This is a genomic window from Streptomyces sp. NBC_00663 (assembly GCF_036226885.1).
Classification (GTDB): domain Bacteria; phylum Actinomycetota; class Actinomycetes; order Streptomycetales; family Streptomycetaceae; genus Streptomyces.
Window position 1 is genome coordinate 8,725,771 of sequence record NZ_CP109027.1, and the last position, 54,556, is coordinate 8,780,326.

The following is a 54,556-nucleotide window of genomic DNA, read 5'->3' on the forward strand; positions in this document are numbered from 1 at the left end:
CTGCGCGGCAGAAAGCGCGTCCCGGTCAACCAGCAGCGCCTTCGCCGTGGCCTCCTGCACGTTCATCACCGACCGGATGATCGCCGGAATCTTCGCCTCGATGTTGTGGCACTGGTCGAGCATGAACGCGACCTCGGGAGTGAACCCACCCCCGCGGACCACCTCGTACATGATCCGGAACAGCTGGAACGGGTCGGCGGCCCCGACCATCAGGTCGTCGTCCGCGTAGAACCGCGAGTTGAAGTCGAACCCGCCGAGCTTCCCCTCCCGCAGCAGCGTCGCGACGATGAACTCGATGTTGGTCCCGGGCGCGTGGTGGCCCGTGTCGACCACGACCTGCGCCTTCTCGCCGAGCTTGAGGCAGTGGGCGTACGCCGTGCCCCAGTCCGGCACGTCCGTCGAGTAGAAGGCCGGCTCGAAGAACTTGTACTCCAGCAGCATCCGCTGCCCGTCGCCGAGCCGCTCGTACACCTCGGTGAGGCCCTCGGCGAGCCGGTCCTGGCGGGCCCGCAGGTCGTCCTGCCCGGGATAGTTCGTGCCGTCGGCGAACCACAGCTTCAGGTCCCGGGAGCCGGTCGCGTCCATGATGTCGACGCACTCCAGCAGGTGATCGACGGCCTTGCGGCGGATCGCCGCGTCCGGGTGGCAGATGCTGCCCAGCTTGTAGTCGTCGTCCTGGAAGGTGTTGGAGTTGATCGCGCCGAGCTTCACCCCGTGTTCCTCGGCGTGCTTCGCCAGCGCGGCGTAGTCCTCGACCTTGTCCCAGGGAATGTGCAGCGCGACCGTGGGCGCCACACCGGTGACGGCGTGCACCTGCGCGGCGTCCGCCAGCTTCTCCTGCGGTGTCCGGGGCACCCCTTGCTGGGCGAACACCTTGAAGCGGGTCCCCGAGTTCCCGTACGCCCACGACGGCGTTTCGACTGCCTGTGTCTTGAGCGCGGCCTTCACCGCGGCGAGCTCGGTCACTGAGGGCTCCTGTGACGTCGGGTCCGAAGGGTTTCCGAACAGCTTCACTGTGAAACGATTCAACACGGGAAAGTATGAGCCGTTCGATGGGGTGTCAAGCCCTGCGACCAAGCCGGTTGCTCGTGACCCGGCCGTGACCTATGGCTCTCGAAATTTTTTCGACACGAACCCATTGACGTGACATGGGCGCCGTGCCTAACGTCCCGGCAACCAAGTTGAAACCTTTCACGACGCCGTGAGGGCAGTCCCCGGGCGTTGTCGAGGAGCCCCTCATGACCCACCCGTCCGACGCGGGACCGGCCCCGGTGCTGGCGCTCAAGGACATCTCGAAGTCCTTCGGAGCCGTACGCGCCCTGCGGGACGTCTCCCTGGAGCTGTTTCCCGGCGAGGTCCACGCCCTCGCCGGCGAGAACGGCGCGGGCAAGTCGACTCTGATCAAGACCCTTGCGGGGGTGCACCGACCGGATGCCGGTCAGGTACTCCTCGACGGCGAGGCCGTCGTCTTCCACGGCCCCGGTGACGCCCGCGACGCCGGTATCGCCGTGATCTACCAGGAGCCCACGCTCTTCCCCGACCTGTCGATCGCCGAGAACATCTTCATGGGGCGCCAGCCCCGCAAGGCCCTCGGCCGCATCGACCACAAGGCCACCCACGCGGCCACCGCCGCCCTGATGCAGCGCCTGGGCGTCGAGCTCGACCCCGACCGCCCCGCGCGCGGCCTGTCCATCGCGGACCAGCAGATCGTCGAGATCGCCAAGGCGCTCTCCTTCGAGGCCCGCGTCCTGATCATGGACGAGCCGACCGCCGCCCTCACCGGCAGCGAGGTCGCCCGCCTCTTCGGCGTCGTGCGCACCCTGCGCGAACAGGGCGCGGCCGTCCTCTTCATCTCCCACCGTCTGGAGGAGATCTTCCAGATCTGCCAACGGGTGACCACCCTGCGCGACGGCGCCTGGATCTCCAGCGAGCCCATCGACGGCATGACCGAGGACGACCTCGTGCGCCGTATGGTCGGCCGCGACCTGGAGGAGCTCTACCCCAAGCAGGACGTCGAGGCGGGCGAGGTGGCGCTCAGTGTGCGCCGGCTGACCCGCGAGGGCGTCTTCACCGACGTCTCCTTCGACGTCCGGCGCGGCGAGATCGTCGGCCTCGCCGGACTCGTCGGCGCAGGGCGCACCGAGGTCGCCCGCGCCGTCTTCGGCATCGACCGCTGGGACGCGGGCGAGGTCGAGCTCGACGGGAAGAAGCTCACCAACGGAGCCCCGTCGGTCGCGATGTCCTCCGGACTCGCCCTCGTCCCCGAGGACCGGCGTGCCCAGGGCCTGGTGATGGACATGTCCATCGAGCGCAACATCGGCCTCACCGGACTTCGTACGACCGTGAAGGCCGGCCTGATGGACCGCGGCGCCGAACGCAGCCGGTCCCTCGACTGGGCCGTCAAGCTCCAGGTCAAGTACGCCCGTATCGCCGACACGGTCAACACCCTGTCCGGCGGCAACCAGCAGAAGGTCGTCCTCGCCAAGTGGCTCGCCACCGGCCCCAAGGTACTGATCGTCGACGAGCCCACCCGCGGCATCGACGTCGGCACCAAGGCCGAGGTGCACCGGCTCCTGAGCGAGCTGGCCGCCGACGGTGTGGCGGTCCTGATGATCTCCTCCGACCTGCCCGAGATCCTCGGCATGGCCGACCGTGTGCTCGTGATGCACGAGGGCCGGCTCACCGCAGAGATCCCGCGCTCCGAAGCAACCGAGGAATCCGTGATGGCAGCAGCCACCGGGAGGGCCGCCGCATGAGGCCCACCACGACGTCCCCTGTCCTGCGGAGGGCCGCCGCATGACGGTCACCACCCCCGACAAGACCCCCGTCGCCGACGTACCCAAGTCCAGTGGCACCCGGCTCGTCGACCGTGTCTTCAAGATGCGCGAACTCGCCATCCTGGTCGTCTTCCTGGTGATGATCGCCATCACCCAGGCCGGCAACAGCGAGTTCCTGTCCGAACAGGGCATCAAGGACCTGCTGCTCAACGCGACCATCCTGGTGCTGGTCGCCACCGGCCAGTCCCTGGTCGTGATCACCCGCAACGTCGACCTGTCGGTCGGCTCGACGCTCGGCATCAGCGCCTTCGCCGCCGGCAACTACCTCCAGGGCGGCGGCAACGCGGTCGTCGCGATCCTGCTGGCGGTCCTGCTGGGCATCGGCTTCGGTCTGCTGAACGGTCTGCTGGTCAGCCTCGGCCAGGTGCCCGCCCTCGTCGTCACCCTCGGCACGCTCTACATCATCCGCGGCATCGACTCCATCTGGGTCGGCTCCCGGCAGATCACCGCGGCGGGCCTCCCGGACGGGTTCATCGACTTCGGCTCCGGCGGCATCTCCGCGGTGCCCTACCTGGCGCTGATCGCGCTCGCGGTGCTGATCGCCACGGCGTACTACCTCAAGCACTTCGGCAGTGGCCGTGAGCTGTACGCCCTCGGCTCCAACCCCGAGGCCGCCCGCCTCGCCGGCATCCCGGTCCGCAAGCGGATCCTGACGGCGTACACCTTCTGCGGCGCCCTCGCCGGACTCGCCGGCGCCATGTACCTCGCCCGGTTCGGCAACGTCGACTCCGGGACCGGCAACGGCTACGAACTCACCGTCGTCAGCGCGGTCGTCGTCGGCGGTGTCGTCTTCACCGGCGGCTCCGGCAGCGTCTACGGCGCGGCCCTCGGCGCACTCCTGCTGACCTCCATCAACAGCGTGCTGCCCGCCCTCGGCGTCAGCTCCGTGTGGGTGCTCGCCATCAACGGCATCCTGCTCATCCTCGCCATCGCGGTCGACCGGGTCGTCGCGCTGCGCGTGGCCTCGGCCCTGAAGAAGAGGAACGCCCGCCATGCCTGAGTCACTCACGCGAGCGAGCCGCTGGTCCGGCGCGGTGCGGTGGGACACGATCGTCGGAGCGCTCCTGATCGTCGTGCTCCTGCTGTCCTTCGGAACGGTCGACGGCTTCGGAAACGCCCTCAACCTGTCCTTCCTGATCGGAAACACCCTTCCGATCGCGTTGATCGCCCTGCCGATGACGCTTCTGGTCGTCTCGGGCGAGATCGATCTCTCGGTCGCCTCCACCGCCGGCCTCTCCGGCGCCGTGATGGGCGCCCTGTGGAACCAGGGCATGACGATCGAGACGATCATTCCGATCTGTCTGCTGCTCGGTGTGGTCTGCGGACTGATCAACGGTCTGCTCGTCACCCGGCTCGGACTGCCCTCCCTCGCCGTCACCATCGGCACCCTCGCCGCCTACCGGGGCATCGCACAGATCGTGCTCGGCTCCGACGCGGTGACCGACTTCCCGACCCAGTACCTGGACTTCGCGGCCGGGCGGATCGGCGACACGTTCATCCCGTACGCCTTCCTGCCCTTCCTGGCGCTCCTCGTGATCGCAGTGATCGTGCTGCACGCCACCCCGTTCGGACGGTCGGTCTTCGCGACCGGCGCGAGCGAGGAGGCGGCGCGGTTCGCCGGCATCCGGGTCAAGCGGCAGAAGCTGATCCTGTTCACGGTGACGGGCCTGATGGCCTCGCTCACCGGCATCTTCTGGGCCCTGCACTACGCGTCCGCTCGGTATGACAACGCGACGGGGCTTGAACTGTCCGTCATCGCCGCGGTGTTGCTCGGTGGCATCGACTTCGACGGTGGCAGGGGCACGCTCGGTGGGGCCATCGCCGGGGTGTTCCTGCTGGGGGCACTCCAGAACGTGATGAGCCTCCAGGATGTGTCCGCGCAGTCGCAGATCGTGGTCACGGGTGTGCTGCTGGTGCTGTCTGTGCTGGGGCCGCGCGTCGCCAAGCAGATTGCGGTGGCCAGGGCACGAAGGCTCACGTCGTAGGCCGTCTCGAAGCTGCCGGTCCGTTGTGGCTGGTCGCGCAGTTCCCCGCGCCCCCAAAAAAACACTTCACTCACCCTCGTCATAAAGGAAACCGTCATGCGTAAGTCATCCCTCCGCCGTGCCTGCGCGGCCCTCGCCGCCGGAACCTCGCTCGCGCTCGCCCTCACCGCCTGTGGTGGTACCACCAAGAAGGACGTCGCCGACGAAGGGGCCTCCGCGGCCTCCACCGCCAAGGCCGACCCGAACGCGGCCACCAAGAAGGGCCTGACCGTCGGCTTCCTGCCCAAGCAGGTCAACAACCCGTACTTCACCTCCGCCGACAAGGGCGGCGAGGCGGCCCTGAAGGAGCTGGGCTCCAGCTACAAGGAGGTCGGCCCGTCCAACGCGACCGACACCGCCGGTCAGGTGTCGTACGTGAACACGCTCACCCAGCAGCAGGTCGACGCGATGGCCATCTCCGCGCAGGACCCGGGCGCCCTGTGCACCGCGACCAAGCAGGCCATGAAGAACGACATCAAGGTCGTCACCTACGACTCCGACACCAAGGCCGACTGCCGCAACGCCTTCGTCTCGCAGGCCTCCGCCGAGGACCTCGGCCGCACCGAGGTGCAGCTGCTCGCCGAACAGATCGACTACAAGGGCGAGATCGCGATCCTGTCCGCCGCGCAGACCGCGACGAACCAGAACACCTGGATCGACTTCATGAAGGACGAGCTGAAGGACCCCAAGTACAAGGACATCAAGCTCGTCAAGACCGCGTACGGCAACGACGACGCCCAGCAGTCCTTCCAGCAGACCCAGGGCCTGCTCCAGGAGTACCCGAACCTGAAGGGGATCATCTCCCCGACCACGGTCGGCATCAAGGCCGCCGCCCAGTACCTGTCGGGCTCCAAGTACAAGGGCAAGGTCAAGCTGACCGGCCTCGGCACCCCCAACGACATGCGCAAGTACGTCAAGAACGGCACCGTCGAGGCGTTCGAGCTGTGGGACCCCTCGAAGCTCGGCGCGCTGGCCGCGCAGACGGCCGTCGCCCTGGTCTCCGGCCAGATCACCGGCGCCGAGGGCGAGACCTTCAAGGCCGGCGGAACGACGTACACCATCGGCAAGGACGGCGTGATCAACCTCGGCAAGCCGACCGTCTTCAACGCCAAGAACATCGACCAGTTCAACTTCTGATCGACCGTTCGGTTCTCAACTCCCTGTCAAGGAGCGGTACTTCATGCAGCGCGTCTGTTTCTTGCTCAAGGTCCGTCAGGACAAGCTCGACGAGTACCGCGAACGACACGCCGCCGTGTGGCCCGAGATGCTCGACGCGCTCTCGGCCACCGGCTGGCACAACTACTCGCTCTTCCTCAGAGAAGACGGCCTGCTGGTCGGCTACTTGGAGACCGAGGACTTCGCCGCCGCCCAGGCCGGCATGGAGGCCGCCGAGGTCAACGCCCGCTGGCAGAAAGAGATGGCGCCGTTCTTCGAGTCGCTGGACGGCGCCCGGCCCGACGAGGCCATGAAACCGCTCACCGAAGTGTTCCACCTCGCCTGACCCTCCCCATCAGGATCATCTGGAGCCGCTCCATGAGAAGACGTACGCTGCTGGCCGGTGCCATCGTGACCGCCATGTCCACCTCCGCGCTCACCGGCGGCACCGCCCGCGCCGCCGACCCCGGCCCCTCGGTCACCAGGACCGGCAGCACGACGCTCGACAGCTCGGCTGTCTTCTTCGTGTCCTACGACGGCCTGGTCAACAACAACTCGTTCCAGAAGAACGGGCTGCTGACCTACAAGGGCTACCAGTACGCCGTCTGGTACACGGCCGACAAGAACGCCGTCGTCGGGCGCCGCGTCCTCGGCGGCAGCACCTGGTCGACGGTCCAGGTCGGTCACACCCTCAAGGCCAGCGACTCGCACAACGTCATCTCCATGGGCGTCTCCAAGGTCGACGGCCGGCTCCACCTCAACATGGACTCGCACAGCGACGGCTTCACCTACGTCAAGTCCGTCGCCGGCCTCATGGACAACCCGTCCGGCCTGAGCTGGACCGCCGCCCGCTTCGGCGCCCCCCAGTCCACGCTCGACGGTCTCGCCCTCACCTCGCAGTTCACCTATCCCCAGTTCATCTCCACCCCCGACGGCAAGCTCCAGCTCAGCTACCGGGTCGCGATCTCCGGCAACGGCCGCAACGCGCTGGCGGAGTACGACGGTTCGACCTGGACCAACCTCGGGGAGTGGTCCAGCTCCACCGGCACCTACACCAGCGAGCACGGCTCCTCGACGGCCCGCAACATGTACCTGCACGGCATCGACTACGACAAGAACGGCCGACTGCACTCGTTCTTCACCTGGCGCGAGCAGAACGGCGCCGTGATGTGCAACAGCGGTGGCATCACCAACCACGACACCGGCTACGTCTACTCCGACGACCGCGGCCGTACCTGGCGCAACAACGCGGGCACGGTCGTCGGCACGACGGGAGGCTCCGACAAGGTCGCCGTCACTGACAGCGGCCTGGTGATCGACTCGCTCAACCCCGATCACTCCCTGATGAACCAGGAGAGCCAGTTCACCGACTCCAGTGGTCTGCCGCACGCGATCATCAGTTACGTACCCGGCCGCTTCGGCCAGTGCACCACCAACTACGTGACCGACCGCACCGCCAACGGCCGCGCCTTCCACGTCCGCAAGAACTCCTCCGGCACCTGGCAGAAGACGGAGATCCCGGTCCCGCTGGGCTCCAGCCAGCGCACCAAGCTGATCCTGGACAAGTACGACAACGCCTACGCGATCTTCCCGTTCGGCCGGATCGCCGGCGCCTCCAAGGCTTCCGGCTACACCGACTGGACGCTCCTGTACGACGGCAGTGGCCTCAACGCCTTCGGCGAGGTCGTGATCGACGAGACGCGCATCGCCCAGGACAACGTCCTGTCGGTGATGTACCAGGAGAAGTCCAGCGGTACGACACCGTCGGCGCTCCACGTCGTCGACTTCGCGCTGCCCGCCTGATCAGGGTCGCTCCGGGGCGGCGTGCCGGTAATGTGATGGCCTGCCCGCCGCCCCTCTTTCACCTGGAGGTTCCTGCCCGATGTCGCAGTCGGTGGGTATCAAGGACGTCGCCCGCGCCGCCGGAGTGTCGGTGGGCACGGTCTCCAACGTCATCAACCGCCCGGACTCGGTGGCGACCGAGACACGCGCGCGTGTGCTCTCCGCGATCGACCGGCTCGGCTACGTCCGCAGCGAGTCCGCCCGCCAGCTGCGCGCCGGACGCAGCCGGATCATGGGGCTGCTCGTCCTCGACATGGGCAACCCCTTCTTCGTGGACGTCGCGCGCGGTGCCGAGCGGGCGGCGCGGGACGCCGGGCTCGGCGTGATGGTCTGCAACAGCGCGGAGAGCGCCGGTGAGGAGGCCGAGTACCTCTCGCTCTTCGCCGAGCAGCGGGTCCGCGGTGTGCTGCTGACCCCCGCCGACGCGACCGGCCGCAACATCCAGGGCTTCCGGCGCCACGGCATCCCCTTCGTCCTCGTCGACCGCGTCGCCGAGGGCACCACGGAGTGCTCGGTCTCCGTCGACGACGTCGCGGGCGGCGCCCTCGCCGTCCGGCACCTCATCGACGCCGGACACCGCTCCATCGCGTACGTCAGCGGCCCGCCCGGCTTCAACCAGGTCCGCGACCGTCGCACCGGCGCCCTCAACGCGATCGCCGAGGCGGGCCTCGCCCCGAACGTGCTGCGCGAACTGCCCACCGAACGTCTCGACGTCGCCGCGGGCCGCGACGCCGGCGCCCGTCTCCTCGGCCTCGCCGACCGGCCCACCGCCGTCTTCTGCGCCAACGACCTGCTCGCCCTCGGCGTCCTCCAGGCCATGTACGCGGCCGGGATAAACGTCCCCGACGACCTCGCCATCGTCGGCTACGACGACATCGAGTTCGCCGCCGCCGCGGCCGTCCCGCTCACCTCGGTCCGCCAGCCCGCCGTCACCATGGGCGCCCTGGCCGCCGAGCTGCTGCTGGAGGAGACGGAGACGGAGCCCGGCCCCCGACGGCACGAGCACCGCCGGGTGGTGCTCCAGCCCGAGCTGGTCGTCCGGCGCTCCAGCCTGTCCGCCCGCTGATCCGGGGTTCAGTACGATTTCATGATCCCGGGGATCGGATATCGGACGGACATGTGCTGAACTGGGACGCGTCCGCACGTCCGTCCGTCCCGGGAGCCCCGTTGACCGCGACCTACCGCCAGCCCGGTGTCGTCCTCACCGACCACCACTTCACCGTGCCCCTCGACCACGACGCCCCCTCGGGCGAGACGATCGAGCTCTACGCCCGTGAAGTGGTCGCCAGTGACAAGGCGCGGCAGGACCTGCCGTGGCTGGTCTACCTCCAGGGCGGCCCCGGCTTCGGCGCGAACCGTTTCGTCGGACGCCCGGCCTGGCTCGGCCGCGCCCTCAAGGAGTACCGGGTCCTCCTGCTCGACCAGCGCGGCACCGGCCACTCCACGCCCGCCAACCGCCAGACCCTCCCGCTGCGCGGCGGCCCGGCCGAACAGGCCGACTACCTCACGCACTTCCGCTCCGACTCGATCGTCCGCGACTGCGAGGCCATCCGCCCGAAACTCACCGGCGGCGCCCCCTGGACCGTCCTCGGCCAGAGCTTCGGCGGCTTCTGCGCCGTCAACTACCTCTCCGTCGCCCCCGAAGGGCTCAGCGCCGCCGTGATCACCGGTGGCCTGCCCTCCCTCGACGCCCACGCCGACGACGTCTACCGGGCCGCCTACCCGCGCATCGAACGCAAGGTCGCCGCCCACTACGCCCGCTACCCGCAGGACGTCGAGCGCGCCCGCCGGATCGCCGAGCACCTCCTGCACCACGAGGTCGTCCTGCCCAACGGCTACCGCCTGACCGTCGAGGCCTTCCAGTCGCTCGGCATCGTCCTCGGCGGCGGCGAGGGCAGCCACCGGCTGCACTTCCTCCTGGAACACGCCTTCGTCCGCACCCCGCAGGGCCCGGCCCTCTCCGACGCCTTCCAGGAAGAGGTCCAGGGCCTCCTGTCGTACGCGGGCCACCCCCTCTACGCGCTCGTCCACGAGGCGATCTACGGCCAGGACAACCGCCCCACCGCATGGTCGGCGGAACGTGTCCGCGCCGAGTTCCCGCAGTTCGAGGCCGCCAAGGCGCTCGCCGGCGACGGACCGCTGCTGTTCACCGGCGAGTCGATCCACCCCTGGATGTTCGACACGGACCCGGCGCTGCGCCCCCTGCGCGAAACCGCCGAACTCCTCGCCGCCCGCACCGACTGGCGGCCCCTCTACGACGCCGATCGCCTCGCCGCCAACGAGGTCCCGGTCGCCGCGGCGGTCTACCACGACGACATGTACGTCGACACCGCCCACTCCCTCCACACCGCCCGCACCGTCCGCGGACTGCGCACCTGGGTCACCGACGAGTTCGAGCACGACGGCGTCCGGGCCGGCGGCCCGCGCGTCCTCGACCGGCTGCTGGCCCTCACCCGTGACGAGGCGTAATCCCGGTGGCGATGTCGGCGGCGCGGATTAGTCTGCACCCATGACAGAGCCGACGATCAGTCAACTCCAGCCCATGCCAGAGGACTGGCAGCGCGCGCTCGCGGTCGTGGCGCACCCGGACGACCTCGAATACGGCTGCTCCGCGGCCGTCGCCGCCTGGACCGACGCGGGCCGCGAGGTCACCTACGTCCTGGCGAGCCGCGGCGAGGCGGGCATCGACACCCTGGAGCCGGCCAAGTGCGCCCCGCTGCGCGAGCAGGAGCAGCGGGCCAGTGCCGCGGTCGTGGGGGTGTCGGCCGTGGAGTTCCTGGACCACCGGGACGGGGTGATCGAGTACGGCACCGCCCTGCGCCGGGACATCGCCGCCGCGATCCGCCGGCATCGGCCGGAACTGGTCATCACCCTCAACCACGAGGACACCTGGGGCGGCTTCGCCTGGAACACCCCGGACCATGTGGCGGTGGGCCGGGCCACCCTGGACGCGGCCGGTGACGCGGGCAACCGCTGGATCTTCCCGGAGCTGGTGGAACAGGGCCTGGAGCCGTGGAACGGCGTCCGCTGGGTGGCCGTCGCCGGATCGGCCTCGGCCACCCACGCCGTGGACGCCACGCCCGGGCTGGAGCGCGCGGTGCACTCACTGCTCGAACACCGCGCGTACATCGAGGCGTTGACGGACGAGGACCCGGAGACCTACGTCCGGGGATTCCTCACCGGAGTGGCGGAGCGGACGGCGGAGCGCTTCGGCGGGACACCGGCCGTGGCCTTCCAGCTGTTCAGCAGATGACAAGGAGAACGGGGAGAACATGACGGGGGAGAACATGAGTGACACCGACGTCCTGGCGGACCGCTTCGAGGAGCACCGGGAGCATCTCAAGGCGGTCGCCTACCGCATGCTCGGCTCACTCGCCGAGGCCGAGGACGCCGTCCAGGATGCCTGGCTGAAGCTGGGCCGTACCGACACGGACGAGATCCGCAACCTCGGCGGCTGGCTCACCACGGTCGTCGGCCGGGTCTGCCTCGACATGCTGCGCTCCCGCACCACGCGCCGCGAGGACCCGCTGGACGACACCTACGTCCCGGACCCGGTGATCACCCCGCTCTCGCGGGTCGACCCCGAGCAGGAGGTGCTCCAGGCGGACTCCGTCGGCCTCGCCCTCCTCGTGGTCCTGGAGACCCTGGAGCCCGCCGAACGGCTCGCGTTCGTGCTGCACGACATGTTCGCCGTGCCCTTCGACGACATCGCGGCGATCGTGGAGCGCACCCCGGCCGCCACCCGGCAGCTGGCCAGTCGCGCCCGGCGCCGGGTCAAGGGCGCCACCCCGTCCGCCGAGCCCGACCTCGGCCGGCAGCGGCAGGTCGTCGACGCCTTCCTGAGCGCCGCCCGCGGCGGGGACTTCGAGGCCCTGCTCGCGGTCCTGCACCCGGACGTCCTGCTGCGGACCGACTCCGGTGCACTGGTAGGCGGGGCGGCGGCGTCCAAGCTGGTGCGCGGCGCGAAGCCGGTCGCCGAACAGGCCCTGCTGTTCCGCCAGTTCGCCCAGTTCGCGGAGCTCGTACTGGTCAACGGCGCGGTCGGGATGGTCAACGTGTCCGAGGGGCAGCTGCTTTCGGTCATGGGCATCACCATCGTGGACGGCCGGATCACCGAGATGCAGATCCTGGCCGACCCCGAGCGGCTCGCCGGCCTCGGCATGCCGGGTTCGCAGGGCTGAGTCAGACGGCCACCAGCATCGCGCCGACCGGGCGGTGCGGGCTCACCGCCCGCCCGTCCGGGAGGAGTTCACCGGTGTCGTCGAAGACGATGGTGCCGTTGCACAGCAGGCTCCAGCCCTGTTCGGGGTGGGCCGAGACGATCACCGCGCAGTGGTGGTCGGGGCGCTCGGCGGCGGGGCACGCGGGCTGGTGGCTGCACATGACGTCTCTCCTCGTTGCGATGGGCTCCTGCCTGGGTCGGCTCATGTCTCTGTGGTAGCCGAACTTGTTTTCCGTTGGATGAGGGGACCCCCACAACGCCGGAAACTCGTCGGTGAGTTTCCGTTCCGTATCCTGGACGCATGCAAGATCAGACAGCCCTTTCCGCCGGCCTGCGCGGTGACTGCGCCCGATGCTTCGGGCTGTGCTGTGTCGCCCTGCCCTTCGCGGCCTCGGCGGACTTCGCCCGGGACAAGCCGGCCGGCAAGCCCTGCCCCAACCTCCAGGGCGACCACCGGTGCGGCATCCACGCCCGGCTGCGGCAGGAGGGCTACACCGGTTGCACGGTCTACGACTGTTTCGGCGCCGGGCAGAAGGTCTCGCAGGTCACGTTCGGCGGCGAGGACTGGCGTGGCGCCGGAGGTGATCACGCGCGCCGTATGTTCGACGTGTTCCCGGTCGTGCGCCAGCTGCACGAGCTGCTCTGGTACCTCACCGAGGCGCTCGCCCTCCCCGCCGCCGAGCCGGTCCACGCCGATGTGCGGACCCTGCTGGCGGAGACGGAGGACCTCACCCGCGGCACGCCGGACGAACTCGGCGAGCTGGATGTCGCCGCACACCGCCAGAAGGTCAACGTGCTGCTGCTGCGGACCAGCGAACTGGTCCGGGCCGGCACCCGAGGCAAGAAGAAGGACCGCCGGGGCGCGGACCTGATGGGCGCCCGCCTCAGGAACGCCGACCTGCGCGGCGCGAACCTCCGCGGCGCCTACCTCATCGCCGCCGACCTCACCGGCGCCGACCTGCGCGGCGCGGACCTGATCGGCGCCGACCTGCGCGACACGGACCTCACGGACGCCGACCTCACCGACGCCTTCTTCCTCACCCAGCCGCAGCTCAACGCGGCGCGGGGGAGTGAGGGCACACGGCTGCCGGGATCGGTGTCGCGACCGGGGCACTGGGCGACGGCCTGAGGGCCGCGGCCAGGTCTCCCGCCCTGAGGGCCGGCAGGGGACAGCGGCACGTCTTGATCAGTCGCCCGCCCCGCGCACAGGGCAGCGCGCCTCCGCGACCGGCGCCTCGTCGCCGACGCCAGCTACCGGACACCCCGGCTCCGCCGCCGGCCTCCGCGCCCCCGGCGCATGCTCCTCACCCAGCCGCAGCTCAACGCGGCGCGGGGGAGCGAGGGCACACGGCTGCCGGGATCGGTGTCGCGACCGGGGCACTGGACGGCGGCCTGAGCGCCGCGGCCAGGTCTCCCGCCCTGAGGGCCGGCAGGGGACAGCGGCACGTCTTGATCAATCGCCCGCCCCGCGCACAGGGCAGCGCGCCTCCGCGCCCGGCGCCTCGTCGCCGACGCGAGCTACCGGACACCCCGGCTCCGCCGCCGGCCTCCGCGCCCCCGGCACCTCCTCCGCCTCCCCGGCCGCGGCCGTGCCCGGCGGCATCCCCGTCCGCCGCCGCTCCAGGCCCAGCCGCAAGCCCTCCGGCATCAGCGTGAGCCGCTCGGTCACCCGCAACCGGTAGGCCGGGTCGGCGCGCAGCTCGTAGCGGCGGAGCAGCAGCCCGAGCACCAGCGTGGCCTCGTGCAGGGCGAATTGCCGGCCGATACAGGCCCGCGCCCCCGTGCCGAAGGGCTTGAAGGTGTGCGGGGCGCGGTTGCGTACGGCCTTCGGGTCGAAGCGGTCCGGGTCGAAGCGGTCGGCGTCCGCGCCCCACACCTCGGGGTCGCGGTGCAGCATCGGGGTGAGGACCAGCGTCCACGCGCCCCGCCGCATCGGATGCTCCCCGGCCAGCACCGTGTCCTCGACGGCCTCCCGGGCGAAGGCGGGAGCGGTCGGCCACAGTCGTAGCGACTCGTCCAGGACCCGGCGCAGGTAACGCAGCTTGGCCACCTGGTCGTAGCCGGGCGTCTCCGTGTCGCCCCACACCCGGTCGACCTCCGCGCGGGCGCGGGCCCCGGCCTCCGGATGGCGGGAGAGGTAGTGCAGGGCGAAGGAGAGCGCGCCCGAGGTGGTCTCGTGCCCGGCGACCAGGAAGGTGATCACCTGGCGCCGGACGTTCTCCGAGGACAGCCGTTCACCGGTCTCCGGGTGGGCGGTCTCCAGCATCCGGTCCAGGAGATCCCCGTCCCCGCCGCCGGCCTTCCGGCGCTCCCGCACCAGGTCGTCGACCGTGCGGTTCAGATAGGAGATGTCGGCGTCGTTCTGGCGCCCGGCCTGGCGCAACAACGCGGGCCACGGCACAGAGTTGAGCCGCTGGGCGTAGGTCAGCGTGCCCACCATCGCGGTGATGAAGGGATGCGGCCGCGAGCGCTGGAAGGAGCCGAAGTCATGGCCGAAACCGGTCCGCGCGATCGTCTCCAGCGTCAGCTTGGTCATGTCGCCGGGCACATCCACCGTGCGGCCCGCCGCGAGCTCACCGTCCCAATGGTCCGTGAGCTGCCCCGCCACGGCCAGCATCATCGGGTGGTAGCCCTCCATCGCCTCCCGGCTGAAGCCCGGGGCGAGCACATCGTGCGCCAGCTGCCAGTTCGGCTCGTGGTTGTACGCCGTGAACAGCCCGTCCCCGGCGACCGGCCGCAGATTGGCCACCCCGAGCCCCACATGCTTCGCGAACCGCGTCTCGTCCGCGAGGTCGGCCGCGAGCCGCGCGCCCCAGACGAACACGAACTCCCGGTTGAAGGCCTTGCGCCGGTAGATCGGCCCCAGCTGCCGGGCGTAGCGCAGGGAGTCCTGGAGCGGGGTGCGCCGGTTCGCTCCGAGCACATCGCCGAGCAGCGGGAGCCGCCGGGGCGGATGCGGGATCCGGTGCAGCTCGGGCCAGCCCTGTTCGGCACTGCGGAACCCCTTGGGCAGCGCGGTCCGGTTGCTCGACTCCGCCATGACGCGATCTCCCTTGATACGGGGGCGGGTTGGGGCGTGTTGTACGTGGGTTCAATAACGCGCACAAGTCTGGTCCCCTTGTTGAACCGGCGTCAAGTAAAGGAACCGTGGCCGGGATAAGGTGCGGGCATGGCCGCCAACCAGGGGGAGCGCACCCGCCGCCGGCTCAGTACCGAGGAGCGCCGGGAACAGCTCCTCGCCGTCGGTGCGCGGCTGTTCTCGGAGAGCCCGTACGACGACGTGTGGATCGAGCGCGTCGCCGAGATCGCCGGTGTCTCGCGCGGGCTGCTCTACCACTACTTCCCGACCAAGCGGGACTTCTTCGCGGCGGTCGTCGAGCGCGAGAGCGCGCGGATGCTGAGGATGACCGCGGCGGTTCCCGGCATCCCGGTGCGGGAGCAACTGGCCGCGGGGCTCGACACGTTCCTGGAGTACGTCGAGGCCCACGCGCACGGCTTCCGCGCCTTCCACCGTGCCGACGCGGCCGGGGACCAGACCGTACGCAAGGTCTATCAGCAGGCCCTGGCCGCGCAGGAGCGGCAGATTCTGGCGGCGCTGGCCGCCGACCCCGAGTTCGGCGCCGGCTTCGAGGCGCGGCCCGAGACCACCCTCGCCGTGCGCGGCTGGCTGGCGTTCATCACGGCCGTCTGTCTGGAGTGGCTGAGGGGCTCGGAGCTGTCCCGGGAGCAGGTGCGCGATCTGTGCGCCCGTGCGCTGCTGGGAGTTCTCGGCGTCTGAACTTCCGTGGAGGTTCGAGGGTGCTGGTTGGCGTACACCCTGATCTCCGATAAGTTAGGTGAGGCTTACCTAAGGAGGTTCTGGGATGGGTGCTGGGATGGGTGACAGCTGGACGGCCGCGCCGTCCGCGGCGGAGCGGGTGCGCTCGGTGCTCGCCACCGCATGGTCGTGCGCGGTGACCGCGGACGGCGGCCGTGAGGAGCTCGTCGGCGCGCACACGGTCGCCGAGGACGGCCGGGTGTTCCTCGACGTGCCCGACGACAGCGCCATGCTCACGGCCGCGATCTGCGCACCGCGCGGAGAGCCGTCCGCCGTGCTGGAGTTCGCCGACGTCTCGCCCGTTCCCGTGCGCAACCGTATCCGGGCCCGTATGTGGCTCGCCGGCTGGTTCGTCCCCGAGGACGACCGGCTGGCGTTCACAGCCACGCGGATCGTGCTGCGGCAGCCGTCCGGCGCCGTCGTCGTGGACCTCGACGAGTTCGCCGCCGCCCTGCCCGACCCGCTGGCCGGCACCGAGGCCCGGCTGCTGACGCATCTCGCGGACTGCCACGGCGACGCGGTCGAGCGTCTCACCCGGCTCGTCGAACCCGACAGCCTGCACGGCGCGGTGAAGGTCCAGCCCGTCGCGGTCGACCGGCACGGGCTGACCCTGCGCATCGAACGCGTCCGTGCGCACGGCGACGTACGCCTGGCCTTCCACCGGCCCGCCGACGACGTCGCGCAGCTCACCGAGCGTATGCACGTCCTGCTCGGCCAGGCCGCCTCGGCCTCCTGCCCCCGTGCGCTACAGCGGCAGCGCACAGACGGCGACGGGTGACGCGAACGGCCTGCCCGCGAGCCGCAGCCGACCGCTGCCGGCGTCCACCCGGAACACGCTCACCGTGCCCGACCGCTGGTTCGCCGCGAACAGCAGCGTCCCGTCGGGCGACAGGGCGATCTGCCGCGGGAAGTCACCGGCGACCGGCACGGTGTCGAGCAGCCTGAGCCGGGCGCCGTCCGCCTCCACCGCATAGCGCGTGAGGCTGTTGTGGCCCCGGTTGGCGAGGTAGGCGTACGCCCCGTCCGGCGTCACCACGAGCTGCGCCGGATAGTTGGTGCCCGAACCGGTACCCGTGGACTGCGCCTCGCCGATGGTGAGGCGCCCGGCGCCGGGATCGTAGGCGCAGACGGCGACCGTGTTGTCGACCTCGTTGGCCAGATAGGCGTACCGCCCGCCGGGATGGAACGTGAGATGCCGCGGCCCGGCCCCCGGCCGGGTGTGGGCCTGCGCCACCTCGGTGAGCTTCCCGGTCCGCTGGTCGAGGCGGTAGGTGTAGACGGTGTCCGTGCCCAGGTCGACGGCGAGGAGATGACCGCCGTCCGGGCTCGTGGCGAACTGGTGGGCGTGCGGGCCCTCCTGGCCCGGCCCCGGCTTCGGCGCGGAGTGCGTGACGAGGTCGGCGCGCTCCCCGATCGCCCCCGAGGCGTCGAGGGGATGCACGGCCACACTGCCGTCACCGTAGTTCGCGCTCAGCAGCCAGCGCCCGCCCGGATGCACCGACAGATGACAAGGGGCGCCGCCGCCGGTGCTCCGGCTGCCGAGGACCTCGCGGTCGGCGAGCCGTACGGCGGTCACGGCACCCTTCTCGCGCTCGTTCACCGTGTACAGCGTGCGGCCGTCGGGATGCAGGGCGAGATACGAGGGGTCGTCGACCCCGGTGAGCGTGCTCCCGGCGGTCACCCGGCCCGTCTCGGTGTCGTACGTGGCGAAGCCGATGCCGGTGCCGCCGTCCTCGACGGACGTGTAGGTGCCGAGGGCGAGGGGGCGCGGGCCCGAGGGCGCCGGTGTGGGTGAGGGGGATGCGGTGGCGGTGCTCTCCGGGGCGGCGGCCTGGGGTGCCCGGGGCGACGGGGACGCCTCGGGCCCGGCTTCACCGCACGAGGACAGCGCCGTCACCGCCCCCGCTCCCGCGAGCGCGCCGACGAACCGACGCCTGCTCCAGTCGCCCCTGCCCATGTACGCACCTCAGGTCGGTCGGTCACCCGGTCGCCAGCCACCATGACCCGGACCACGTCCCGCGTGCAACACGCGCCCCTACCAGTCGCCGTTGCTGTCGACCTGTATGCCGCTCTTGGTCATCGGCCCACGTCACCTGGAACGTCTGGCGAGGGTGAGCCGGTTCCTGCGTACGCGTTCCTGGAGCTTGGTGAGCCGTGGCAGCCGCTCGCGCTGTTCACGGGAGGTGCGGTCCAGCTCCTCGAACAGCCGGCGCGAGCGGTGCTCGGTGTCCAGCTCGTCGAGGATGCGGTTGACCTCCGTCAGCACCGCCCCGTGCAGCTGCCACTGCCGGGCGTCGCGCTGCACCTCCTCCAGGAGCAGCTGGGCGAGCTTGTCGCGGGTGGCCGCGGCCTGCCGCAGCTCGGAGGCGAGCCGTTCCTCGGCCGACTCGGCGCTCTGGCTGACGTGCGCGGTGACCAGGACGGCGAAGCTGACCACCGCGTCCGCGATCTCGGACAGCAGCCGTTCGACCGCGGCACCCGTCTCCGAGGCGAACAGCCGTTCGGGATCACGTTCCTTGGCGAGGTCCGCGAGCGTGCGCGCGAGCACCCGCAGGACGACCGTGCAGATCTCCAGCGTGTCCAGGCCGGTGCGCAGCACCACCCGGTGCAGCAGGCCCTCGCGGACGCGCGGATTGAGCCGCAGACTGTCCTCGGCCTGCCGCAGGGCGGCGTCCACCTCGACGATGTCGTGGTCCAGACGCCGCGCCTCGTGCAGCCGCTCCCTCGCGTGCTCGACGGGCGTGCGGCCCGCGGCCTCCTCGCCCATGCGCAGCATCAACTGCCGTACCCGGCGCGCCAGCCCCTCGATGGACTCGCCCGCCTCGTCCACCCACACCGGCGGCGCGAACAGCAGGTTGAAGCCGAGGCCGACGACCGCCCCGATCAACGTCTCCAGCACCCGCGCCCACGCGGTGTCCCCGACGGTCGTCACCCCGAGGACCAGCATCGCGCTGATCGCCACCTCGGGCACGTACTCGTCGACCTTCACCAGATGCCCCACCGCCAGCGAGGCCAGGATCAGCAGGGCGAGACTCCACCAGGTCAGCCCGACCAGCAGGCTGAAGGCGATGGCGACCAGCACCCCGGCCACCACGGCGTTGACCCGGCGGATGCCGTTGGTCAGCGTGGCGTACAGGGTGACCTGGACGACCAGCAGCGCGGTCAGGGGCGCGGTGAGCGGGGCCGCCTCGGGACTCAGGCGCAGCGCGATGACGTACGCGATCGTCGCCGCGGCCGCGGACCGCAGCGCATGGACGACCGCGGGGTCCCTGCGCCGCTTCAGGAAGCGCACAAGGGACGCCATCCACTCACGTACATCTCGCATCCTCAGGCTGTCCCTCTTTCACATGTGCATCGTCGTACTCATTGCGGACCGTAACTGTCCGCAAGGATGCCCAGATTGTTGGCAACGGCAGGTCGGCGGCAAGAGGGGGGAACAGTGATGGCGGACACCCGAGAGTTCGAGGTTCTCACAGGTGCGCACGACTATCTGCGCGAGGTGCTCCTGACCCGGGGCGGTCACGCGGTGCCGGTGGCCCGGCTGCGGGACCGGTAACCGGCGATCTTCGCGAGGTTGCCGCACCGCTCCATGGAGCACCAACGGCGGCGCCGGGCCTGGGAGTCGTCGAGGAACAGCAGGGAGCACTCCGGGCTCTCGCACTCCTTGACCCGCGCCATCAGCGGCCCGCCCGCCAGCAGTACGGCGTCCCGCGCCACCGTCGCCAGGGCGGCCCGCGCCGGATACCGGGCCGTCCAGCGGACCGCGCCCCACTGGGGTGCCAGATCGGGACGTGCGGCCGTGGTGTTGATCAGTTCCACGTCGGCCGCCTCCGGGGCCCGCCCGGCCATCGCGGCCCGCACGAAGCGGTGGAGGGCCTCGCGCAGCAGCCGGGCGTCCGCGAGGTCCCGGGCGGTGACCCGGACCGGTTCCCCGCCCGCGGCCAGCTCCGCCTGGCTCAGCCAACGGGCCAGCGCGTCGGTGTCCGGCAGCCGCTCCTTGGGCGTGGCGTGCCGTTTGCCGAGCGTGGCGATGAAGTTCAGACACGGGCGGCCCCCGATGAAGGGGAAGGCGAGATCGGGGTCGGTGCTGGTCGCGGTCACCGGGCCGAGCCTACCCGCCGCCGGACACACCTTGACACCCCCTCAACCGGTGTCGCAAGGTGACACCAGTTCAAACGGTGTCAGCTGCGACGGGGAAGTGGGTGGGGCATGCGCGCGGTACGGATCGACGCGTTCGGTGGGCCCGAGGTGCTGGTCGAGGTGGAGGTGCCGGATCCGGTGCCGGGCCCGGGGGAGGTGCTGGTCCGGGTGGCCGCGGCAGGGGTGAACCGGGTCGACGCCCTGGTCAGGGCCGGCGTCTACCACCGTGCCGGACGGCCCCCGCTGATCCCGGGCGCCGAGGCGTCCGGCGTGGTCGCCGGGGTGGGGGAGGGCGTGACCGGCGTCGCGGTCGGGCAGCGGGTCATCGCCCTGGACGGCGGGAAGTCCCCCGGTTTCTATGCCCAGTTGGCAGTCGTGCCCGCCACCCAGGTGGTCGCGCTGCCCGACGGCGTGGCCCTGACCGAGGCGGCGACCCTGCCCATCGCGTGGCTCTCCGCCTGGTACTGCGTACGGCACCTCGCCCGGGTCGGCAAGGACGACACCGTGGTGGTGAAGGCCGCCGCGAGCGGGGTCGGCACGGCGGCCGTACAGATCGCCGCCGAGACGGGGGCGCGGGTGATCGCGCTCGCCGGATCGGCCGAGAAGGCCGCCTGGTCGGGGGAGTTCGGGGCCGACGTCGTCGTCGACACCTCCGCGCACCCCGGTGACGCCGAGGTCGAGGAGGTGCTGCGGCTGACCGGCGGACGCGGTGCCGAGGTCGTCCTCGACACCGTCGGCGGCGCGGCCTTCGGGCGGAGTCTGCGTCAGGCGGGGCCGGGCGGCCGGGTCGTCGCGCTCGCCAACGTCGCCCTGGAACCCAGCACGATCGACACCCGCGACTTCTATCCGAAGAACGTGACGATCCACGGCTTCCAGCTCACCAACTTGCAGGTGCAGGGCTACGACCCCCGCGCCGACCTGGGTGAACTGGCCGACCGGGTCGCCGCGGGCGCCTATCGCGTGCCGGTCGAGACGGTGCTGCCGCTCGCGCAGGCGCGGGCCGCGCACGAGCGGCTGGAGAGCAGGGCGAACCGCGGCAAGATCGTGCTCGCCGTGGGCGCCCTGGACTGAGTCGGGCGTCTGGCCGCCGGACCGGCTCAGGCGTCCAGCTTGTCGAGGAAGGCGGACAGATTGCCCGTGGTGCGGGCGATCTGTTCCTCGACGGTCAGGCTCTCCTCCATCCGCAGGGTGCTCTGCGGCACCTTCTTGCCCCGCACGTAGAGCGAACAGGCCAGGTCGCTGCACATGTACAGACCGACCGAGTTGCCCTCGCGCCCGGCCGCGCCCGCCTTGCGGGCGGTCATCAGCGCGACGCCGCCGCCCGGGTGGGTGGTCAGGCACAGCGAACACATGCTGCGGTGCAGAAAGCCCCGGTGCGCGGACGCGAGCCGCATGCTCAGGCCGACGGCCCGGCCGCCCCGCTCGGCGACGAGATAACTGCGGTCCGGCGCCCCTGGATCTCGCCAGCCGAGGAAGTCCAGGTCGGCCCAGGGCAGCTCGTCGAGATCACGCGGCACCGTGAGCCGCTTGGCCTCACCTTTGGAGCAGTTGACGAAGGCGCCGCGGATGTCGTGCTCGGTCAGCGATCTCATGGGGGCTCCTTGTAGGTCTTGCTTATGACAAAAACTAGGGGTGAATTACCTAGTGCCTCTAGGTTATGCCAGAGTAGTCGACCCCGGCGAGGAGGGGCCAGTGAATTACGAGAGCGTCCGGTCACTGCCGGCTCGGGCCGCGCTGCGGCATGTGGCGGCACTGTCGGCGGGGCCGGCCGTCGATTCCGCCGTACGTATCACGCTGAACTTCCACCCCGACCGGCTGATCGGCGGGCTGCCCCTCCTGGAGGCGCTGCTGCGGGACGGCGCCTATCACTCGCAGTTCGTCACGGGCACCAGCAACGGAGGCCTCACCGCCCACCCCGGCGGCGACCGCTGGCGCTGGGAGAGCCGGATCTTCGGCGGTGCCTATGACGAGGCCGCCCCGCACGAGCGGCCCGTGTACGGCGCGCTGGACTTCCGCCGCCAGATCGTCGGCGCCGCCCCGCGGTTCGGCTCCTCGCACTTCCGGCTGACCGGCGCGGCGCTGCACCGGGCCACCTTCTGCTACCCCGACAGCGCGGCCGAGCCCGCCCACTTCGGCGTCGCCGCCGGGATGTCCCTGATCGCCCTCGCCGAGGCGGACGAGCAGGACGCCCTCAACGACTACGTCGAGGCCCACGTCCACGGCGGCATCACCCTCGCCGAGGACGTGGAGGCGCTCGTCCTCGACGCGAGCTATCGCGGGACGCCCGTCGAGGCGGCGGCCCGGCTGCTGCCCTGCCCCGTCGAGTGGCACCCGGGGTACCGGCTGAGCGTCGGAGAGCTGCGGCGGCACGCGGACTACCGGGGCGCGGAATACGCCGAGCTGGGCGCCCTGATCGCCGAGGGCGGGCACATCGACCCGAGGATCATCGGCGACGCCGCCCGCACCGGCCGCCACGAACTCCAGGACCTCAAGATGGTCTGGCACACCCTCGCCCGCTTCGGCGCCCCCGAGGGCGCGGGTACCGCCCACGCGGGCGTCGGCGGCCACACTCCGGGCGTGAGCACGCCGAGCGCGTAGGCGCGCGCGACCAGTTCCGTACGGGTCCCCGCGCACCACCGCGCGGAGAGGCGGCGCAGGTGATAGGTGACGCCGTCCGTGGTCAGGCCGGTCTCCCGGGCGGCGTGAGCCGTGCTGGCGCCGCCCGCGAGCAGCGCGAGGACGCGCGCCTCCATCGGCCGGACCTCGACGGGAGCCTTGGCGGGCCGTTCGCGTTCGCCCCGCATCCGCAGCATCACCAGCAACGCGGGCGTCTCGTCCACGGTGCCGCTCACCGGGTCCGCCGTCAGCTCCCCGTACCGCTCGACCCCGCCCGGCGCCTCCCATCGCACCGACACCTGGTACCGCGACCGGTGTCGTACCGCACACAGCGGCCATCGCCGGATTGGCCGGCAGTGTCGAGTTGCAGGACCGGCCGAACGCCGGTCAGCCGGCCGCGCTCGCCGCCGCGAACCCTTGCCCACCGGAGCGTGTCGCACTGGAGAACCTCCAGGACGACCCGCGCACCCTGCTGGAAGTGATCGAGGATCACCCCGCCCTGCGCGGCGCCCTGACCTGGCCGCAGCTTCTGGAGTTCCTCACCCCGCTGCGCCCCCGCCACTACTCGGTCTCCTCGTCCCCGGCGACCGGCCCCCGCCACGCGGACCTGATGATCTCCCTGCTCGCGGCCCCGGCCCGCTCGGGCAAGGGCGAGTACCGGGGGACCGGGTCGGGCTGTCTGAGCGGCCTCGAACCCGGCGACACGCTGTACGCCCGGGTGCAGCCCTGCCGGGAGGTGTTCCGGATCGACGGCTCGGCTCCCGTGGTGATGGTCGCGGCGGGCACCGGTCTGGCCCCCTTCCGCGGGGCGATCGCCGACCGTACGGCGGCCCTCGCGTCCGGCGCCGAACTCGCCCCCGCCCTCTGCTGCTTCGGCTGCGACGCCCCCGACGCCGACTTCCTGCACGCGAGGAACTGCGCGCGGCCGAGGCCTCCGGGGCGGTCTCGCTGCGGCCCGCGTTCAGCGCGGCACCCGAGGGCGAGGTGCTCTTCGTGCAGCACCGGATCGCCGCCGAGGCCGAGGAGGTCTGGGAGCCGCTGACCCGCGGGGCCCGGGTGTACGTCTGCGCGACGGCTCCCGAATGGCGCCGGGCGTCCGGGACGCCTTCCGTACCCTGTTCCACAAGCACACGCCGGACGCCGACGCGACGGCCGCCGAGGCTGAACGGTCTGATCGCGGACGGGCGTTACGCCGAGGACGTGTACGCGGCAGGATGACAGGCGCACGGGCGGCCCTCGGCACGGACCGAAGGCCGCCCGATCAGGTGGGTCATGCGGGACCCCTCATAGTTCACATCGTGAATTAAGAAGGTGGGGAAAGTCGCCTTCCGTGCCCCCGCAGCGGTATGTTGCAGGTCGGACAGGGTTCGGAGGGAGCCACATGGCGGGGCGGAACGGGCGCACGGTACGCGATCTGAGGCGGGCCAACCGGACGGCCGTGCTGCAACGGCTCTACTTCGACGGGCCCCTCAGCCGCTTCGAACTCGGCCCGGCGACCGGCCTCAGCTCCGGCTCCGTCAGCAATGTGGTCGCCGACCTGGTCGCCGACGGCCTGCTGGAGGAGGCGGGCAGCGTCGACTCCGACGGCGGCCGTCCCCGCACCCTGCTGCGCGTGTCACCCGGCAGTGGCCACATGATCGGTGTCGATGTCGGCGAGACCCGGGTCCGGGTCGAGCTGTTCGACCTGACCCTCACCGAACTCGCCCGCGCGGAGCGGCCGTTGACCGAGCGGCGCTATGACGTCGAGGACATCGTCGGCCACATCCGCGACGGCGTCGCCGAGGTCCTCGTCGACGCGCGCATCGCCCCCGAACAACTCCTCGGCGTCGGCATCGGCGTCCCCGGCATCGTCGAACGCACCGCGGAACGCGGCGCGGTGGTGCACGGCCAGACCATCGGCTGGGACGCCGTCCCGCTGGAGGCCCTGCTCCGCTCGACCTCCCGGCTCCCCGATACCGTCCGGTACTTCATCGACAACGGCGCCAAGACCCTCGGCCAGGCCGAGATGTGGTTCGGCGGCGGACGCGGCGCGCACAACGCGGTCGTCGTCCTCTTCGGCTCCGGCGTCGGCGCCTGTCTCGTCACGCCCGAGGTGGAGAACGGCCGGGCGGTCGAGTGGGGGCATCTGACGGTACGGGTGCGGGGCCGTCGCTGCCGGTGCGGTGCGCTCGGCTGCCTGGAGGCGTACGCGGGCGCCGAGTCACTGCTCGACCGCTGGCGCGAGGAGGGCGGCCGGCCGCCCGAGGGCACCGACGAGGAGACCGCGCTGACCGCGATGCTGGCCGCCGCCTACCCGGCCGACGGCGGCACGGCCGACCCGGTGGCGCTGGCGGTGCTGGAGGAGACCGCCGAGTACCTGGGCGCCGGGCTCTCCGACCTGATCAACCTCTTCCAGCCCGAGCGCATCCTCATAGGCGGCTGGGCCGGGCTCCAGCTGGGCACCCGGTTCCTGCCCGCCGTACGCCGCCACGCCGCCTCGTACGCCCTGCGGCACCCGGCCGAGAAGGTCACCATCGACCTCGGCCGGCTCGGCCCCGACGCGGTCACGGTCGGTGCCGCGATCCTGCCGCTCGCCGACTTCTTCGCCCGTGGCGGCCGCCGTCCCGAGCCCGCCCCCGAAGGGCCGCACCCGGCATGGCGGACGGCGCTGGAGGAGCGGGCACCGCACTGAGCGTCCGGGTGCCGGTCGTCGGGTTTCGCCGGTGACCTGCGGAGGTACTCGCGTGTCTCCCGTACCACGTGAAGGGAGGACGCCGTGGCCGACAAGCACCGCACGGGCCCGGACGGCGAGCCCGTCCCCAGGGACCTGCCGGACCAGCAGGCCGGGCAGGAGGAGGACCGCTGGGACGCCGATCCCGAGCTGTCCGAGGAGGACGAGGCCGACGCCGACGTCCCCGACACGGACGAGGCGGGCACGGGCCGTCAGGGCGCACCGCGCTCCACCGACGTCCACTCGGAGCATCCGGAACCGCAGGAGCCGGCCGACTGACGGAGACCGTCAGGGGGACGGTCTCCGTCAGGGGGACGGTTCAGCTCGCCTTCCGCCCCCGCATCGGTTCCGTGCCGGCCCCGGCTCCCTGCTGGAGCCCGCCCAGGAACTCCTCCAGCACCTCGTTCGCCGTGTGCTCCGGACGCCAGCGGAGTTCGGTGCGGGCGCGGGTGCAGTCCATCAGGGGCAGGCGCAGGACCGCGTCGAACAGGTGCGGCGAGGCGGGCAGCAGATGCAGGCCCCAGGCGGCGGCGATCGCCGAGCGGGCCGCGGTGCGCGGCAGCCGGACCGGGCGGGCACCGAGCAGCTCGCCCAGCAGCTCCGCGTCCACCGGCGGCTCGGCGGCCAGGTTGAAGGCGCCCCGCGCCTGCGAGTGCACCGCGAGCCGGTACGCCTTGGCCGCGTCGTCCGTGTGCAGTGCCTGCACCCGCAGTCCCGGGATGTCCGGCAGGAACGGCAGCAGCTCCGGACGGACCAGCGGCCCGGGCAGGAAACGACCGCCGAAGATCCGGCGCTGCTCGCTCGCCGACTCCCGCTTGAACAGGAACGCCGGCCGCATCCGCACCACCCGCACCTCCGGATGGTCGCGCTCGAAGGTGTCCAGGGCCCGCTCCAGATAGGCCTTCTCCCGGCAGTACGCGGCGTCCGGCCAGCCGTGCGTCGGCCACGACTCGTCCACGGCCTCGTCCTTCGGGCCCGGCGAGTACGCCCCGACCGACGAGGCGTGCACCAGCGCCGGCACCTTGGCCGCTGCCACCGCCTCGAACACCCGGATGGAACCGAGGACGTTGGTGCGCCAGGTCACCGCCGGATCGTGCGTGGGCTGGAACGCCCAGGCCAGATGCACGACGGCGGACGCGCCGGCGAACTCCGCCGCCAGATCCGTCTCCTCGGCGGACAGGTCGACCGTGACCCAGTCCGTCTTCGGCGGCGACCACTGCGGAGCCCGGCGGGCCAGCCCCACCACGGAGCCGACCTCCGGATCCTCCGACAGGAGCCGCACCACACTGGTTCCGACGTTGCCGGTGGCGCCCGTGACGACGATCCTGCTGCCCGTTGTGCTGCTCACGTTCGGCTCCTCTCGGCCTCGCGCTGCGGGGAGCACCCGAGTACCCGGGCGACGGGCCGCGACGCGCCTTGCGCGGGCAGCATGTCTCATACGGCAGACGCATGAGGCCGGGTAGGGTGGGCGGGGTGGGACTGTCCTTGGGAGAACGAGTGAGGTCGTCGGTGGCGGCGTTGATGCACGCGACGGGTGAGTCACAGGCGGACCTCGCTCTCGCGCTCGGCGTGAGCCAGGCGCAGGTGAGCCGCCGCCAGTCCGGCAGCGCCGCCTGGAGCCTGGCCGACTGCGACGCGCTGGCCGCGCACTTCGGCATCGACGTCCTCGACCTCCTCGCCGGACCGACCCGGGCCTGCGAGACCCTGCCCGTGCTGCGCCGCCGCTCCGGTGGCTCGACGGCGGTGGCCCGATGACGGACTTCGACGCGATCGACGCCCTGCTGGCCGAGGCCCGCCAGGAAGTGCCGCTGCCCCCGGCCGACGTACGGCGGAGCCTGCGCGAGGGGCTCAACCTCTCCCGCGCCCAGGTGGCCCAGGCCCTCGGCGTGAGCCCGTCCACCGTCGGCGGCTGGGAGTCGGGGCGGGACCCGGGCGGGGAGGTGCGCGAGAAGTACGCGTACTTCCTGGAAGGGGCCCGGACCAAGCTGGCGGCGGAGACGGCCGAGACGGCGGAGGGGGCGCCGGACGCCGCCGACGTCGTAGAACCGCGGGACGGTGCCGACGAGGCCGACGCGCCCCGGGAGGAGGCCGGCGACACGGGCGAGGCCGACGAGGTCGAGGCCCTCCCGTCCCCCGAGCCCTGCGTCCTGTGCGGCATGCCCGCCCGGCACCAGGTCGCGGGCTTCCCGCAGCACCTGGACCCCGCCGACTGCGGTACGGCAGCGCCCGTACAGCCGGACCCGGCGGCCGATCCGCCCGCGTCCGCCGAGCCCGGTCCGGCTGGGCGGACGGCGCCGGTGGCTGCCGAGGACGCCCGCGCCGGGCGCCACGAGCGGGCCCCCGCCTCGCGTGACCGCGCCGCCAAGCCCGTACGGGTCGTCCCCGTCGGCCGCCGTATGCAGACCGCGGACCAGAGCCCCGACCTGATCGGGGCCGCGGTGGCCGCCGCGCTCAAGAAGCACAGCGGCGATCTGGAGGCGGCGACCGCGGCGCTGGTCAAGAAGGCCATCCCGGACGCGATGGCGCTGCTGGACGAGACCCGTAAGGGCGGCCGGTACGACGTCGTCGCGCACCCCTGGATCCCGGACATCCTGCGCAAGCAGACCGCCCGCGGCGCCGACCGGATCTGGGAGGCGCGCCCCAAGTGGGCGCGCACCGACCTCCCGCCCGGCGCGCACGAGGTGACCGCGCTCGACGTCAACGGGGCGTACCTGTCGGCGCTCAAGACGCATCTGCCGATCGGCCAGCTGGAGCACTCCACCGGCTTCGACCACGACCGCCGCCGCGCCGGCGTCCATCTGATCACCCCGCCCGCCTGGGACCACGAGGACCGGCTGCCCAACCCGATCGGCAACCGCGACGAGCCCGGCCCGCTCTGGGTCACCGAACCGACGCTGCGGCTGCTGCTGCGGCTGTCGGGGCCGAAGTACGGGCTGTGCGACCCGCCTGAGATCCATGAGTCGTTCACCTCGGGCGCGACCGAGGGCCTGCTGGAGAAGTTCCGGGTCGCGCTGAAGGGGGCCCGGGACCGGGCGATCGCCGAGGACGACGAGGTGACGCTGGAGTACGTGAAGGCGATGTACTCCAAGTTCGTCTCCACGATGGGGGAGTCGAACTACAACCGGGAGCTGTACCGCCCCGACTGGATGCACCTCATCCGCTCGCAGGCTTTCGCCAACCTCTGGATGAAGGCGCTCAAGGCCCATGAGGAGGGCCTGACGGTCGTCCGCGCCATGGGCACCGACGAGCTCCATGTGATCGGCGACTGGCGGCGGGTCTTCCCCGAGGGCCGCGGGGTCTCCGAGGTGAAGGTCAAGGACACGTACACCGTCGGCGAGGAACCCGACCCCACGGCAGCGGGCGAGGAGGACTAGGACCGCTCAGGACGCGAAGGCGTTCATGCCGGTCAGTTCCGCCGACAGCTCCCACAGGCGGGCCGCCTGCTCCGGGTCGGTCGCCCAGGACTTGACGCCGCCGCTCGCGTCGCCGTCGACGGCGGGCTCGGCGATGTCGCAGTCCTCCAGGTAGACGCCGCCCATGCCGCCCAGCTGCGGCGAGGTCGCCGCCCACACCTGGGTGGCCGCGCCCTGCTCCGGGGTCTTGAACGCGCCGGGGTTGACGACGTTGCCGTCTTCGTCCATCCAGCCGCGTTCGATCATCTCCTCCCGGGGGATGTGGCGCTGGAGCGGGGTGTGGATGCCGCCCGGGTGGAGGGAGAAGGCGCGCACGCCGCGGTCGGCGCCGAGCTTGTCGAGGTGGACGGCGAACAGGACGTTCGCGGTCTTCGCCTGCCCGTAGGCCTCCCACTTGTCGTAGCCCCGCGTCCAGTGGACGTCGTCCCAGCGCATACCGGAGAAGTGGTGGGCGCGCGAGGAGACGGAGACCACGCGGGCACCGCCGGGGGCGATCGCCGGCCACAGCCGGTTGACCAGGGCGAAGTGACCGAGGTGGTTGGTGGCGAACTGGGCCTCCCAGCCGGGGCCCACCCGGGTCTCGGGGCAGGCCATGATCCCGGCGTTGTCGATCATCAGGTCGATCGTGCGGCCCGAGGCGAGGAAGCGCTCGGCGAAGGCGCGCACGCTCTCCAGGTCGCCGAGGTCGAGCGTGTCCACCTCGACGCCGTCGATGCCCGCCAGCGCCTCACGCGCGGTGTCGGGGCGGCGGGCCGGGACGACCACCCGGGCGCCCGCCTCGGTGAGCGCACGGGTCGTCTCCAGGCCGAGTCCCGAGTAGCCGCCGGTGACCACGGCGAGCTTCCCGGACAGGTCGATGCCGGCGAGGACGTCGTCGGCGGTGCTGTGGGCGTCGTATCCCGAACCGATCTTGTGCTGTGCAGTGCTCATGCTCGGAACGCTACGAATTGGAGTGCTCTCGAAGTCAAGCGCGCCCCGGACGGCCGGCGGAGGGAGCGGACAGGAGAAAGCCCCGACCGGGACGGGGGAATCACGGTCGGGGCGGTCCTGTGGTGGGCACGGACGGCGGTCGCCTCTCGGCGAAAGGCTCCACAGGGCTTCAGCCGAACGATCGTCCCTGTGGGCAAAAGGTGAGGCCCGGGGACACTGTCCCGTCCGTACCCACGTGTGGTTCAACGGGCAACCACCCTGGGGTGTTCCCCGGACTGTCGCGTTATGGCGTGAGGTGCGTCACTGGCCGAACGGGAGTCAGGCGAACGGGCTGTCCGGGAGCGAGGAGAGCAGGTCGGCGGGGTCGTCGTAGACCGCTTCCGCGCCGGCTGCCTCCAGGTCGGCGCGCGGGATGCCGCCGCACAGTACGGCCACGCAGCGCACCCCGGCCCGGCTGCCCGCCTTCATGTCCCACACCGTGTCGCCGACGAACACCGCTCGCTCGGCCGGGACGCCCGCCAGCTCCAGCGCGTGCTCCACGGGCTCCGGGGCGGGCTTGCCCTCGGAGACGTCGTCGGCGCTCGCCGTCGCCGTGATCGCGTCGTCCGCGCCGATCGCGCGCCGCAGCGCGGACAGCTCGGCTCCGCCCGCCGAGGTCGCGAGCACCACCGCCCAGCCCTCGTGGTGCAGGCGCCGCAGCAGCCGTCCGGCGTCCCGCAGCGGGGGCAGCCGGTCGAAGTACTGCCCGTAGAGGGCCTTGTGCGCGGCGCTGAGCCGCTCGGCCTCGTCCTTGTTCCGGTCGTCGCCGAGCAGATGCGCGACGAGGTCGTCGGAGCCGAGCCCCACCGCCCGGTGGACGGCGTGCATGGGCACGTCGTGGCCCGCCTGGCGGAACGCCTCCCACCAGGTGGTCACATGCAGATGGTTGGTGTCGACGAGGGTGCCGTCGACATCGAACACGGCCGCTCGTTCCATACGCCCGTCCTTCCGTCGTCCTCTGGCACGGGTACCACCTCAGGAGCCGACCACTCGGGACGGCGTACGCCGGTCCCGGGTCCAGGCCAGCAGCTCGTCCATGGACCAGGTGGTGATCACCCGCTCTGCGGGTACCTCGCACTCCTCGGCCCGGGCGCAGCCGAGGATCTGCCAGTCGAGCTGGCCGGGCGCGTGCGCGTCGGTGTCGATCGAGAAGAGCGTGCCGGCCGCCACGGCCCGGCGCAGCAGCCGCCGGGGTGGGTCGAGCCTTTCGGGCCGGCTGTTGATCTCCACGGCCGTGCCCGACTCCGCGCACGCGGCGAAGACCTCGTCCGCGTCGAACTCCGACTCGGGCCGCCCACGCCCGGTGACCAGCCGTCCGGTGCAGTGCCCGAGGACGTCCGCGTGCGGATTGCGTACGGCGGCCACCATGCGGCGGGTCATGGAGCGGGCGTCCATGCGCAGCTTGGAGTGCACGGAGACGACCACGACGTCGAGCCGTTCCAGGAGCTCCTCCTCCTGGTCGAGCGAGCCGTCGTCGAGGATGTCGCACTCGATGCCGGTGAGCAGCCGGAACGGCGCCCAGGTCGTGTTCAGCTCCGCCACCACGGCCAGCTGCTCGCGCAGCCGCTCCGGCGACAGACCGCGGGCCACGGTCAGGCGCGGCGAATGGTCGGTGAGCACGGCCCACTCGTGCCCCAGTTCCGCCGCGGTCCGGCCCATCTCGTCGATCGGGCTGCCCCCGTCCGACCAGTCCGAATGCAGATGGCAGTCGCCGCGCAGCAGGTCCCGCAGCCCCTCGCCGCCGCGCACGGCGGGCCGCTTCGCCGCCTCGCCCTCCAGCTTCTCCAGATACCCCGGCGTCCGCCCCGCCAGCGCCTCGACCGCCACCTGCGCGGTCTTCGGGCCGACGCCCTTGAGCGCCTCCAGCGTCCCGGCGGTCGCCCGCTCGCGCAGCTCCGCCTCCGGCAGTCCGGCCAGCACCCGGGCGGCCGTACGGAAGGCGCGCACCCGGTAGGTGGGTGCGAGCGACCGCTCCAGCAGGAAGGCGATCCGGTCCAGCGCCGCCACGGGCTCCATCGACACCTCCTCGGCCGCGGTCCCTTCCAGGGTTCCCCAGCCCGGAGGGGACCGCACGGTGGGCCCGCGAGGACAGCCGGTACGGTTCGCCGATCCGGAATGCGTTCTACGCTCTATTGCATGACCGAAGTCGCGAGCCCGCACATCTCCCATCCGCGGATCATGGTGCTCGGGGTGCAGCCCGGTACACCGCCGTTCCGCATCGTGGAGATCGACGGAGAAGTGGTCGGTGAGGCGAAGACCGTCACCGACGTCCTGGAGGCCGCCGCCGCGTTCGGCATCACGGTCCACGACCTGGACGACCCGGAGGTGGTCCGCTGGGTGGGCGGCGACAAGTTCACCTGGACCCGGCACCGGCGCTGACGGCGCGGCCGTTCAGCCGACCGTCCATTTCTGGTTGGCGCCGCCGGTGCAGGTCCAGATCTGGAGCCGGGTGCCGTTGGCCGAGCTGTTGCCGGTCACGTCCAGGCACTTGTCGGCCTGCGGGTTGACGATGTCGCGCGCGGCGGTGACGGTCCACCGCTGTGCGGCGGTGCCGTTGCAGTCGTAGAGCTGTACGGCGGTCCCGTCCGCGGTGCCGCCGCCCGTCACGTCCAGACACTTGCCGAGCGCGCGAACGGTGCCGTCCGTGCCGACGGTCCACTGCTGCGCGGCGGTGCCGTTGCAGTCGTAGAGCTGCACGGGCGTGCCGTTCGCGGGGTTGGCTCCGGCGACGTCGACGCACTTGCCGGCGAGTCCCCTGATCGCGGCGCCCGTGGCGGTGTCGCCGGTCGTCACCGAGACGTGGTCCACGACCAGCTGCTGCGGGAACGCCGTGGAGCCGTCGGGGTCGCCGGGCCAGTAGCCGCCGACCGCGAGGTTCAGGATCAGGAAGAACGGCTTGTTGAACACCCAGGTGCGGCCGCCCAGGTCGGCCGGGGTGCGCCGCTGGTAGACGGTGCCGTCCACGGACCAGCTGATCGAGTCGGGCGCCCAGTCGACGGCGAAGGTGTGGAAGGCGTCCGCGAAGGCCTGGCCGCCGGGGAGGGAGTAGCCGGCGCCGATGCCGCCCGAGCCGGAGTAACCCGGGCCGTGGATCGTGCCGTGCACGGTGGAGGGTTCGAAGCCGACGTTCTCCATGACGTCGATCTCGCCCGAGTCCGGCCAGTTCACCGGGGTGCCGAGCATCCAGAACGCCGGCCACATGCCCTGCCCGCGCGGGATCTTCATGCGGGCCTCGACGTGCCCGTACTGCGCGGTGAACTTCCCCGAGGTGTTCAGCCGGGCCGAGGTGTACTGGCAGGTGCCGTACCAGCACTGGTAATTGGCGGGGTTCTCGCGGCGGGCCGTGATGACCAGATGGCCCTGGCCGTCCAGGGCCGCGTTCCGGTTGCCCGCCGTGTAGTACTGCCGTTCGTGGTTGTTGACGTTGTCGCCGGTCTCGATCTGCCACTTCGAGGTGTCGACGGAGGCGCCGGCGGGCCCGTCGAAGGTGTCGGAGAAGGCCACCGCCGCGGCGGCGGCGGCCGGTTGCTCCGCCCGCGCTTGCGCGGAACCCGTCGCGGCGGTGGCCACGAGGACGGCGGACAGGGCGGCGAACAGGCACTTCCGGAGCAGGCGTGGGGCTGCCACGGCTCTCCCTTCCTGAGGTGGGGGGTGAAGGCGTCGCCTCTTGATTTAAGAAGTGAGATAAGCGCCCGTCAATACCTTGGTACGGACCAGGAGTTGAGAGGGGGAGAGGGCGAGGCGTGGTGCCCGGTGCCGGGACACTTCGGCCGGCGCCGAAGCCTCCGGTTCCTAAGATCACCTCATGGAAGGCCTCGGAGAGATACTCGCCGTCCTCGCCGCGGGCGTGGGCGCCGGTGCCGTCAACGCCGCTGTCGGGTCCGGGACGCTGATCAGCTTCCCCGTGCTGCTCGCGACCGGTCTTTCGCCGGTGACCGCCACCGTCTCCAACGCGCTCGGCCTGGTCCCCGGCTCGATCAGCGCGGCCATCGGCTACCGGAGGGAACTCGCGGGACAGCGCCGCCGCATCCTCAAGTGGAGCGTCGGCGCGATGCTGGGCGGGCTGACGGGGGCCACGCTGCTGCTGGTCCTGCCGGCCGCCGCGTTCGAGACGATCGTGCCCGTCCTGGTGGGACTCGCCCTCGTGCTGGTCGCCCTCCAGCCCCTCACCGGCCGATGGCTCCGCGAGCGCCGCGCACGGAACGGCCGGACCCCGGTCCACGCCGACGGCGGCCCGCCGCTCCTCGTCGGGCTCGCCCTGGCGAGCGTCTACGGCGGCTACTTCTCGGCCGCCCAGGGGATCATCTACGTCTCCCTGATGGGTCTGCGCCTCGACGACGGCCTGCAACGCCTCAACGCCGTCAAGAACGTCCTCGTCGCCGTCGTGAACACCGTCGCCGCGCTCTTCTTCCTGGTCGCCGCCGACTTCGACTGGGCGGCCGTCGGTCTGCTCGCGGCCGGTTCCGCCGTCGGCGGGCAGATCGGGGCCGCGGCGGGCCGTCGACTGCGCCCGGCGGTGCTGCGCACGCTCATCGTGCTGGTCGGCACCGTGGCCATCGTCCAGCTGTCGACCCGCTGAACCTCAGCGGTGCACCGCCCGGCTCAGCCGCCGCCCCAGCAGCAGATAACCGATCAGCGCCCCCGAGGTGTTGAGGATGACGTCGTCGATGTCGAAGGCACGCCCCGTGATCAGCGCGCCCTGCGCGAACTCCACCAGCAGCATCACCACGGCCGTCAGCAGCAGCACCCGCAGCACCCCGCGGGTCCGCGGCGCCAGCACCGGGACCAGAACGCCGAAGGGGACTCCCAGCAGCAGATTGCCGCCGATCTGCTTGACGGCGTCCCGCAGTTCGGGCTGGTCGAGATAGGCCCGCAGGGAGCGGCCCGGGTGCAGATTGGTGTGCGTCAGCGCCTCCGACGCGGGCGACGGCTCCAGCGTCAGCCGGGCCAGCACCACCGCGAAGGCCACCATGAACGCGAACGCGGCGACCATCCCCACCAGGCGACGGAGGGCGGCGAGCGGGCTGCGCCGCTGCTTGGGAGCGGGCGCGGGCGGTTCGGGCCCGGCCTTGTCGGATTTGGTGGTGCGCAGGCGGAACGCGGATCGCGGACGTAAGGCTGCTCGGGCCATGCGGTCCTCCAGTCTTCAACTTCCCTGCGTCGTAAGGCGATTACCCGCGCAGCCGCCGAGAATGCGGCGCCGCCGGGTCCAGTCACGAGTGCCCACGGTTTCCCTTCGTACGGGTGGGGCACTCCGGGCTGAGACCCGCGCGCGCCGCCGCCACCCGCCCCCGGGGCGGTGTTTGGATGGCGCGAAAGCCGTGCCCGGCAGGCCGTGAGGAGGTGGCGCATGAACCCGCGTACGACCCTCCTCACCGTCGCCGAGGCGCTTGCCTGGTGGATCGCGCTCGCGGCGCTGTGGCTGGTCCTCATCAGCACGGTGGACACCCTGGAACGCGTGGTCGGGGCGAGCGCCGCGGCCGTCGCCGCGGTCGCGGCCACCGCCGCCCGGCGGGTGGTGACCGCACGATGAACGGCTGGATCCTCGGGGCGACCGTCGCCCTCGGCGCAGGGCTCGGCACGGCCCTGTGGGGCGTCGCCACCGGGCCGCTGCGGCGCCGGGTGGTGGCCCAGAACATGTCGACCGCGCTGGCCTGCCCGGCCCTTCTGCTGCTGTCGCAGGGCTACACCCGGCCGTCGTACGTCGACCTCGCCCTGGTGCTCGCCCTGCTCGGCCCGGTCGGCACCCTCGTCTTCGCCCGGCTGCTCGCCGACGAACTGGCCGCCGACCCGCCCCGCGCCTGGGGCGTGACCTGGGCGGTCGCCGGGTTCGGTGCCGTGGTCGTCGGCGCCCTGTGCGTGGCCGGCGGGCCGAGCCGGGCCATGGTGAAACTCCTCGTGGTCGGGGCGCTGCTGATCGGCGGCAACGTCGTCGCCTCGCGCGCCCTGTCCGGCGGATTCCGCGGGGTCCGCCGTGGCTGACGCCGTGATCGTCGTCGTGCTGCTGCTGGTCGCCGCGACCGCCACCACCGCCGTCGCGGTCCGCGACCCGGTGCGCCAGGCGCTCGTCCTGTCCGTCCTCGGCGTCGTCCTCGCCGTGCTGTTCACCGTGCTCCAGGCACCCGACGTGGGCCTGTCCCAGCTCGCCGTGGGATCCGCGCTCACCCCGCTGTTGCTGCTGCTCGCCGTCCGCAAGGTCAGACGGCGCGCCCGGGGGAGAGAGGACCAGGAGTGAGCCGGCGCGTCCGGCTGTGGCTCGTGGCCGTCGGCGGGACCGGCCTCGCCGCGCTGCTCGTGGCCGCCTGCCTGGACCTGCCGGACTTCGGCGGGGCCCGGCATCCGTACGGCGACCGGGCCGTGCGCGAGTCCCTCGCCCGGCACACCGCCAACACCGTCTCCTCCATCAACTTCGACCAGCGCGCCTTCGACACCCTCGGCGAGATGACCATCCTGTTCGCGGCCGTGATCGGCTGTGTGGTGCTGCTGCGGCAGACCCGCGACGAACACCGCGCCCGCCCCGAAGCCGAACCGGTGGCCCTCCCGGTACGCCGCTACGCCCTCGTCGTCCTGCCCGTCGCCCTGCTCACCGGCCTCTACGTCATCGCCCACGGCCAGCTCAGCCCCGGCGGCGGTTTCCAGGGCGGAGTCGTCGCAGCCACCTCCCTGCACCTGCTCTACCTGGGCGCCGACTACCGCGCCCTGGAACGCATCCGACCGGTCGGCCTGTACGAGGTCGGCGACGCGCTCGCCGTCTGCGCCTACCTCGTCACCGGCATCGCGGGCCTCATCGGCTCCGCCGCGTTCCTGGCCAACACCCTGCTGCCGTACGGCACCTTCAACACGCTCTCCTCCGGCGGCACCGTCCCGCTGCTCAACGCGGCCGTCGGCATGGAGGTCGCCTGCGCGGTGGTGGTGCTGCTCGCCCGCTTCCTGGACCAGGCCGTCGAGATCGAGAAGGGGAACGGGACGTGATGGACGTGCTGCCGTACCTCGTCGCCGCGTGGATCTTCCTGGTGGGCTGTTACGGCCTCGCCACCAGCCGGAACCTCATCCACGCCGTCGGCTGTCTGTCCGTGTGCCAGTGCGCCACCTACGTCCTGCTGCTGGCCGTCGGCTACCGCGACGACGCGACCGCGCCCGTGTTCTCCGACATGAAGCCCGGGTCGCGGCCGGTGGTCGACCCCGTCGTCCAGGCGCTGACGCTGACCGACGTCGTGGTCGGCGCCACCGTCACCGCGCTGCTCCTCGCGCTCGTCGTCCAGGTCTCCAAGCGGCACGGCACCATCGACCCCGACGAACTCTCGGAGCTGCGCGGCTGATGAACCACCTGCTGCCGCTCCTAGTCGCCGTCCCCCTCCTCGGGGCCGCCCTGCTGGTCGCCGGGGGGCGCCGAGTGCCCCGTGTCGTCGCCGACTTGGTGGGCTGTGCGGTGTCGGCGGGCACGGCCGCCCTCGCGATCGTGCTGCTGCTCGACTCCTCACCGCCCATGGTCGAGTGGGTCGGCGGCTGGGTTCCCGTGAACGGCCAGAGCGTCGGGATCGTCCTCGTCGGCGACGGCCCGGGGCTCGGCATGGCCGCGCTCGCCTCGCTGCTGATGCTCGCCGCGCTGGCCTACTCCTGGCACTACTTCGACGAACCCCCGCGCCGGCACGCCGGCTCCTTCCCGGCGCTGATGCTGCTCTTCCAGGCGGGCATGTGCGGCTTCGTGCTCGCGGGCGACCTGTTCAACGCCTTCGTGTGGTTCGAGCTGATGAGCGTGTGCGCCTACGCCCTCACCGGCCACCGGGTGGAGGAGGCCAGGGCGGTGCAGGGCGCCCTCACCTTCGCCGTCGTCACCTCCCTCGGCGCCTACGCCCTGCTCATGGGCATCGCCCTGCTGTACGCGCGCACCGGCGAACTGGCGATGACACAGATCGGGCGGGGCCTCGACGCGCACGGACCACCCGACGCACTCGTCCTCGCCGCGTTCGTCCTCGTCCTGACCGGGCTGCTGGTCAAGGCCGCGGCCGTGCCCTTCCACTTCTGGCTGCCCGACGCACACGCCGTCGCCCCCACCCCGGTGTGCATGGTGCTGTCCGGCGTCATGGTCGAACTCGGCACGTACGGCGTCTGGCGGGTGTACGGCACCGTGTTCTCCGGGCCTGGCGGCATCCCGGCCGACGACCTGGAACGCCTGCTGGTCGTGCTCGGCGTGCTGACGGCCGCGATCGGCGCCGTCATGTGCTGGTACCAGCGCCACATCAAACGCCTGCTCGCCTACTCCACCGTCGCCCACACCGGCCTGTTCCTCATCGGTGTCGGCGTCCTCAAACCCGAGGCCGACGACGGAGTCGCCCTGTACCTGCTCGGCCACGCCGGGGTGAAGGCCGCCCTGTTCGCCTGCACCGGCATCCTCCTCGACCGCTACGGCAGCGTCGACGAACACGCCCTGCACGGCAGGGCACGGCAACTGCGCGGGGTCGCCGTCCTGTTCACCCTCGGCGCCCTCGGTCTCGCCGGGCTGCCGCCCTTCGGCACGGCACTCGGCAAGGCCGTCACCGAGGAGGCCGCGGGCGGCCCCCTCACCGTGGTGTACGTCGCCGTCAGCGCCGTCACGGCCGGTGCCGTGCTGCGCGTCGCCGCCCGGGTGTTCCTCGGCCTCGGGCCCAGGCCGTCGGACGACGGCGGCTACGAGACGACCGGCTCCGCAGAGGAGCCCGAGACCGGGCAACGGCTGCGCTGGGTGCCCGGCACGATGACGGTGGTGCCCGCACTGCTGCTCGCCGCGTCGCTCGCGGTCGGCGTGGCACCCGGCTTCGCCGACGTGGTCGCCCACGCCGTGAACGAAGCCGGGTCCGGCGGGATCGTGGTGGCCCCGGTGCACTGGACCCCGCTGGGTGTCCTGCTGGGGATCACCTCGACCCTGCTCGCCGCGGGCCTCGCCGCCGTGGCGGTCACCCGCCCGAAGCTGCTCGCCCCGGGCTGGGCGCAGCCGCTGCGCCGGCTTCAGTCCGGGCACATCGGGGATTACGTGGCGTGGCTGCTGGTGGGCGCCGCCTTGCTCGGGGCGTTGGCCCTGCCCGGGGTCTCGGCCTTGTAGGTGATCAGGCCTTGTAGGTGACCTTCACCTCCTTGAAGCCGAGGGAGCGCAGCAGGCCTTCGAGCATGTCCGTGGTGTTCTTCTCGGCGCGGCCGGTCAGCGCGCTGTCCTTCGCCGCGTCGCGGATGTGCTTCACCGCGAGCTTCTGCACGGCCTGTTCGCTGTTGGGATTGTCCGAGAACAGGTCGCCCAGGCGGTCCAGGAGGCCCCGCTGCTTGGACACCGCGTAGGAGCGGTCGGCGTCCAGGGCGGGCTTGCCGAGCTGGGCGTGCGGCAGCACCAGCGTGGCGGACGTACGGTCCTCGTTGACCGTGACGTCGTTGTCGCCCACCTTGCCGAGGTCCACGAACGCGTCGACGGTGCCGGCCCCGACGTACAGGGTGCGGGTGCCGCGGACGGCGTCGGGCAGGTACTTGGCGTCCTTCTCCAGGTCCACGACGACCTGGAAGTTGCCGGAGGCGGCGTCGTAACGGCTGATGTCCTGGATGGACTGGAGCAGGGCGGGCCCCGAACGGTCATGCGTCTCGGTGCCGAACAGGTCCTTGAGGCCCGGGAGCACGCTCAGCCGGATACCGGCGAAGAACACGACGAGCACCAGAACGACGGCACTCACGAGCTTCGCCCAGCCGGGCATGCGCTTGGACATGCGCCTGATGGGAGTCGTCATGCGACGGCCCTCCTTCCTTGTTCAACGAATGCCCCCCAAAGCCCTTGGCAGACCGGGGCGTTGGCCGATTGCCACCGCTGACGGAGGCACGGGCGGCGCATTAGCGTGGAAGGCCGTTCCGAACGGTGCTTCTGGAGAACCGGATGAGTGCACAGAGCGCGTCCCGGCCGTTGCGTCCCATGCATCGCATCAGCCTTCCCGAGTCCGGGCCGCCCCGGCTCACGACCCTCGCCACCGGCACCCCGGTGTGGCTGGTGACCCGGTACGCCGAGGTGCGGCAGGTGCTGATGGACCCGCGGTTCGACCGCCGGTCGCTGCATGCCGAGAACGCCCCGCCGCTGCTCCTCGTACCGAATCTGCTGGACGACCCCAACGGGCTGCTGAACCAGGACGGCCCCGCTCATCAGCGGCTGCGCGGCACCGTGCAGCGGGCGTTCACCCCGCGGGCGGTCGCGCGCTGGCGGCCCTGGGTGGCGTCCGTGGTCACCTCGCTGCTCGACGACTTCGCGGCCCTGCCCCGGCCCGCCGACATCGTGGAGGGCTTCACGCGTCCGCTGCCCGTGTCCGTGATCTGCCGGCTCATGGGGCTGGACCATCTCGACCGCGACCGCATCCGGCACTGGGCCGACCACGCCCTGTCCGGCGGCGCCCACACCGCCGAGGAGGTCGTGGCGGCGATGACCGACTTCGGCGCGTTCGCCGCCGGGCTGATCGCCGAGCGGCGCAAGGAGCCGGGGGACGACCTGGTCAGCGGGCTGGTCGCCGCAGGCGATGAACTCGGCATCGAGGAACGGCAGTTGATCACCCTGACCCTGGGGCTGGTCGTCGCCGGGCACGAGACCACCATGAGCGCCCTCGGCAACGCCGTCGTCTACCTCCTCACCGACGGACACGACGGCTGGCCGCTGCTCGCCCGCGACGAGGAGGCGGCGGCGACCGCGGCCGAGCAGTTGCTGCGTACCGTGCCGCTCAGCGAGGGGCGGGTGCTGCCCGGCCTGATCCGGCGCGCGGTCGCCGATGTCGAGGTCGGCGGGGTGCTGATCGCGGCGGGCAGTGTGGTCGCCGTCCAGACCAACTCCGCCGGCCGCGACCCCGAGGTCTTCCCGCCGGGCCCGCCCGACCTGTCCGCGCCCCTCGCCGCGCCTTCCATCGCCTTCGGCGCCGGACCCCACCACTGCCTCGGCGCCTGGCTGGCCCGCCTCGAACTCGAACTCGCCCTGCACCACCTCGCCGCCCGATTCCCGCGGCTACGGGCCGAGTTCACGCCCGGGACGATCGAGTGGCGGGTGGGACAGCTGACCCGCAGTCCACTGCATCTGCCGGTGTCATGGTGACAACGCGGTTCAGTGCGACCGCAGTTCACGGTCGCCTGACGTACGGGACCACCACATCCCCTCCCCGTGGGTGAGGCCCGGCAGCCGCAGTTCCATCTCGCGCACCCGCCGGGCCGGAAGCTCACCGGTGATCACCCATGCCGTGCCGCCGCCCGTGGTGCCGGTGAACTCGGCGCCCAGTGAGGAGAGCTGGGCGGTCACCGGTGCCAGGGCGTCGAGCGGGATCTCCGTCTCGAAGGTGTGGTACGGCTCGTAGAGCCGGGTCCGTGCCTGTTCCAGGGCGCGGCGCAGCACGTACGGGGTGAGCCCGCGGAAGTCCCCGGCCGTGCTGAGCGGGGCGACGAAACCGGAGCGGATCAGGGTGACCCGGTAGTCCGTCACGGCCGCGCCGCACAGCCCGGTCCGCATGCTCGTGTGCACGGTGTCCTCGATGGCCTGGTGGAAGGCCCGGGGGAGCGCGCCGAGTTCGGTCTCGTAGGTGAACACTCCGCCGCAGCCGCGCTCTCCCGGCTCCACCCGCAGTCCGATCGTGGCCCAGAAACGGGTGCCGTCGAGCCAGGGCCGTTCCAGCCAGGCCTCACCGACGCCGCGTGGCCGCTCCAGGAAGCGGACGCGGCCCGGTTCGAAGTCCGTGTCGATGCCGAAGTCCTGGGCGAGGGTCGCCGCCAGCACCTCCAGCTGGACCTCGCCGTAGAGGAGCAGCGCGGTGGTGCCGTCGGGTGCCGGGCGGGCGTGGATCAGCGGGTCCTGGTCGGCCAGGGCGAGCAATGCGGAGCGGAGCGGGGCCGCCTGTTCGGGGCGACGGGCGGAGACCACGGTCTCCAGGGTCGGCGGGGCGAACTGGGCGGCCTGTTCGGAGAGTTCACCGAGCCGGTCGCCCACGCGGACGCCCGCGAGGCCGGTGACGGCCGCGATGTTCCCCGCGGTGAGCGGACCGCTCCCGCCGATCACTTCGAGGCGGGTCACCCGTCCTGCGACCTCGACCGTCCGGCCGTCGGCGTCGCGCCGCAGCAGCGTCAGCCGCTGACGTTCCGTCACCTCGCCGTCGTACAGCCGGAGATACGCCGTGCGCTCGCCGCGCGGGCCGGGCCGGACGGCGAACACGGTGCCGCGCGGTGCGCCGCTCACGGCCGTCGGGGCCGGCGGGACGAGCCGGACCAGGCCGTCGACGAGGTCGGCGACGCCCTGGCCGCCGAGGGCGGAGCCGAAGAAGACCGGGTGGAAGGAGCCGTCCGCCGTGTGTGCGGCGAGGGCCTTGTGCAGGTCGGCCGGGGTGGGCGCGGGGCCGTCGACGACCGCCGCGAGGAGGTCCGGGTCGACGTCGGCCAGGGGCTCGGCCAGGTCGGCGAGGGGCGCGGCGAGCACCCGGGCGTGCGGGGTGCCGATGTCCCGGACCGAGGTGAGCGGCGCGACGTGCGGCGTCAGCAGCCGCCGGACGTCGTCGAGCAGGCCGTCCGTGCGGGCGCCCGCACGGTCGACCTTGTTGACGAAGACGAGCGTGGGCAGCCGCAGCCGGCGCAGGGTGCGCATCAGGACGCGGGTCTGTGCCTGGACGCCCTCCACGGCGGAGAGCACCAGGACCGCGCCGTCCAGGACCTCCAGGGCGCGCTCGACCTCGGCGATGAAGTCGGAGTGCCCCGGGGTGTCGATGAGATTGACCTGGGTGTCGCCGACGGTGAACGCGGCGACCGCCGAGCGGATGGTGATGCCGCGCTGCCGCTCGATCGCCCCGTCGTCCGTACGGGTGTCACCGGCGTCGACGCTGCCGAGCCGGTCGATCGCGCCGTGCTCGAACAGCAGCCGCTCGGTGAGGCTGGTCTTACCGGCGTCGACGTGGGCCAGAATGCCGATGTTCAGGGTGTGCATGCGTGAATGAGTCCTCGAGAACCGTGGGCCTGTGGAAGGGCTGGGGGATTCCGAGGAGTCGGCGCATGCGGGTCATCCTGACGTGAGGGAACACGGACGTCGCCATGATGACCTGCCGGTGCGGGCGGGGCGCAAGCGAATTTCGCTGGTCAGTAGCATGAGGGGCGGCAGCCCGAGATGATCATGCGAGGAGCGGTTCGTGCGAGACATCGCCGTGTTCAGCGGTAGTGCCCATCCCGAGCTGGCGGCGGAGGTCTGCGCGCATCTCGGTGTGCCGCTCAGCCCCACCCGGGTCAGCCGGTTCGCCAACGACTGCCTGGAGGTGCAGCTTCAGGCCAACTGCCGGGAGCGGGACGTCTTCCTGGTCCAGCCGCTGGTCAAGCCCGTCCAGGAGCATCTCGTCGAGCTGCTGCTGATGTGCGACGCCGCCCGCGGGGCCTCCGCGCGGCGGATCACCGTCGTCATGCCGCACTATTCCTACGCCCGCTCCGACAAGAAGGACGCGCCCCGCATCTCGCTCGGCGGGCGCCTGGTCGCCGACCTGATGGTGTCGGCCGGCGCGAGCCGGGTCCTCGCCATGACCCTGCACTCGCCGCAGGTGCACGGCTTCTTCTCGGTGCCCGTCGACCATCTGCACGCCCTGCGTGAACTGGCCGCGCATTTCCAGCAGTACGACCTCTCGCGCACCACCGTCGTCTCCCCGGACCTCGGCAACGCCAAGGAGGCCGCCGCGTTCGCCCGGCTCATCGGCGCCCAGGTCGCGGCCGGGGCCAAGCAGCGGTACGCGGACGACCGGGTCAGCATCAGCGACGTCATCGGCGAGGTCACGGACCGGGATGTCATCGTCCTGGACGACGAGATCGCCAAGGGCAGCACCGTCCTCGAACTCCTTGACCGGCTGCGTGAGTTGAAGCCCCGCTCGATCCGCGTGGCGTGCACGCACGGGCTGTTCGCGGCCGGGGCGCTCAAGCGGATCGGTGAGCAGCCCGACGTACTGGAGATCGTGTGCACCAACACGGTGCCGGTTCCCGCGGAGGAGCGCACCGACAAACTGCGCATCCTGTCCATCGCTCCGGCCCTCGCCGAGGCGGTGCGCCGTATTCACAACGGCGAGTCCGTCAGCGCCCTGTTCGACGCGCCGCGGAGCGAATAGACAGGAGGGAGAGCCGGGTTCGGCCCGGCATCACTCAGGTGACCTGGAGGCCCCCGTGGCGAAGGCGAAGTTCGAGCGGACCAAGCCGCATGTGAACATCGGCACCATCGGTCACATCGACCACGGCAAGACCACGCTCACCGCGGCCATCACGAAGGTGCTGCACGACAGGTTTCCCGACCTGAACCCGTTCACGCCCTTCGACCAGATCGACAAGGCGCCCGAGGAGCGGCAGCGCGGCATCACCATCTCGATCGCCCACGTCGAGTACCAGACCGAGCACCGGCACTACGCGCACGTCGACTGCCCGGGCCACGCCGACTACATCAAGAACATGATCACCGGCGCGGCCCAGATGGACGGCGCGATCCTCGTCGTCGCCGCCACCGACGGGCCGATGCCGCAGACCAAGGAGCACGTCCTGCTCGCCCGGCAGGTGGGTGTGCCGTACATCGTCGTCGCCCTCAACAAGACGGACATGGTGGACGACGAGGAGATCCTGGAACTCGTCGAGCTGGAGGTGCGCGAGCTGCTCAGCGGGTACGAGTTCCCGGGCGACGAGGTGCCGGTCGTCCAGGTCTCCGCGCTCAGGGCGCTGGAGGGCGACGAGCGGTGGACGCGGTCCGTGCTCGACCTGCTGGACGCGGTCGACAGGGCGGTGCCGGAGCCGCAGCGGGACGTGGACAAGCCGTTCCTGATGCCGATCGAGGACGTGTTCACGATCACCGGCCGTGGCACGGTCGTCACCGGCCGGATCGAGCGCGGTGTGCTGCACGTCAACAGGGAGGTCGAGATCATCGGCATCCACGAGACGAAGACGAGGACGACCGTCACCGGCATCGAGATGTTCCGCAAGCTCCTCGACGAGGGCCGGGCGGGGGAGAACGTGGGCCTGCTGCTGCGCGGCATCAAGCGGGAGGACGTCGAACGCGGGCAGGTGGTGATCCAGCCGGGCTCGGTCACCCCGCACAAGGACTTCGAGGCGCGTGCGTACATCCTGTCGAAGGACGAGGGCGGCCGGCACACGCCGTTCTTCGACAACTACCGCCCGCAGTTCTACTTCCGTACCACCGACGTCACCGGGGTGGTGACCCTGCCCAAGGGCACCGAGATGGTCATGCCGGGCGACAACACGACCATGAACGTGCAGCTGCTCCAGCCCGTCGCCATGGAGGAGGGACTGAAGTTCGCCATCCGTGAGGGCGGGCGGACCGTCGGCGCGGGCCAGGTCACCAAGATCCTCAAGTAGGCGCGGTCACACCGACCCGGACGTGGCCTCGGACTGCCCCAGGGCCGCGTCCAGCGTCGCGTGCGGCGGCAGTAACCGGTGCAGCCCGGTGACCCGCATGATCCGCAGGGTGAGGGGGTGGGCGCAGACCAGGTGGAGCTGTCCGTCGTGGTCGAGGACCCGGGTGCGGGCGCGGTAGAGCAGCCGCAGGCCGGAGCAGTCGAAGAACTCCACCCGCCGCAGGTCGATCACGACCCGGGAGTGGTCGCGCCCGGTCTCCCGGTCCAGGTGGGGGACGATCTCCACGGCGGCCGCGATGTCGATCTCGCCGCGGAACTCCAGCACCGTGTGTCCCCGGTCCTGGTGGATGTGCAGGTGCCGACCGATCGGTGCAGGTTCCTGCTGCACGACGACATCGCCTCCAACCGGCCCTTCGCGTGACGGGGTGCAGGTCACCGGGGGCTGGGGTGACATCGTGCGGCGAGCGTACGAGTGGCCGCCGTGTCACCGTGCCCGGAGTCCGTGCAAGTCCTTTCCCCGTCCTGCAAGTTACCCTCGATGGAGTGAATTTGAGCATGTTCGATTGACATATGTCTGTGAATTCCGGCCCAGTCTCAGGACAGGGCGTGCCAGGCCCGGGAGAGGGCCTGCCGGAACTGCTCGGTCTGGTGCGCGGTGAGCTCCCGGACCATCCGCTCCTCCAGCTCGCGGACCGGCTCCTCGTGCCGGGCCAGCAGCGCGCGGCCGGCGTCGGTGAGCAGGATCAGCAGCTCCCGGCGATTGCGCGGATTGCGTTCCCGGCGCACCAGCTCGCGGTTCTCCAGCGACCGTACGAGATCGGCGATCGACTGCGCCGTGACGAACGAGTCCCGCGCGAGCTGTGCGGCCGACAGTCCGTCGTGCCGCTCCAGGACGGTCAGCGCGGTGTACTGGAGCGCTGTGATCCCGGACGGCCTGACCAGCTCGTCCAGGTGGGAACGGACCACGAGCTCCACTTGTTTCACCATGTAGAGCAGGGACGGGGGCGCCTTGGTCGCCTGGGTGTCGAGCATGAGTTCAGCCTAGAGCATTGACAGGAATCCTGTCTGTAATGAGACTGCGGACCATGACGCGGACCAACAGGAATCCTGTTGGTTGAAAACTTGGCAATGAGGCTGAGGAGTGGCGATGACCACCTTCGAGATCGAACCCGGGCGGCTGTTCATCGGGGGACAGTGGCGGGAGGCCGCCGACGGAGCCCGCACCGAGGTGGTCGACCCGTCCCGCGGCACGGTCGTCACCACCGTCGCGGAGGCCGGCGCGGCCGACGTGGACGCTGCCGTGCGCGCGGCGCGCCAGGCGTACGACGACGGCTCCTGGTCCGGGCTCAGCGGCCGGGAGCGCGGCCGGGTGCTGCACCGCGTAGCCGAGCTCATCCGGGAGAACGCCGACGACATCGCCCGCCTGGAGAGCCTCGACGTCGGCAAGCCGATCACGCTCGCCCACGCCGTCGACGTCACCAACGCGGCGGGCGACTACGAGCACTACGCCGCCCTCGCCCACTCCCTGCACGGCGCGCACCGCGACACCCCCATGAACGCCCTCGCCTACACCCGGCGTGAACCGCTCGGAGTGGTCGCCGCGATCACCCCGTTCAACTTCCCGCTGATCCTCGCCGGTTCGAAGATCGCCCCGGCGCTCGCGGCGGGCAACACGGTCGTGCACAAGCCCGCCGACGAGACCCCGCTCAGCGCGCTCTACATGGCCAAGCTCTTCCAGGAAGCGGGCGTGCCCGACGGTGTGGTCAACGTCGTCACCGGTGCCGGACCGGTCGCCGGTGAGGCGCTGCTGCGGCACAGTGGCGTCGACAAGATCGCCTTCACCGGCTCCACCGCGGTGGGTCGGCACGCCGCGAGCGTCGCCGGGGAGAACCTCAAGCCCGTCACCATGGAGCTGGGCGGCAACGCGGCCCACCTCGTCTTCGAGGACGCCGACCTGGAGCAGGCCGTCGGCGCGGTCATCAAGGCCTTCGTCTTCAACTCCGGGCAGTTCTGCATGGGCGGCCCGCGCCTTCTGGTGGCCCGCTCGGTGTACAGCACCCTGCTCGGCATCCTCCAACAGGCCGTTCCCGGCGTGCCGTTGGGCGACCCCCGGCAACCGGAGACCGTCGTCGGCCCGATGGCGGGGGAGAAGCACCTCAAGAAGGTCGAGGAATACGTCGAACTCGCCCGCAAGGAAGGCGGCCGCATCGTCTGCGGCGGCGAACGCCTCGACCTGGACGGCGGCTACTACTACAAGCCCACGGTCATCGCCGACCTCCCGAACGACTCCCGGGTGGTCCAGGAGGAGATCTTCGGCCCGGTCCTGACCGTGCAGCCCTTCGACTCCGAGGACGAGGCCGTCGCCCTCGCCAACTCCACGCCGTACGGCCTGGCCTCGGGCGTCCAGACCACCAACCTCGCCCGCGCCCACCGCGTCGCCGACCGGCTCCAGGCGGGCATCGTCTGGGTCAACGACTGGGCGATGCTCGACCCCGCCGTCCCCTTCGGCGGCGTCAAGGACTCCGGCTTCGGCCGCGAGTACGGCCCGGAGGCGCTCGCCTCCTACACCAAGGTCAAGTCCGTCGTCGTCTCGCTCGGCTGAACCGTCCCGAACGGGCAGGAAGAACAAGGGAGTTCGTACGATGTCCATCCCCACCCGCGCCGCGGTCGTCGAGTCCGGCGGAGCGCCCTTCACCCTCGCCGACGTCGAACTCGACGAGCCGGGACCCCGCGAGGCGATCGTCCGCATGGTGGCCACCGGGCTGTGCCACACCGACCTCGGGGTCGCGAGCGGCGGTCTGCCCTTCCCACTGCCCGGCGTGCTCGGTCACGAGGGCGCCGGGGTCGTGGAGTCCGTCGGCCCGGCGGTCACCGGTGTCGCGCCGGGCGACCACGTGGTGCTGTCGTTCACGTCCTGCGGCGCGTGCCGCAACTGCGACGGCGGCCACCCGGCCTACTGCGCGACCTGGCTGCCGCTCAACCTCATCGGCGGCCGGCGGGCCGACGGCAGCGCCACCATCAGCCGGGACGGCGAGACGCTGGGCGGCCACTTCTTCGGCCAGTCCTCCTTCGCCGAACGGGCGTTGGTGGACGAGCGCAGCCTGGTCAAGGTCGACCCCGAGGTGCCGTTGACGTCGATCGCCCCGCTGGGCTGCGGGGTGCAGACCGGCGTCGGCGCGGTGTGGAACGTGCTGAAGCCGGAGACCGGCAGCACGATCGTCGTCCTCGGCGCCGGAGCCGTCGGCCTGTCCGCGGTCATGGCCGCCGCCCTCACTCCCGCCACGACGATCGTCGCCGTCGACCGGGTCGCCGAACGCCTCGCCCTGGCGAGGGAGTTGGGCGCGACGCAGGTGGTGCACGCCGGTGACGAGGACCTCGGCGAGGCCCTCGCGGCGATCACCGGCGGCCAGGGCGCGGACGGCGTCGTCGAGACCACCGGCAACGTCGGCGTGCTCCGCCAGGGCGTGGACGCGCTCGGCGCCCGCGGCACCCTGGTCGTCGTCGGCGCCCCGCCGTTCGGCAGCGAAGTCGCCCTGGACGTCAACGGGTTGCTCGGCGGCAAGCGCATCGTCGGCCTCACCCTCGGAGACGCCGAGACGCAGTCCTTCATCCCGGCCCTGGTCCGGCTGGTGAAAGAAGGACGGCTCCCGCTGCACCGCCTGGTCAGCACGTACGCGTTCGCGGACATCGACCAGGCGGTGCGGGACATGGGGGCCGGCAAGGCGATCAAGCCCGTACTGACCTTCTGAGGTCCCTTGGGGTCAGTCGACCGTGAGGACCAGCTTCCCCGTGGTGCGGCCGGTGTCGCCGAGGGCGTGTGCCCCGGCGGCGTCGGCCAGCGGGAAGGTGCCGGCGATCGTCGGGCGCAGCTTCCCCGCCTCGACCAGTTCGGCGATCGCCCGCATTCCCGCCCGGTCGGCGTCCACCAGAACGAACTCGGCCCGTACGCCGAGGCGTTCGGCCTCCGTGTACAGCTCCTCGCCCGCGCCCGGCAGGATCGACACCACCACTCCGCCCGGCCGCAGCACCGGCAGCGAACGCAGGGAGTGGTCGCCGCCCACGGTGTCCAGGACCACGTCGACGTCCTTCACGGCCTCGGCGAAGTCGGTCTCCCGGTAGTCGATCACCTCGTCCACGCCCAGCTTGCGCAGGAAGTCGTGCTTGCCCGAGCTGGCGGTGCCGATCACATACGCCCCGCGCGCCTTGGCGATCTGGACGGCCACATGCCCGACGCCACCGGCTGCCGCATGGATCAGAATCCGCTGACCGGGCTGGAGGTCGGCACGCTCCACGAGCGCCTGCCAGGCGGTCAGCGCCACCAGCGGCAGCGCCCCGGCCTGGACGTGGTCGATCACCGCGGGCTTGGGCACCAGGGCGCGGGCCGGGGCGACGACGTACTCGGCGTGCGCGCCGGCTCCGTAGGGGTAGGGGAGCATCCCGAAGACCTCGTCGCCCGGGGTGAAGCCCGAGGCGCCGAGGCCGACCGCCTCGACCACGCCCGAGAGGTCCCAGCCGAGGACGAACGGCGGCTCACCCAGGAAGAGGCCGGCCGCGCGATGCTTCCAGTCCGTGGGGTTCAGACCGGCCGCCCGCACCCGGACCAGTACCTCGTTCGTGCGCGGCACGGGCCGCTCCAGCTCCACTTCCTTCAGAACCTCGGGACCGCCGAGGACGTCCTGGCTGATGGCTCGCATCGTGTTCACAGTGCTCATGGGGATCAAGCCTGCCCGGGGCCGCCGCCGCGGAAAATGGCATGATTGCCAACCTTCGATAGAATCGTGCCATGCGAGCGAAACAACGGGTCGAACGAGTCGTGGTCCTGGCCCTGGAGGGCGTCTACCCCTTCGAGCTGGGCATCCCCAGCCGGATCTTCGGCGCCGCCGACGGGCACTACGAGGTGCTGACGTGCAGCGTCGACGGCCGGCCGGTGCGCAGCAACGCGGACTTCACCATCGGGGTCGAGCACGGCCCGGAGATCCTGGCCACGGCCGACACCGTCGTGGTCGCTTCCATGGCGCAGCCCCACATCCCCACCGAACTGCCCGCCGAGGTCGCCGCCGCGCTCACGCTGATCCGCCCGGACGCCCGCATCGTGTCGATCTGCACCGCCGCCTTCGTCCTCGCCGCGGCGGGCCTCCTCAAGGGCCGCAGGGCCACCACGCACTGGCAGGTGACCGAGGCCTTCCGGCGCCTCCACCCGGACGTCGACCTGGACCCTGACGTCCTCTTCGTCCACGACGGCCGCATCCTCACCTCGGCCGGCGCGGCCTCCGGCGTGGACGTCTGCCTGCACATCGTCCGCACCGACCACGGAGCCGAGTTGGCCAACGCGGTGGCCCGGCGCTGCGTCGTGCCGCCCTTCCGGGACGGCGGTCAGGCCCAGTACATCGAGCAGCCGGTCCCGCAGAGCGGCGCCGCGAGCACCGCCGCCACCCGCGCCTGGGCGCTGGAGCGCATCGACGAGCCCCTCGCCCTGACCGACCTGGCCGCCCACGCCCGGATGAGTCTGCGCACCTTCGCCCGCCGCTTCCATGACGAGGTGGGCCTCAGCCCCGGCCGCTGGCTGATCCAGCAGCGGGTGGCCCGCGCCCGCCACCTGCTGGAATCCAGCGACCTGTCGGTGGACCAGATCGCCGGCGAGGTCGGCTTCGCCACCAGCGCCTCACTGCGCCAGCATCTGCACGCGGCCATCGGGGTGTCACCGCAGACGTACCGGCGTACGTTCCAGGCGGCCCGCTGAACGTTTCGCCCGACTCCCGCGTCGGAGGATCGCAACGTCAGGCGGGGAACAGGGGTGGGGATGCGTAGAGGACTCGTGGCACTGGCGGCACTGCTGGGGGTGGCGGCCGTGGGGTGCGGGACCGAGAAAGGGGACCTGGTCGTCGCCGGAACGGCTCCGGCCACGCCCTACAGCGGCCCGCTTCACATCCCCGCCAAGGACTGGGACGAGGAGAAGGACGACCGGTCCGCTCTCGTGAACACCGGCGCCGCGGCCCGCGCCCTGGAGTGCGACTGGCCGATCGACACCGCGGGCGCCAGCGAGCCGTGGAGCGAGGGCGACGGGGGAGAGACTCCGGAGGAGGGGCTCAAGGCGTACTTCGACATCGAGCAGCCCGGCGTGCCGCAGGAGGGCTACCGGGTGGAGCGCAAGGAGGGCGGACGCGTTCTGTTCTCCTACGACGTCGGGGGCCGCACCAAGGTGGCGGTGATCGTCGCCAAGGACCAGAAGAACAGGCCCGGTTGGGGGCCCGAGACCAGCGCCTCCTGCGATCCGGCCGAGTTCGAGGCGGACTTCACCGACTCGCAGGAGTACGAGGTCTGGACCGACCGGCAAGGCAAGCGGGTGCCCCTGACCGTCATCAGCAGCTCGGCCGGCTCCGCCCACTGCGACTGGCAGGACGCGCACTTCCTGGGCACCGGCGAAGGCAGGGACGGCAAGCTGTACGCCCGCGATCCGCACGGGGTGCTCGGCGGTGAGATGCTCCTGGGCGAGTACGACGGGGACGTCCGGATGCCCGCCGACGCACACGACACCGGATACCGGCTGCGCGACTGGCAGTTGTGGCTCACCGACGACGAGAGGACGGCGTACGTGCGCACGTCCGACGGCGTGGAGGCATGGCCCCGGGTGAAGGACGGCATGGGCTGCAAGTGAACCGTCACCGGCTGGCGTGCAGCGCGACCAGCAACTGCCAGACCTGGTCGGCGATGTCACCGGCGTCGCCGGCCAGCAGTCCGTGCAGCCAGTCGGCCAGCACCCCGGCGAAGGTGGCGGCGACCGCCGAGGCCACCAGCGGGGCGTCCGCCGCGCCCGCCAGTTCCCGCTCGCGCAGGCTGTAGGCCCGCAGATCCCGGTGCAGGACCCGGCCCAGCGGACCGCCCCCGCCCGGGCTCAGCAGGGCCCGGTACAGGCCGGCGTGCGGGGCGAGCGAGGCGAAGAACGCCGGGAGCGCGGGCGGCGCGTGCACCGGGTCGGGCCGTCCGCGCCAGGCGTGCAGCGCCTCGACGGCCTCGCGTACGACATCGGCGCAGGCGTCGACCGCCAGTGCCTCCAGGTCGGCGTAGTGGACGTAGAACGTGGCCCGGCCGACCCCCGCCCGGCGCGTCAGCGCCGCCACCCCGACCTCCGCCAGCGGGCGCTCGGCGCACTCGGCCAGGAGTGCGGCGCGCAGCTTCTCGCGGGTGCGGGCCGCGCGCGGGTCCTCGGCGGCCGTCACCGCGCCAGCAGGACCGCGCCCAGCGCGAGCGCTCCGGGCAGGGCCTGCGCGACGAGGATGCGGACGTTGGCGGTGATCGCGCCGTACACGCCCGCGACGATCACGCAGGACAGGAAGAAGACCTGGGCGCGGAACCCCGTCGGGTCGGCGGCGATCAGGCCCCAGACCAGGCCGGCCGCGAGGAAGCCGTTGTAGAGGCCCTGGTTGGCGGCCATCGCGGCGGTCGCCTTCGCCATGTCACGGTCGAAGCCGTGGAAGCGCATCCCGGGCTTCTTCTGCCACAGGAACATCTCCATCACCAGGATGTACGCGTGCAGCGCGGCCACCAGGCCCACCAGAACGTTCGCGACGGCTTCCATGATCTCCCTCAATGTACGGGCCCATTTCCTGGACAGATGTCCACTATAGCTGGACACCTGTCCAGGATGTCACCGGTGCCCGCTAGCCTGCGGGGCATGACTGATGAGGACGTGATCGTGCGACGGGCTCGCGCCGAGGACATGCCGGGGCTCGTCGCCTCCAGTGCGGGCCTTTTCGCGGAGGACGGCGGTACCCGGGACGCGACCATCAACGTCGACTGGCCGCGCGAGCACGGCGCGGAGTCGTTCGCGGCGGCTCTGGCGGACCCGGCCCGGCTCGTGCTCGTGGTCGACCACGGCGGGCAGGTCGTCGGCCATCTGATGGGTTCGGTCGCCGGACCCACGGACAAGCGCCTGGTCACATCGGCCACGCTGATCAGCATGTACGTCCGTCCGGCCCACCGGCGGGCCCGCGCGGGAGCCCGGCTGGTGGCGGAGTTCCTCGCCTGGGCCAAGGGCTCGGGCGCCGAACAGGCGGAGGTGACCGCGTACGCGGCCAACGCGGACGCGATCCGCTTCTACGAACGCAGCGGTTTCGGACCACAGTTGCTCACTCTGCGCCGAATTCTCTAGGCGTAGGTTCGTGATGTGTCCGCCGATGACAACGTCCGCTTGGGCAACAGGGCTGGTCAGTATGGGAATTTGTCGACTGTTCGATCCTGGCTGAGCGTGACGGAACCCTCACCTCCGGCGGGCCGTGAGGTTGATCCTTTCAGGTTCAAACCCGATAAGCTCCCCTGCGGCGCTGCGAGTTGACTCGGTCGCGATCGGTCGTCTTGCCGTGCGCATTGGTCAGTGCGCTTCCCCCCTTGCACACCCCCCTGTTCGATCGTGTTGCTTCGAAGGATGCAGATGGAACTCGCCACTCCGCCGCCGGCGGCGCGGGCCCCTGTCGCCTGGTACAGCTGGTGGCTGATGCCCCTGGCCTTAGGAGGCGGGACAGTTGCCGCCACGTTCATGAGCTCGGAGCGAATAACCGCGGCCGTCGCCGGTGCCGCCGCCACGGCGGCCAGCGCGGTGTGCGTCCGGCTCCTGGTCCGCACACGCAAGCAGCTGCACCGCGCCGAGGCCGGCTTCCGTACCGCGCAGGCCGAGCACTCCCAGCAGTGGCAGCAGCATGTCGCGGGCCTGGAACGGAAGTTCTCCGCCGAGCACGCGGCCCAGGACGCCCGCCTCGTCGACCAGGCCGCAGGCTATGAGGAACGGATCGCCGAGCAGGTCGCCGGCTACGAGGAGCGGCTCGCCGAGCAGGCCCGCGCCTACGAGGAACGGCTGACCGAGCAGGCCTCGTCGTACGAGGCGCAGCTCGCCGACCAGGCCGAGGTCTGGCAGGAGCAGCTGGCCCACCAGCTGTCCGCCGTGGCCCGGCTCGCCGACGAGCAGCTGCCCGAGGCACTGGAGCAGTTGCGCGCCGGTGACGCCGTCGACGACCTGCTGCCGGCCTCCAACCAGTGCGCCAAGGTGAGTTCGGAGCTCCAGGCCGAGCTGCGCAAGGTGCTGCGCACCTCGCTGATCGGCGTCGAGCGCGAGTTCGACCGGTCCACCGCCGCCGAGCAGGCCGTCATCGGCATCGGCAACCGCATCCACGTGCTGACCAGCAAGCTCCGCGGCCGGCTGCACGAGATGCAGGGTGAGCACGGCCGGCTGCCCGCCGTGGCGCGCGGCCTCATGGAGCTCGACCAGGAGATCGGCCCCGCCGACTGTCTCGCCGCCAGCATCGGCGTGCTGGGCGGCTCGGACCGTCCCGGCCGGCAGTGGCAGGAACCGCAGCGGCTGCTCAGCGTGGTCCGCGGCGGCATCGGCCGGATCAAGGACTTCCACCGGGTCGACGTACGCCAGCTGCCCGAACTCGGCGTCGACGGCGGCCTGGTGGACCACCTCACGCTGA

56 protein-coding genes and 2 pseudogenes (2 of these 58 running past the window's edge) are annotated in these 54,556 nt (G+C 71.6%); 37 read left to right on the forward strand and 21 right to left on the reverse strand.

The genetic code is table 11. The features are described 5' to 3' along the window. On the reverse strand, positions 1-966 hold the 5' portion of the coding sequence (rhaI, locus tag OG866_RS39685; RefSeq protein WP_329342337.1) for an L-rhamnose isomerase. 195 nt of this gene lie to the left of the window's left edge; the window shows 966 of its 1,161 coding nt (coding positions 1-966); it begins with the start codon at positions 964-966; the stop codon falls past the left edge of the window. A 272-nt stretch (positions 967-1,238) separates the two neighbouring features. Here rhaI and OG866_RS39690 point away from each other — a divergent pair, with 272 nt between their 5' ends. The 10 genes from OG866_RS39690 (at position 1,239) to sigJ (ending at position 12,039) form a co-directional block, all read left to right on the forward strand. Continuing rightward, positions 1,239-2,756 (forward strand): sugar ABC transporter ATP-binding protein, encoded by a 1,518-nt coding sequence (locus tag OG866_RS39690; protein ID WP_329342339.1) that lies wholly within the window; start codon positions 1,239-1,241, stop codon positions 2,754-2,756. Between the two features lie 40 nt (positions 2,757-2,796). Next, positions 2,797-3,837, forward strand: a complete 1,041-nt coding sequence (locus OG866_RS39695; RefSeq protein WP_329342341.1) for an ABC transporter permease — start codon at positions 2,797-2,799, stop codon at positions 3,835-3,837. Beyond that, positions 3,830-4,822, forward strand: coding sequence for an ABC transporter permease (locus OG866_RS39700; protein ID WP_329342342.1), 993 nt, complete (start codon positions 3,830-3,832; stop codon positions 4,820-4,822). The genes OG866_RS39695 and OG866_RS39700 overlap by 8 nt, the downstream gene beginning before the upstream one ends. 96 nt (positions 4,823-4,918) lie before the next feature. Next, complete coding sequence (rhaS, locus tag OG866_RS39705) at positions 4,919-5,998, forward strand: rhamnose ABC transporter substrate-binding protein (protein ID WP_329342344.1); 1,080 nt, start codon at positions 4,919-4,921, stop codon at positions 5,996-5,998. 43 nt (positions 5,999-6,041) lie between these two features. Beyond that, positions 6,042-6,362 carry an L-rhamnose mutarotase gene (locus OG866_RS39710; protein WP_329342346.1) on the forward strand — a complete coding sequence of 107 codons (321 nt, stop codon included), beginning with the start codon at positions 6,042-6,044 and terminating at the stop codon, positions 6,360-6,362. Between the two features lie 32 nt (positions 6,363-6,394). Next, entirely contained in the window at positions 6,395-7,819 is a 1,425-nt protein-coding gene (locus OG866_RS39715; RefSeq protein WP_329342348.1) for a BNR repeat-containing protein, read from the forward strand. A 79-nt stretch (positions 7,820-7,898) separates the two neighbouring features. After that, the gene (locus OG866_RS39720) at positions 7,899-8,924 is read left to right on the forward strand and encodes a LacI family DNA-binding transcriptional regulator (protein ID WP_329342349.1); all 1,026 of its coding nucleotides are present in this window, start codon (positions 7,899-7,901) and stop codon (positions 8,922-8,924) included. Positions 8,925-9,025: 101 nt separating this feature from the next. Further along, the gene (locus OG866_RS39725) at positions 9,026-10,327 is read left to right on the forward strand and encodes an alpha/beta fold hydrolase (RefSeq protein ID WP_329342351.1); all 1,302 of its coding nucleotides are present in this window, start codon (positions 9,026-9,028) and stop codon (positions 10,325-10,327) included. A 40-nt stretch (positions 10,328-10,367) separates the two neighbouring features. After that, positions 10,368-11,111: a PIG-L deacetylase family protein gene (locus OG866_RS39730; protein WP_329342352.1), complete on the forward strand. Its 744-nt coding sequence runs from the start codon at positions 10,368-10,370 to the stop codon at positions 11,109-11,111. 34 nt (positions 11,112-11,145) lie between these two features. After that, positions 11,146-12,039: an RNA polymerase sigma factor SigJ gene (sigJ, locus tag OG866_RS39735; protein WP_329342354.1), complete on the forward strand. Its 894-nt coding sequence runs from the start codon at positions 11,146-11,148 to the stop codon at positions 12,037-12,039. 1 nt (position 12,040) lies between these two features. Here the strand turns inward: sigJ and OG866_RS39740 are convergent, their stop codons facing one another. Continuing rightward, on the reverse strand, positions 12,041-12,241 hold the full coding sequence (locus tag OG866_RS39740; protein WP_329342356.1) for a DUF5999 family protein: 201 nt from the start codon (positions 12,239-12,241) through the stop codon (positions 12,041-12,043). Positions 12,242-12,381: 140 nt separating this feature from the next. Here OG866_RS39740 and OG866_RS39745 point away from each other — a divergent pair, with 140 nt between their 5' ends. Beyond that, entirely contained in the window at positions 12,382-13,209 is an 828-nt protein-coding gene (locus OG866_RS39745; RefSeq protein ID WP_329342357.1) for a pentapeptide repeat-containing protein, read from the forward strand. A gap of 324 nt (positions 13,210-13,533) precedes the next feature. Here OG866_RS39745 and OG866_RS39755 read toward each other — a convergent pair whose 3' ends face one another. Further along, a complete protein-coding gene (locus OG866_RS39755; RefSeq protein ID WP_329342359.1) occupies positions 13,534-15,120 on the reverse strand; it encodes a cytochrome P450 in 1,587 nt (528 codons plus the stop codon). 129 nt (positions 15,121-15,249) lie between these two features. On the opposite strand from OG866_RS39755, the gene OG866_RS39760 reads away from it, so the two are divergent. Further along, on the forward strand, positions 15,250-15,858 hold the full coding sequence (locus OG866_RS39760; protein WP_329342360.1) for a TetR/AcrR family transcriptional regulator: 609 nt from the start codon (positions 15,250-15,252) through the stop codon (positions 15,856-15,858). Between the two features lie 97 nt (positions 15,859-15,955). Next, positions 15,956-16,675: a DUF2470 domain-containing protein gene (locus OG866_RS39765; protein WP_329344518.1), complete on the forward strand. Its 720-nt coding sequence runs from the start codon at positions 15,956-15,958 to the stop codon at positions 16,673-16,675. Here OG866_RS39765 and OG866_RS39770 read toward each other — a convergent pair. The 3 genes from OG866_RS39770 to OG866_RS39780 form a co-directional block, all read right to left on the reverse strand. Then, positions 16,643-17,854 carry a lactonase family protein gene (locus OG866_RS39770; RefSeq protein WP_329342361.1) on the reverse strand — a complete coding sequence of 404 codons (1,212 nt, stop codon included), beginning with the start codon at positions 17,852-17,854 and terminating at the stop codon, positions 16,643-16,645. The two genes, OG866_RS39765 and OG866_RS39770, sit on opposite strands and share 33 nt — an antisense overlap. A gap of 132 nt (positions 17,855-17,986) precedes the next feature. Beyond that, positions 17,987-19,222: an aromatic acid exporter family protein gene (locus OG866_RS39775; protein WP_329342364.1), complete on the reverse strand. Its 1,236-nt coding sequence runs from the start codon at positions 19,220-19,222 to the stop codon at positions 17,987-17,989. Positions 19,223-19,416: 194 nt separating this feature from the next. Beyond that, on the reverse strand, positions 19,417-19,998 hold the full coding sequence (locus OG866_RS39780; protein WP_329342365.1) for a CGNR zinc finger domain-containing protein: 582 nt from the start codon (positions 19,996-19,998) through the stop codon (positions 19,417-19,419). A 108-nt stretch (positions 19,999-20,106) separates the two neighbouring features. Between OG866_RS39780 and OG866_RS39785 the strand changes: the two genes are divergently transcribed. Further along, positions 20,107-21,108, forward strand: coding sequence for a quinone oxidoreductase family protein (locus tag OG866_RS39785; protein ID WP_329342367.1), 1,002 nt, complete (start codon positions 20,107-20,109; stop codon positions 21,106-21,108). Positions 21,109-21,134: 26 nt separating this feature from the next. Here OG866_RS39785 and OG866_RS39790 read toward each other — a convergent pair whose 3' ends face one another. Next, positions 21,135-21,629, reverse strand: coding sequence for an FBP domain-containing protein (locus OG866_RS39790; protein WP_329342369.1), 495 nt, complete (start codon positions 21,627-21,629; stop codon positions 21,135-21,137). A gap of 100 nt (positions 21,630-21,729) precedes the next feature. Between OG866_RS39790 and OG866_RS39795 the strand changes: the two genes are divergently transcribed. Beyond that, positions 21,730-22,635, forward strand: coding sequence for a DUF3626 domain-containing protein (locus OG866_RS39795; RefSeq protein WP_329342371.1), 906 nt, complete (start codon positions 21,730-21,732; stop codon positions 22,633-22,635). Here OG866_RS39795 and OG866_RS39800 read toward each other — a convergent pair. After that, positions 22,593-22,976, reverse strand: a pseudogene (locus OG866_RS39800) (helix-turn-helix transcriptional regulator); the annotation flags it as partial. The gene OG866_RS39795 and the pseudogene OG866_RS39800 sit on opposite strands and share 43 nt — an antisense overlap. 32 nt (positions 22,977-23,008) lie before the next feature. Here OG866_RS39800 and OG866_RS39805 point away from each other — a divergent pair. The 3 genes and pseudogenes from OG866_RS39805 to OG866_RS39815 all read left to right on the forward strand — a co-directional run. Then, a pseudogene (locus tag OG866_RS39805) lies at positions 23,009-23,871 on the forward strand (reductase); the annotation flags it as partial. Positions 23,872-24,034: 163 nt separating this feature from the next. Continuing rightward, on the forward strand, positions 24,035-25,324 hold the full coding sequence (locus tag OG866_RS39810; protein ID WP_329342372.1) for an ROK family transcriptional regulator: 1,290 nt from the start codon (positions 24,035-24,037) through the stop codon (positions 25,322-25,324). 84 nt (positions 25,325-25,408) lie between these two features. Beyond that, complete coding sequence (locus tag OG866_RS39815) at positions 25,409-25,642, forward strand: hypothetical protein (protein WP_329342374.1); 234 nt, start codon at positions 25,409-25,411, stop codon at positions 25,640-25,642. Between the two features lie 40 nt (positions 25,643-25,682). Here the strand turns inward: OG866_RS39815 and OG866_RS39820 are convergent, their stop codons facing one another. Then, positions 25,683-26,711 carry an SDR family oxidoreductase gene (locus tag OG866_RS39820; protein ID WP_329342375.1) on the reverse strand — a complete coding sequence of 343 codons (1,029 nt, stop codon included), beginning with the start codon at positions 26,709-26,711 and terminating at the stop codon, positions 25,683-25,685. 101 nt (positions 26,712-26,812) lie between these two features. Between OG866_RS39820 and OG866_RS39825 the strand changes: the two genes are divergently transcribed. Both OG866_RS39825 and OG866_RS39830 read left to right on the forward strand, forming a co-directional pair. Continuing rightward, positions 26,813-27,118 carry a helix-turn-helix domain-containing protein gene (locus OG866_RS39825; protein ID WP_443063613.1) on the forward strand — a complete coding sequence of 102 codons (306 nt, stop codon included), beginning with the start codon at positions 26,813-26,815 and terminating at the stop codon, positions 27,116-27,118. Further along, positions 27,115-28,737, forward strand: coding sequence for a helix-turn-helix domain-containing protein (locus tag OG866_RS39830; protein WP_329342379.1), 1,623 nt, complete (start codon positions 27,115-27,117; stop codon positions 28,735-28,737). The genes OG866_RS39825 and OG866_RS39830 overlap by 4 nt, the downstream gene beginning before the upstream one ends. Before the next feature lie 6 nt (positions 28,738-28,743). Here the strand turns inward: OG866_RS39830 and OG866_RS39835 are convergent, their stop codons facing one another. The 3 genes from OG866_RS39835 to OG866_RS39845 all read right to left on the reverse strand — a co-directional run bounded on the left by OG866_RS39835 (position 28,744) and on the right by OG866_RS39845 (position 31,761). Then, positions 28,744-29,706: an SDR family NAD(P)-dependent oxidoreductase gene (locus tag OG866_RS39835; protein ID WP_329342380.1), complete on the reverse strand. Its 963-nt coding sequence runs from the start codon at positions 29,704-29,706 to the stop codon at positions 28,744-28,746. A gap of 318 nt (positions 29,707-30,024) precedes the next feature. Then, a complete protein-coding gene (locus tag OG866_RS39840; RefSeq protein ID WP_329342381.1) occupies positions 30,025-30,681 on the reverse strand; it encodes an HAD family hydrolase in 657 nt (218 codons plus the stop codon). 39 nt (positions 30,682-30,720) lie between these two features. Beyond that, positions 30,721-31,761, reverse strand: a complete 1,041-nt coding sequence (locus tag OG866_RS39845; RefSeq protein ID WP_329342383.1) for a PHP domain-containing protein — start codon at positions 31,759-31,761, stop codon at positions 30,721-30,723. Between the two features lie 120 nt (positions 31,762-31,881). On the opposite strand from OG866_RS39845, the gene OG866_RS39850 reads away from it, so the two are divergent. Beyond that, the gene (locus OG866_RS39850) at positions 31,882-32,124 is read left to right on the forward strand and encodes a hypothetical protein (protein ID WP_329342385.1); all 243 of its coding nucleotides are present in this window, start codon (positions 31,882-31,884) and stop codon (positions 32,122-32,124) included. Between the two features lie 12 nt (positions 32,125-32,136). Here OG866_RS39850 and OG866_RS39855 read toward each other — a convergent pair whose 3' ends face one another. Further along, on the reverse strand, positions 32,137-33,372 hold the full coding sequence (locus OG866_RS39855) for a ricin-type beta-trefoil lectin domain protein (RefSeq protein ID WP_329342386.1): 1,236 nt from the start codon (positions 33,370-33,372) through the stop codon (positions 32,137-32,139). A gap of 178 nt (positions 33,373-33,550) precedes the next feature. Here OG866_RS39855 and OG866_RS39860 point away from each other — a divergent pair, with 178 nt between their 5' ends. Further along, the gene (locus OG866_RS39860) at positions 33,551-34,324 is read left to right on the forward strand and encodes a sulfite exporter TauE/SafE family protein (protein WP_329342389.1); all 774 of its coding nucleotides are present in this window, start codon (positions 33,551-33,553) and stop codon (positions 34,322-34,324) included. A gap of 3 nt (positions 34,325-34,327) precedes the next feature. Here OG866_RS39860 and OG866_RS39865 read toward each other — a convergent pair whose 3' ends face one another. Then, positions 34,328-34,876 (reverse strand): VanZ family protein, encoded by a 549-nt coding sequence (locus OG866_RS39865; protein ID WP_329342391.1) that lies wholly within the window; start codon positions 34,874-34,876, stop codon positions 34,328-34,330. 219 nt (positions 34,877-35,095) lie between these two features. Here OG866_RS39865 and OG866_RS39870 point away from each other — a divergent pair, with 219 nt between their 5' ends. From OG866_RS39870 to OG866_RS39895, 6 genes are read left to right on the forward strand one after another with little or no spacing between them, the layout of a single operon-like run. After that, the gene (locus OG866_RS39870) at positions 35,096-35,278 is read left to right on the forward strand and encodes a hypothetical protein (RefSeq protein ID WP_329342392.1); all 183 of its coding nucleotides are present in this window, start codon (positions 35,096-35,098) and stop codon (positions 35,276-35,278) included. Beyond that, complete coding sequence (locus OG866_RS39875; RefSeq protein WP_329342394.1) at positions 35,275-35,727, forward strand: monovalent cation/H+ antiporter complex subunit F; 453 nt, start codon at positions 35,275-35,277, stop codon at positions 35,725-35,727. The genes OG866_RS39870 and OG866_RS39875 overlap by 4 nt, the downstream gene beginning before the upstream one ends. After that, the gene (locus OG866_RS39880; RefSeq protein ID WP_329342396.1) at positions 35,720-35,980 is read left to right on the forward strand and encodes a hydrogenase subunit MbhD domain-containing protein; all 261 of its coding nucleotides are present in this window, start codon (positions 35,720-35,722) and stop codon (positions 35,978-35,980) included. The genes OG866_RS39875 and OG866_RS39880 overlap by 8 nt, the downstream gene beginning before the upstream one ends. Beyond that, positions 35,977-36,717, forward strand: coding sequence for a hydrogen gas-evolving membrane-bound hydrogenase subunit E (gene mbhE, locus OG866_RS39885; protein WP_329342398.1), 741 nt, complete (start codon positions 35,977-35,979; stop codon positions 36,715-36,717). Before OG866_RS39880 ends, mbhE begins: the two co-directional genes overlap by 4 nt. Then, positions 36,717-37,064 (forward strand): sodium:proton antiporter, encoded by a 348-nt coding sequence (locus OG866_RS39890; RefSeq protein WP_329342400.1) that lies wholly within the window; start codon positions 36,717-36,719, stop codon positions 37,062-37,064. The genes mbhE and OG866_RS39890 overlap by 1 nt, the downstream gene beginning before the upstream one ends. Then, entirely contained in the window at positions 37,064-38,824 is a 1,761-nt protein-coding gene (locus OG866_RS39895; RefSeq protein WP_329342402.1) for a complex I subunit 5 family protein, read from the forward strand. Before OG866_RS39890 ends, OG866_RS39895 begins: the two co-directional genes overlap by 1 nt. Before the next feature lie 4 nt (positions 38,825-38,828). Here OG866_RS39895 and OG866_RS39900 read toward each other — a convergent pair whose 3' ends face one another. Beyond that, positions 38,829-39,491, reverse strand: a complete 663-nt coding sequence (locus OG866_RS39900; protein WP_329342403.1) for a DUF4230 domain-containing protein — start codon at positions 39,489-39,491, stop codon at positions 38,829-38,831. A 143-nt stretch (positions 39,492-39,634) separates the two neighbouring features. On the opposite strand from OG866_RS39900, the gene OG866_RS39905 reads away from it, so the two are divergent. Beyond that, complete coding sequence (locus OG866_RS39905; protein WP_329342405.1) at positions 39,635-40,825, forward strand: cytochrome P450; 1,191 nt, start codon at positions 39,635-39,637, stop codon at positions 40,823-40,825. A gap of 9 nt (positions 40,826-40,834) precedes the next feature. Here the strand turns inward: OG866_RS39905 and otr(A) are convergent, their stop codons facing one another. After that, positions 40,835-42,691, reverse strand: a complete 1,857-nt coding sequence (gene otr(A) / locus OG866_RS39910) for a tetracycline resistance ribosomal protection protein Otr(A) (protein ID WP_329342407.1) — start codon at positions 42,689-42,691, stop codon at positions 40,835-40,837. 199 nt (positions 42,692-42,890) lie between these two features. Between otr(A) and OG866_RS39915 the strand changes: the two genes are divergently transcribed. After that, a complete protein-coding gene (locus OG866_RS39915; RefSeq protein WP_329342409.1) occupies positions 42,891-43,844 on the forward strand; it encodes a ribose-phosphate diphosphokinase in 954 nt (317 codons plus the stop codon). Between the two features lie 55 nt (positions 43,845-43,899). Further along, positions 43,900-45,093 (forward strand): elongation factor Tu, encoded by a 1,194-nt coding sequence (gene tuf, locus OG866_RS39920; RefSeq protein ID WP_329342411.1) that lies wholly within the window; start codon positions 43,900-43,902, stop codon positions 45,091-45,093. Between the two features lie 6 nt (positions 45,094-45,099). Here the strand turns inward: tuf and OG866_RS39925 are convergent, their stop codons facing one another. Then, positions 45,100-45,480, reverse strand: coding sequence for an anti-sigma factor antagonist (locus OG866_RS39925; RefSeq protein WP_329342414.1), 381 nt, complete (start codon positions 45,478-45,480; stop codon positions 45,100-45,102). Between the two features lie 206 nt (positions 45,481-45,686). After that, positions 45,687-46,124 carry a MarR family winged helix-turn-helix transcriptional regulator gene (locus OG866_RS39930; RefSeq protein ID WP_329342415.1) on the reverse strand — a complete coding sequence of 146 codons (438 nt, stop codon included), beginning with the start codon at positions 46,122-46,124 and terminating at the stop codon, positions 45,687-45,689. A gap of 115 nt (positions 46,125-46,239) precedes the next feature. Here OG866_RS39930 and OG866_RS39935 point away from each other — a divergent pair, with 115 nt between their 5' ends. Further along, positions 46,240-47,694 (forward strand): aldehyde dehydrogenase family protein, encoded by a 1,455-nt coding sequence (locus OG866_RS39935; RefSeq protein ID WP_329342417.1) that lies wholly within the window; start codon positions 46,240-46,242, stop codon positions 47,692-47,694. Positions 47,695-47,734: 40 nt separating this feature from the next. Next, entirely contained in the window at positions 47,735-48,841 is a 1,107-nt protein-coding gene (locus OG866_RS39940) for an NAD(P)-dependent alcohol dehydrogenase (protein ID WP_329342419.1), read from the forward strand. A gap of 12 nt (positions 48,842-48,853) precedes the next feature. Here OG866_RS39940 and OG866_RS39945 read toward each other — a convergent pair whose 3' ends face one another. Continuing rightward, positions 48,854-49,804, reverse strand: coding sequence for an NADP-dependent oxidoreductase (locus OG866_RS39945; RefSeq protein WP_329342421.1), 951 nt, complete (start codon positions 49,802-49,804; stop codon positions 48,854-48,856). A 71-nt stretch (positions 49,805-49,875) separates the two neighbouring features. Between OG866_RS39945 and OG866_RS39950 the strand changes: the two genes are divergently transcribed. Then, positions 49,876-50,832, forward strand: a complete 957-nt coding sequence (locus tag OG866_RS39950) for a GlxA family transcriptional regulator (protein WP_329342422.1) — start codon at positions 49,876-49,878, stop codon at positions 50,830-50,832. 60 nt (positions 50,833-50,892) lie between these two features. Beyond that, positions 50,893-51,747 (forward strand): hypothetical protein, encoded by an 855-nt coding sequence (locus OG866_RS39955; RefSeq protein WP_329342424.1) that lies wholly within the window; start codon positions 50,893-50,895, stop codon positions 51,745-51,747. A gap of 4 nt (positions 51,748-51,751) precedes the next feature. Here OG866_RS39955 and OG866_RS39960 read toward each other — a convergent pair whose 3' ends face one another. Then, entirely contained in the window at positions 51,752-52,309 is a 558-nt protein-coding gene (locus tag OG866_RS39960) for a TetR/AcrR family transcriptional regulator (RefSeq protein WP_329342425.1), read from the reverse strand. Then, complete coding sequence (locus tag OG866_RS39965) at positions 52,306-52,668, reverse strand: DUF1304 domain-containing protein (protein WP_329342427.1); 363 nt, start codon at positions 52,666-52,668, stop codon at positions 52,306-52,308. The genes OG866_RS39960 and OG866_RS39965 overlap by 4 nt, the downstream gene beginning before the upstream one ends. 96 nt (positions 52,669-52,764) lie before the next feature. Between OG866_RS39965 and OG866_RS39970 the strand changes: the two genes are divergently transcribed. Together OG866_RS39970 and OG866_RS39975 are read left to right on the forward strand one after the other, a co-directional pair. Further along, positions 52,765-53,241, forward strand: coding sequence for a GNAT family N-acetyltransferase (locus tag OG866_RS39970; RefSeq protein ID WP_329342429.1), 477 nt, complete (start codon positions 52,765-52,767; stop codon positions 53,239-53,241). A gap of 279 nt (positions 53,242-53,520) precedes the next feature. Further along, a protein-coding gene (locus OG866_RS39975) for an ATP-binding protein (protein WP_329342431.1) crosses the window boundary here: on the forward strand, positions 53,521-54,556 show its 5' portion. The gene runs 698 nt beyond the window's last position; 1,036 of the gene's 1,734 nt are visible here — the first part of the coding sequence; the start codon lies at positions 53,521-53,523; its stop codon lies off the right edge, out of view.

Bases quoted from the DNA above. Each gene is read 5' to 3' on its own strand.
- OG866_RS39690 (WP_329342339.1), top strand. From the start codon at position 1,239: ATGACCCACCCGTCCGACGCGGGACCGGCCCCGGTGCTGGCGCTCAAG.
- OG866_RS39695 (WP_329342341.1), top strand. From the start codon at position 2,797: ATGACGGTCACCACCCCCGACAAGACCCCCGTCGCCGACGTACCCAAG.
- OG866_RS39700 (WP_329342342.1), top strand. From the start codon at position 3,830: ATGCCTGAGTCACTCACGCGAGCGAGCCGCTGGTCCGGCGCGGTGCGG.
- rhaS (WP_329342344.1), top strand. From the start codon at position 4,919: ATGCGTAAGTCATCCCTCCGCCGTGCCTGCGCGGCCCTCGCCGCCGGA.
- OG866_RS39710 (WP_329342346.1), top strand. From the start codon at position 6,042: ATGCAGCGCGTCTGTTTCTTGCTCAAGGTCCGTCAGGACAAGCTCGAC.
- OG866_RS39715 (WP_329342348.1), top strand. From the start codon at position 6,395: ATGAGAAGACGTACGCTGCTGGCCGGTGCCATCGTGACCGCCATGTCC.
- OG866_RS39720 (WP_329342349.1), top strand. From the start codon at position 7,899: ATGTCGCAGTCGGTGGGTATCAAGGACGTCGCCCGCGCCGCCGGAGTG.
- OG866_RS39730 (WP_329342352.1), top strand. From the start codon at position 10,368: ATGACAGAGCCGACGATCAGTCAACTCCAGCCCATGCCAGAGGACTGG.
- sigJ (WP_329342354.1), top strand. From the start codon at position 11,146: ATGAGTGACACCGACGTCCTGGCGGACCGCTTCGAGGAGCACCGGGAG.
- OG866_RS39740 (WP_329342356.1), bottom strand. From the start codon at position 12,241: ATGTGCAGCCACCAGCCCGCGTGCCCCGCCGCCGAGCGCCCCGACCAC.
- OG866_RS39745 (WP_329342357.1), top strand. From the start codon at position 12,382: ATGCAAGATCAGACAGCCCTTTCCGCCGGCCTGCGCGGTGACTGCGCC.
- OG866_RS39755 (WP_329342359.1), bottom strand. From the start codon at position 15,120: ATGGCGGAGTCGAGCAACCGGACCGCGCTGCCCAAGGGGTTCCGCAGT.
- OG866_RS39760 (WP_329342360.1), top strand. From the start codon at position 15,250: ATGGCCGCCAACCAGGGGGAGCGCACCCGCCGCCGGCTCAGTACCGAG.
- OG866_RS39765 (WP_329344518.1), top strand. From the start codon at position 15,956: ATGGGTGACAGCTGGACGGCCGCGCCGTCCGCGGCGGAGCGGGTGCGC.
- OG866_RS39770 (WP_329342361.1), bottom strand. From the start codon at position 17,854: ATGGGCAGGGGCGACTGGAGCAGGCGTCGGTTCGTCGGCGCGCTCGCG.
- OG866_RS39775 (WP_329342364.1), bottom strand. From the start codon at position 19,222: ATGCGAGATGTACGTGAGTGGATGGCGTCCCTTGTGCGCTTCCTGAAG.
- OG866_RS39785 (WP_329342367.1), top strand. From the start codon at position 20,107: ATGCGCGCGGTACGGATCGACGCGTTCGGTGGGCCCGAGGTGCTGGTC.
- OG866_RS39790 (WP_329342369.1), bottom strand. From the start codon at position 21,629: ATGAGATCGCTGACCGAGCACGACATCCGCGGCGCCTTCGTCAACTGC.
- OG866_RS39810 (WP_329342372.1), top strand. From the start codon at position 24,035: ATGGCGGGGCGGAACGGGCGCACGGTACGCGATCTGAGGCGGGCCAAC.
- OG866_RS39825 (WP_443063613.1), top strand. From the start codon at position 26,813: ATGAGGCCGGGTAGGGTGGGCGGGGTGGGACTGTCCTTGGGAGAACGA.
- OG866_RS39830 (WP_329342379.1), top strand. From the start codon at position 27,115: ATGACGGACTTCGACGCGATCGACGCCCTGCTGGCCGAGGCCCGCCAG.
- OG866_RS39835 (WP_329342380.1), bottom strand. From the start codon at position 29,706: ATGAGCACTGCACAGCACAAGATCGGTTCGGGATACGACGCCCACAGC.
- OG866_RS39840 (WP_329342381.1), bottom strand. From the start codon at position 30,681: ATGGAACGAGCGGCCGTGTTCGATGTCGACGGCACCCTCGTCGACACC.
- OG866_RS39845 (WP_329342383.1), bottom strand. From the start codon at position 31,761: ATGGAGCCCGTGGCGGCGCTGGACCGGATCGCCTTCCTGCTGGAGCGG.
- OG866_RS39850 (WP_329342385.1), top strand. From the start codon at position 31,882: ATGACCGAAGTCGCGAGCCCGCACATCTCCCATCCGCGGATCATGGTG.
- OG866_RS39860 (WP_329342389.1), top strand. From the start codon at position 33,551: ATGGAAGGCCTCGGAGAGATACTCGCCGTCCTCGCCGCGGGCGTGGGC.
- OG866_RS39865 (WP_329342391.1), bottom strand. From the start codon at position 34,876: ATGGCCCGAGCAGCCTTACGTCCGCGATCCGCGTTCCGCCTGCGCACC.
- OG866_RS39870 (WP_329342392.1), top strand. From the start codon at position 35,096: ATGAACCCGCGTACGACCCTCCTCACCGTCGCCGAGGCGCTTGCCTGG.
- OG866_RS39875 (WP_329342394.1), top strand. From the start codon at position 35,275: ATGAACGGCTGGATCCTCGGGGCGACCGTCGCCCTCGGCGCAGGGCTC.
- OG866_RS39890 (WP_329342400.1), top strand. From the start codon at position 36,717: ATGGACGTGCTGCCGTACCTCGTCGCCGCGTGGATCTTCCTGGTGGGC.
- OG866_RS39895 (WP_329342402.1), top strand. From the start codon at position 37,064: ATGAACCACCTGCTGCCGCTCCTAGTCGCCGTCCCCCTCCTCGGGGCC.
- OG866_RS39900 (WP_329342403.1), bottom strand. From the start codon at position 39,491: ATGACGACTCCCATCAGGCGCATGTCCAAGCGCATGCCCGGCTGGGCG.
- OG866_RS39905 (WP_329342405.1), top strand. From the start codon at position 39,635: ATGAGTGCACAGAGCGCGTCCCGGCCGTTGCGTCCCATGCATCGCATC.
- OG866_RS39930 (WP_329342415.1), bottom strand. From the start codon at position 46,124: ATGCTCGACACCCAGGCGACCAAGGCGCCCCCGTCCCTGCTCTACATG.
- OG866_RS39935 (WP_329342417.1), top strand. From the start codon at position 46,240: ATGACCACCTTCGAGATCGAACCCGGGCGGCTGTTCATCGGGGGACAG.
- OG866_RS39940 (WP_329342419.1), top strand. From the start codon at position 47,735: ATGTCCATCCCCACCCGCGCCGCGGTCGTCGAGTCCGGCGGAGCGCCC.
- OG866_RS39945 (WP_329342421.1), bottom strand. From the start codon at position 49,804: ATGAGCACTGTGAACACGATGCGAGCCATCAGCCAGGACGTCCTCGGC.
- OG866_RS39950 (WP_329342422.1), top strand. From the start codon at position 49,876: ATGCGAGCGAAACAACGGGTCGAACGAGTCGTGGTCCTGGCCCTGGAG.
- OG866_RS39955 (WP_329342424.1), top strand. From the start codon at position 50,893: ATGCGTAGAGGACTCGTGGCACTGGCGGCACTGCTGGGGGTGGCGGCC.
- OG866_RS39965 (WP_329342427.1), bottom strand. From the start codon at position 52,668: ATGGAAGCCGTCGCGAACGTTCTGGTGGGCCTGGTGGCCGCGCTGCAC.
- OG866_RS39970 (WP_329342429.1), top strand. From the start codon at position 52,765: ATGACTGATGAGGACGTGATCGTGCGACGGGCTCGCGCCGAGGACATG.